Origin of the sequence: Cryobacterium sp. N22, assembly GCF_002929555.1 — a bacterium.
Lineage (GTDB): Bacteria > Actinomycetota > Actinomycetes > Actinomycetales > Microbacteriaceae > Cryobacterium.
The window spans coordinates 1-57,184 of sequence record NZ_PJJP01000027.1; the positions used below are offsets into that span (position 1 = coordinate 1).

Below are 57,184 nucleotides of genomic sequence, written 5' to 3' on the forward strand. Positions count from 1 at the left end.
GGTCCGCGCCGCAGCCGCCGGTTGAGGCGCCGCGTGACCCCGCAGGCGACCAGCCGACCGCGCCGCCGGCGTACGGCCAGCCGGCCCCGCCGGTGTCGGCACCGCCCGCCGCCGGGCCGTCTGACCCGCAGCCGCCGATCTCCGGCTAGGCTCCCGGCCGTTACTGTTCCCCATGCGGACAATTGCGCCCGGCGCACCGGGACCAATTGTCCGCTTCGGGAACAGTTAGCGCTTCTGACGGAGCCGGGCGGCTAGGCCTGCAGCGCCGCCATCCAGGCTTCGACAGCGGCGGACTCGCGGGGGATTCCGGCGGAGAGGTTCTCGGCGCCGGTCTCGGTGATCAGGATGTCGTCCTCGATGCGCACACCGATGCCCCGGTACTCGGCGGGCACGGTGAGGTCGTCCGGCTGGAAGTACAGGCCGGGCTCGATCGTGAAGACCATGCCGGGCTCGATCACGCCGTCCATGTACATGTCACGGCGGGCCTGAGCGCAGTCATGCACGTCGAGACCGAGGTGGTGGCTGGTGCCGTGCACCATGTAGCGGCGGTGCTGGCCGTTCTCCGGCTGCAGCGCCTCCTCCGCGGTGACGGGCAGCATGCCCCAGTCGGCGGTGTGCCGGGCGATCACGGCCATCGCGGCCGCGTGCACCTGCCGGAAGATCGCTCCGGGCTTGGCCACCAGGAACGCGGCGTCTGCGGCCTCGCGGACGGCGTCGTACACCCGGCGCTGCACGTCGCTGAACGTGCCCGTGATCGGCAGCGTGCGGGTGATGTCGGCGGTGTAGTAGCTGTCCACCTCGACGCCGGCATCCAGCAACATGACGTCGCCGGCCAGAACCGGGCCGTCGTTGCGGGTCCAGTGCAGGATGCAGGCGTGCGGGCCGGATGCGGCGATGGTGTCGTAGCCGACGGTGTTGCCGTCGGCCCTGGCGCGGGTGTTAAAGACACCCTCGACCAGACGTTCGCCGCGCTGATGCGTGCTGGAGCGGGGCAGGTCGCGGATGACATCCTCGAAACCGCGGGCCGTGGCCGCCACGGCCAGTCGCATCTGGCCGATTTCGTAGGCGTCCTTCACGAGCCGCAGCTCGGACAGGTCGCGGGCCAGGCCGGCATCGGCGTCGTGCTCGTGGTTGATCTCGATGCTGAACGGGGCGTCAGAGCCGTTTCCGGTGATCATCTTCTCGGCCGCGTTGCGGAGGCGGGCGTCGTCGACCTGGCCGGTGAGGAACGGGTCGGCTTCGCGCACGAGCAGGGTTTCGCTGTCGACGCGGCGGAGTACCTCGGCGAAGCCGTCGATGCCCTGCACCGTGAGGCCGAGGTCGCCGGCGACCTGGGCGATGGAGGGGCGCGGGCCGATCCAGAACTCGCCGATCTCGGAGTTGGCGTAGAACTCGTCGGAGTCGCGGCCGGCGCGCTCCCGGAAGTAGACGGTGGTCTCGTGGCCGGTGGCGGTCGGTTCGAACACGAGCACGGCACCGGGCTCGGAGTCGCTGCCCCAGCCGGTGAGGTGCGCGAACGCGGAGTGGGCGCGGAACGGGTAGTCGGTGTCGTTGGCACGCTGCTTGAGACGCCCGGCCGGCACGATCAGGCGGTGTCCGAGGTGCTGCTGGGACACGCGCTCGCGCCGGGCGGCCGCGAAGGGGGCCTGCTCGCGCGCAGGCGGCACGGTTTCGGCGCGGTCGGCCCAGCCGCTGGAGATGTACTCCTTGAACCCCTCGGAGCCGGGCGTGGTCGAACGGTTCTCGTTCGAGCGGGCGGCCGGTGCGGCAGGGGTGGGTGCGGATGCGGTGTCGGTGGAGTCAGCCATTCCTCCATTGTCCCACCCGCTGGCTTAGAGCCCGCCGGTTGCTAGTCGGTGGCGGGGGAGAGCGTCGCCACGACGGGGCGGTGGTCGCTGCCGGCGGTGTCCTCGGTGCCGATCACAGTCATCCGCTCGACCTGCCAGTCGGGCGTGGCCAGGACGTGGTCGATGGGGGCGCCGAGCAAACTGGGCGCCCAGGCCGGCCAGGTGCCCACGCCACCGGAACCGGCGAGTGCGGCGGCATCCCGGCAGTCGCCGAGGACGGCGCCGTCGGAGGTGGCCCGACCGGCGAAATGGTCGATCGTGGCGTTGAAGTCGCCAGCCATGATCACCCCGTCGCCGTCGGAGGCCTCGTCGTTGCACTGCTCGGCCAGCCAGTCCAGGTCGGATCTCCAGTTGGCCATCTCCCACCGGATCGGGGCGACGGCGTGCACGGCGATGATCGTCGGGCCGGCGCCGTCCGCGGGCTCGGCGATGACGGTGGGCAGCACATTGGTGTTGCCGGGCGGGCCGGAGCCCGCGGCGGAGGTGACCGTGTAGTCGCCAAGGTCCGGGCTGATCAGCAGGGTCGTCGACCGTGCCTTGGAGATGAGGTCGAACGCGACGGTGTGCACCCACATCGGCCGTCCGGCGGCACGCATGGCCTCGGCGATGAGCACACCGGTTTCCTCGGTCGTCTCGGGGAGGGTGAGCACGTCGGCCTCCTCGGCGATGGCGAGGTCGGCGATGGCCTCGGCACCGGGGGCGTCGCCGAGGGTGTTCCAGCTCAGCACCGTGATCGCCGCGTCGGCAGGCTCCGCCGCAACCGCAGCGACCGCCGCATCCGAGTCCAGGCCGCGATGCAGCAGAATGCCGGCGTTGACGGCACCGAACGCGACCAGGAACACCATCAGCAGGGCCGTGGTGGCACGCAACGGCCGCACGAGGTGCAGCAGAACCGCGAGCAGCGCCAGCAGGGCGATGGCCACCAGCACCGCCAGGCCGCGGAAGGACACGGCGTGCGCGACGACCGAGGTGTTCTGCAGTCCGGCGAGCCCGGGCAAGGCCAGCACGGTGAGGAAGGCCAGGGTGGCGAGCACGACGACGGCGCGAAGGACTGAGGAGAACATAGATGAGTCACTGTAAGCGACCAAGCTGTATTCCCGCGCCAACTAGCATGGGGGCATGGCAGTCGAACGGCGTTCCACAGGTCCGATCGACCTACATACCCACTCCAGCGTCTCCGACGGAACCGAGACCCCCTCGCAGCTCGTGCGCGCCGCCGCGGCCGCCGGGCTCGGCACCGTGGCGATCACCGACCACGACTCCACGGCGGGCTGGTCTGAGGCCTCGGTCGCCGCCCGGACCGCGGGCATCACCCTGATCCCCGGGATGGAGTTCAGCACCCGCGTCGGCCACACCAGCATCCACCTGCTGGCGTACCTGTTCGACCCGTCGGATGCCGGGATCGTCGCCGAGACCGCGCACATCCGGAAGGCCCGGCTCACCCGTGCCGAGCAGATGGTGGCCCGCATCGGCGCCGACTACGAGCTGACCTGGGACGACGTGCTCGCCCAGACCACCACCGGCGGCACTGTGGGACGCCCGCACATCGCCGACGCCCTGGTCGCCAACGGGCTCGCTCTCACCCGCAGCGAGGCCTTCGCCGGGATCCTGCACTGGGAAGCCGGCTACTTCCAGCCGCACTACGCGCCGGACCCGTTGCGCGCGGTGGCCCTGGTGCGTGCGGCCGGGGGAGTGCCCGTGATCGCGCATCCGGCCACCCGCGGCGTCGCCGACGTGATGGCCGAGAGCCGCCTGGCCGCGCTCGTGGAGGCCGGCCTGTTCGGGCTGGAGCTGCGGCACCGGGAGAACAAACCGGAGGCCACCGCCCGGCTCACCATGCTCGCCGTGAAGTACGGCCTGGCCATCACCGGCTCCAGCGACTACCACGGCGAGGGCAAGCCCAACCGGCTCGGCGAGAACACCACGACCCCCGAGGTGCTCGAGCGCCTCATCGCCGAGGGCCGCGGCGCCGAGCCGGTCTACGCCGCCTGATCCCGTCTCAGCCCGTCTCGGAGTCGCTCCGCCCGCTCGCGACGTGCCGCAAAGTACCCCTTCGCGGGTGCGGAGGGGGCGAAATGAAGCGAGTCGCCGCCGCAACCGTTGCCGAGATGAAGCAAACGGCCCCCTGACACGAGGTCAGGGGGCCGTTTGTGGCAAGTCGGCAGGTGTTACGCCGTGGGCGCCTGCGGGGAACGGCGGCGAGTGCGGCTGCGGCGACGCGGCGCGCTGTTGCCGTCGTGGTGCTCGGAGCCGCCACCGTCGTGGGTGCCGGCCGCCGGGGTCGCGGCGGGGGCATCCGGGTTGGTGCCGGAGCCCACGCGCACCCGGGTGCGGGGAGCCTGGTCGGCGGAGCGACCCGAACCGGAGCGATCGGCGGAGCGCCCACCGGAACGGCCGTCGCTGCGGCCGCCGCGAGCGGAGTCGCGTCCGGCGGGTGCGCCGGCGACGGCCTCCTTGATCGGGGTCGCACGCAGGCGGCCCTTCGACCCGGCGGGGATCTTCAGGTCGGTGTAGAGGTGCGGCGACGAGGAGTAGGTCTCCTGCGGCTCCGGGGTGCCGAAGTCGAGGGCCTTGTTGATCAGGGTCCACTTGGGCATGTCGTCCCAGTCCACGAAGGTGACCGCGATTCCGGTCTTGCCGGCGCGGCCGGTGCGACCGACGCGGTGCAGGTAGGCCTTCTCGTCTTCGGGGATGGTGTGGTTGATCACGTGGGTGACGTCGTCGACGTCGATGCCGCGCGCGGCAACATCCGTGGCGATCAGGATGTCTTTCTTGCCGGCCTTGAACGACGCCATGGCGCGCTCGCGCTGCTCCTGGTTGAGGTCACCGTGCACGGCGGTGGCGTTGAAGCCACGGTCGCCGAGTTCTTCGACGAGCTTGGCGGCGGCACGCTTGGTGCGGGTGAAGATCACGGTCTTGCCGCGACCCTCGGCCATCAGGATGCGGCCGATGACCTCGTCCTTGTCCATGTTGTGCGCGCGGTACACGAGGTGCTCGATGTTGGCCTGCATGAGGCCCTCGTCGGGGTCGCTCGCGCGGATGTGGATGGGCTTGGTCATGAACCGGCGGGCCAGCGCCACGATCGGGCCGGGCATGGTGGCCGAGAACAGCATCGTGTGACGGGTGGACGGCGTCTGCGAGAACAGCTTCTCGATGTCGGCGAGGAAGCCGAGGTCGAGCATCTTGTCGGCCTCGTCGAGCACCATCTCGCGCACGTTGGCGAGGCTGAGCAGGCGCTGGCTGGCGAGGTCGAGCAGACGCCCGGGGGTACCGACGACGATCTGCGCGCCGGCCTTGAGCTGCTCGATCTGTCCCTCGTAGGCCTTGCCGCCGTAGATGGAGACGACGGTGGTGCCACGGTTGCTCGCGGCGAGTTCGAGGTCTTCACTGACCTGCACGCACAGTTCGCGGGTGGGCACGACGACGAGCGCCTGCACACCGGGCTCGGGGTTCAGGCCGAGGCGCTGGATCAGCGGCAGGCCGAAGCCCAGGGTCTTGCCGGTGCCGGTCTTGGCCTGGCCGATGATGTCCTGGCCGCTGAGGGCGAGGGGGATCGTCTGGGTCTGGATGGGGAACGGCTCGAGGATGCCCTTGGCGGCGAGAGCCTCGACCATGTCCTGGTCGATATTGAGTTCGGAAAAGGTCACGTTTTGGTTGCCTGTCTAGCTCGAAGCGGGATGCGCCCGTCTTTGCTTCAGGCGCAAGTCCACCGATCCTGCGCCGGTGAATGACACCAGACTATAGGGCGGCCCTGGGCAACAGCCCCTGGCCACACCGCACCCGCCTCGTTATTCGAATACGAAGCCGGGGACGTGGACCTATGCTTGGCAGGTGATCTCCTGGTTAGGTGAACGCCCGAAACGGGCAGAGACGCCGCGGCTGTCGGCCCGGGGCGACCGGCGCGCCACCACGAAGGTCGACATCACCGAACTGGTGCCGGACCTGCTCACCTACCTCGGCCAGGCCGCCTATTTCGAACTGGGAATGTTCGAGAGCCTGTCGACGGCGGTCATCACGGCGCCCACCCTCGCCGCCAAGGAAGGCCTGAGCCTGGCCGCCGGGCGTGCGCTGTCCAAGCACCACGGGCTCATCGAGGAAATCCGGCGCCGCGACGGCGAACCGGCCAGTGTGATGGGCCCGTTCGTACCCGCCCTGGATAGCTTTCGCGCTATCACCGCTGGTGAGGACTGGCAGGAGCTGCTGCTCAGCTGCTACCTGACCGGCGGGCTGCTCGACGACTTCTTCATCAGGCTCTCCGACGCGTTGCCCGGCGATGTCGGCCCGCGCATCGCCCACCTGCTCGGCGAGCACGGCGGCGCCGACGTGCTGGTGCACGAGCTGGCCGCGGCCATCGCCGCCCAGCCGGCGCTCGAGTCCCGCCTGGCGCTATGGGGCCGACGTTTGGTCGGCGACACCCTGCTCGTGGCCCGCTCGGCCATGGCCGTGACCCAGGACTCCCGCATCGAACCGGTCTTCACCGAGCTGATCGCGGCGCACACCCGGCGGATGGACGGCCTCGGCCTCACCGCGTAGCCGTGCCTCCTCAGTGCGCCCACGCGATCCGGCGAGGTGCGCGCGCTCTCAGCGAGGTGTGCGGGTGCCGCGCCGGTGGGCGGGTGGCGCGCCAAGCGCATAGCGGCGCCTGACCCGCACAGCGCGCGTATCCGACGCCCAAGCACGAAAAACACCCTCATCGAGATCGATGAGGGTGTTTTTTCGTCAATGACCTTACGCCGGCAGCCCGGTCCTGCTGATCGTGTGCAACATCTTCAGGTCCGCGGCCTCGCGGCGACGGCCCAGGACCACATCAACCACGACAGCGGCGATGGCAGCGACCACGAAGGACACCCACCAGATCCAGCCGCCGTCCCACGCCCAGCCGAGCCAGGTCAAGACGACCCAGACCAGCGATGCGACACCGGTGCCCACGGCCGGCACCAACACTGAACCGTGCGTGAGGCGGCGGGGCAGGGCGTACCGAGCCGCCAGCCCGAGCAGCGCGCCGCCGAGGGCGACGAACAGGAGCTCCATGGCAGGTTTAGGCTACGAAGCCGACGCGGCGGGAGGACTCGGAGCCCAGCTCGACGTAGGCGAGGCCGATGGTGGGGACGATGTACACGTGCCCCTTCTTGTCACTGAGCTTGAGGTATCCGGTCTGCCCCGCGAGGGCGGCCGCGACGGTCTCCTCGATCTCGTTGGCGGGCTGAGCCGTCTCGAAGCTGATCTCCCGGGGGGAGTTGAAAATGCCAATGCGAATGTCCACGGATGCGCCTTTCGGTTGCCTACCCGCTCAGATTACGACATGCCCCGCAGTCGGCCCGCCACGTTCACTGTCGGCGCAACCCGTTACCGTTGGACCGTGATGAACCCGGTGTCCGAACTGCTCGACGATCCCGCCGTCCCCGAGGCTCCGGCGCTGCCGGCCGACCCCGGTGTGTCCGGCCGTGCTCTCGGCCTGGATGCCTCCCAGCAAGCCGTTCTGAACCTGGGCATCAACAGGTCGGCCGCCGTGATCGGCGCCCCGGGTTCGGGCAAGACCCACACCCTCGTCGAGTTCGTCGCCGACCGGGTGCTCAGCCACGCTGTGTCGCCCAGCGAGGTGCTCGTGCTCGTGCCCACCCGCACCGGCGCCACAGTGCTGCGCGACAGGCTGGCCCTGCGCCTCAAGGTGCCCACCAACGGCCCGTTGGCCCGCACCATGAACTCCGTGGCCTTCCAGATCGTGCGGGACGCCGAGGTGGCGGCCGGCCGCACCAGCCCGACCCTGCTCACCGGCGGCGAGCAGGACCAGATCATCGCCGAGATCCTGGCGGGCGACATCGCCTCCGGCACCGGACCGGCCTGGCCCAGCCCGCTCGACGCCGAGGTGCGGGGCCTGCGCGGCTTCCGCACTGAACTGCGCGACCTCATGATGCGCGCCGTGGAGTATGGCGTCACCCCGGCACGGCTGGCCGCCCTCGCCGCCGCCAACGACCGCCCGGAGTGGGCCGCCGCCGCCGCCTTCATCGCTGACTACCAGGACATCAAGGACCAGAGCCGGCCCGGCCAGTTCGACTCCACCGAGCTCGTGCAGTTCGCCGCGGCGATCGTGCAGGACGCACCACGCCAGCCCGCCAGGCCGGCGGGCGCCGCCGGGCCGACGACGCTGGCCGCCGTGACCCCCGGCAACCCGCTCGGCCCGCTCGGTGCGCTCAAACTGATCGTGCTCGACGACGCCCAGGAGGCCACCGAGTCCACCCTGGCGTTGCTGGCCCAGTTTGCCGCCCGCGGCGTCACGATCGTGGCGTTCGGCGACCCCGACCTGAGCACCGGGTCATTCCGCGGCGCCCACCCGGATGCCCTCGGCCGGCTCGGCCACTACCTGCGGCTGCCCGACGTGGCCACCCTCACCCTCGATACCGTGCACCGGCACGGCGGAGAGATGCGCGCGGTGATCCGCGAGTTCACCGGCCGGATCGGCGCCGCCGCGGCCGGAACCCAGCGCGCGGCCGGCAGCGCCGAACTCCCGCCGACCGCCACGCCCACCCCCGCCGCAGAGCCGACCGCCGCAGAGCTGACCTCCGCAGAGCCGACCGCCGCACCGACCGCCGTGCAGACCGTCGTCACCGCCAGTCCCGCCGACCAGCTCGCCGTGATCGCCAGGCGCCTGCGCGAACGCCACGTGCTCGACGGCCTGCCCTGGGGGCGGATGGCCGTGATCGTGCGCACCGGCGCTCTGGTGCCCGCGCTCTCCAAGGGGCTGGCCGCGCTCGAGGTGCCCACCCAGGTGGCCGCCGCGCAGACGGCCCTCCGCGACGAACCGGCCGTGCGCGCCTTCGTCCTCGCCCTCGACATCACCCTGGGCCGCCGGCCGCTCGACGCCGACGCGGCGGTGGACCTGCTCCGCGGCCCGCTCGGCGGCCTCGACCCGATCACCCTGCGCCGGCTGCGCGCGGCGCTCCGCCAAGAAGAACTCAGCCAACAGGAACTCACCGACGGCGCCAGCCGCAGCGCCGACGAGCTGCTTGTCGAGGTCTTCCACACCCCGGCCCTGCTCGAGCGCATCGACAACCGCACCGCCCGGCGCGCCGCGTCCTGCGCCAAGAACCTCCGGCAGACCCGCACGGCCTACGCCGCCGGCGCCACCATCGAGGAGCTGCTCTGGGGGCTCTGGCAGCGCAGCGGCCTCGCCCCGGCCTGGTCCGAACAGTCCACCGGCACCGGCATCGACGCCGACGAGGCCAACCACAACCTCGACGCCGTCGTGGCCCTGTTCTCCGCGGCGCAGCGCTTCGTCGAACGCACCCCGGCGGCCCCGCCCGTGCTCTTCGTCGAACACCTCGTCGACACAGACGTGCCCGAAGACACCCTGGCCCCGCGCGCCCTGGCCGAGTCCGTGCTCGTCTCCACCCCCAGCGGCACCATCGGCCGCGACTTCGACCTGGTGGTGCTCGCCGGGGTGCAGGAGAACGTCTGGCCCGACCTGCGCATCCGCGGTTCGTTGCTCGGCGCCGGCGACCTGGCCCTGCTGGCGGCGGGGGAGACCCCCGACCCGGCCGGCGCCCGCACGAGCGTGCTGCACGACGAGCTGCGCATGTTCGCCCAGGCCGCCTCGCGCAGCTGCGCGGAACTGCTGGTGACCGCCGTCGACAACGACGAGAACCAGCCCTCGGCGTTCCTGCGCCTGCTGCCCGACCCCGACCCCGCCCCACTGGCCCGGTACCCGCTGTCGCTGCGCGGGTTGGTCGGGCGCCTCCGCCGGGACCTCACCCAGACCCTGCGTCCCCGGCTGCAGCCCGTGGCCGACGGTGCCGAGGCAGACCCCGTCGCCGCACTGCCCGTCGTGCTGCCGGCCAGGGCCACGGATGCCGCCGCCACTCTCACCCGCCTCGCCGGCGAGAAGGTGCCCGGCGCGTCGCCCGACGACTGGTACGGCCTCCGTCAGGCCAGCACCGTGCGCCCGCTCAACGATCCCGACGCCGGCGACGGACCCGTGCGCGTGTCGCCGTCGCGGATGAGCGCATTCGAAACCTGCCCGCTGCACTGGCTGATCGGCCAGATCGGCGGCGGCGACTCCAGCACCGCGGCCAACCTGGGCACCATCATCCACAAGGTGATGGAGGACGCCACCGACCCGGCCCGCACACCGGACCCGGCCGGGATCACCGCCGACGCGCTGTGGGCCGGCGTCGAGGCCCGCTGGGACGAACTCGTCTTCGACGCCGACTGGCAGTCCAGGGTGCAGAAGACCCAGGCCCGCGAACTCACCGACCGGCTCGCCGCGTACCTCGGCGACGGGGCCCGCGACGGCACCCGGCTGCTCAGCGCCGAGGGCCGGTTCGCCCTGGAGCTGGACGGCGCCGTGCTCTCCGGCACCATCGACAGGGTGGAGAGGTTGCCGGACGGCCGGGCCGTGATCGTGGACCTCAAGACCGGCAAGGGCGACCCGACCAGCGACACCGGGGTGGCCGAGCACCCGCAGCTCGGCGCCTACCAGCTGGCGTTCTCGGCCGGTGTCATCGACGGCCTCGAACCAGGGATGGAGCTGGCCGGCGCGCGCCTGGTGATTGTGTCCTCGGGCACCCAGAAGCAGAATTACCGCAATCCCACCCAGAGCGCCTTCAGCCCAGACGAGCTCGCGGCCTTCACCACCCGGGTCACCGACGACGCCGCCGGCATGGGCGGCGCCACCTTCGTGGCCGAGATCGCCGACCACTGCCTCAACCCCCGTTCCTTCGGCTCGTGCCGCATCCACGTCATCAAGCAGGTCAGCTCATGAGCCATTCCTCCCGCCCGTCCCGGGCGGTCTCCGCCCTCGACATCGCCCAGGCGCTGAAGATGTTCCCGCCGACGAGCGAGCAGCAGGCCGTGATCGAGGCGCCGCTCTCGCCCACCCTGGTGGTGGCCGGCGCCGGCAGCGGCAAGACCGAGACCATGGCCAACCGGGTGCTCTGGCTGCTGGCCAACGGGCACGCCAGGCCGGACCAGATCCTTGGGCTGACCTTCACCCGCAAGGCCGCCGGCGAGCTCGCCGAACGCATCAACGACCGCATCCGCCAGCTCAGCGAGGCCGGGCTGATGCCCACGGCCACCGATGCGGATGCCGCACCGCTGGAGCCCGGCGCCGTGCGCAGCCTCGACTCCGCCGACCTGTTCAACGCCCCCGCGGTCTCCACCTACAACTCGTTCGCCAGCCGGCTGTTCACCGACAACGCGTTGCTGCTTGGCCGCGAGCCCGAGTCGGTGCTGCTGAGCGAGACCAGCGCCTGGCTGCTCGCTCGCCGGGTGGTCGTGGCCAACGGCGACGGCCGGCTCGTGCAGTACGGCAAGGGCGTCGACGCCGTCACCGACGCCGTGCTCTCACTCAGCCGCGCCCTGGCCGAGAACCCGCCCCCGTTCGTACCCGGCGAGGAGCCGGTGCCGCACGACCTCGCCCGCCTGGCGAACAGCTTCGGCTACCTCGCCGACCTGCCCTACGGCAACCCGCGCAAGAAGAAGGCCTACGACTCGGTGCTCGAGGCCATCAGTGCCGTCGCCCCGCTGCCGGTGCTGGCCGAGCTGGCGGATGCCTACGGGTCCGAGAAACGCCGTCAGGGCCTGATCGAATTCTCCGACCAGGTGGCCCTGGCGCTGCAGGTCTGCCGCAAGGTGCCGGCCGTGGTTGCCCGCTACCGCGACCAGTACCGCATCGTGTTGCTCGACGAGTACCAGGACACCTCGGTGCTACAGACCGAGCTGCTGCGCACCCTGTTCGCCCACCACCCGGTAATGGCCGTCGGTGACCCGCACCAGTCCATCTACGGCTGGCGCGGCGCCAGCTCCGCCAACCTGCTCGGCTTCTCCACCGATTTCGCCGCGCTGGCCAACACCGAGGCGCCCTCGATGTCGCTCTCGTTCACCTGGCGCAACCCGGTCACCGTGCTCGAGACCGCCAACGCCCTGGTCGCGCCGCTGAGCGCCCAGCTGCGCGCCCGGCCCAACGGCATCCAGGTGGAAACCCTCAAGGTGCCGCCGGGCAAGGGCGCCGGCCGGGTGGACGCGGCGATGCACGAGAGCATCGCCGACGAGGCCGCCGCCATCGCCCGCTGGTTCGCGGCCAGGCTCGGCACGTCACCGGCCGGCCCGGATGCCGCTCCCGAGTCCGGCGCGATGCTGTTCCGCGCCCGCCGCGACATGGAGTTCTACGCCGAGGTGCTGCGCGAACACGGCGTGCCAGCGCACGTGCTCGGCCTCGGCGGCCTGCTGTCGACCCCCGAGGTGGCCGACGTGCTCGCCGTGCTGCGCGTGGTGCACGACCCGTCCGCCGGCAGCGACCTGATCCGGCTGCTCACCGGCGGCCGTTGGCGGATCGGCGTGCGCGATCTGCAGGCCCTCTCCGGCGTGGCCGGCTGGCTCGCCACCCACGACTGGGCGCAGAAGGCCGTGACCGACGAGCTCAAGGCCAAACTGCGTGCCTCCGTGGCCACCGAAGAGAGCCGGTCGCTCGTTGACGCTCTGGACTTCGTCGCCTCCGTGCCCGAATCGCACGGCCAGCTGGCCGCCTTCAGCGACGACGGCCGGCAGCGCCTGCGCCAGGCCGGCCGGCAGCTGGCCTGGCTCCGCAGCCGGGCGGGCCTGGGGCTGCTCGACTTCGTGCGTTTGATCGAACAGGAAACCCTGCTCGACCTGGAACTCGTCGCCAACGAGAGCCACGGCAGGGCCCTGGCCAATCTCTACGCCTTCCACGACGCCGTGTCGGCGTTCCTCGATAGCGACGAGCAGGGCACCCTGGCCAGCTTCCTGCGCTGGCTGGCCCGCGCCGAACGCCAGGACGACCTCGGCCCGCGCGGCGAGGCCGCCGAACCCGGCACCGTGCAGCTGCTCACCATCCACGGCTCCAAGGGCCTGGAGTGGGACTACGTGGCCATCCCCGGGCTGACCGAGAAGAACCTGCCCGCCCCGTCCCGCGAGGTCTCCGGCTGGTTGCGGTTCGGTGAATTGCCCTACCCTTGCCGGGGCGACCGGGCCGAACTGCCGGAACTCAAACGCCTCGGCCACGAGACCCAGATGTCGTTCGACATCGACTATGAGCTCTACAAAGAGGAACTCGCGTACCGGCACGACGCCGAGGAACGCCGGCTGATCTACGTGGCCACCACCCGCGCTCAGCAGCAGCTGTTGCTCACCGGGGCGTTCTGGGGCGGCGGCACCACTGTGCGCAAGGCCAGCCGGTACCTGCTCGAACTGGCCGAGGCCGGGCTCATCGACGACCTGCCGGAGGGCAGCGAGTTCGACGAGAAACCCCAGACCGACGAGGACGCCACCGAGGTCTGGCCGTTCGACCCGCTCGGCACCCGCCGCCCCGTCGTCGAGGCCGCCGCCGCCCTGGTGCGCGCCCACGACGACACGGGCACGGATGCCGACGCCGGCGTCCCGCTCATCGAGACGCCCTGGTCGCGGGAGGTGACACTGCTGCTGCGTGAACGCGCCCAGCGCCTGGCCGGCCCCGGCACCCTCGACGTACCCACCCGCATCCCGGCGTCAAGGTTCAAGGACTACGTCGACGACCCCGCCGCGGTGCTCGCCCGACTGCGCCGGCCGATGCCGGAGCGACCATACCGGGCCACCCGCCTGGGCACCCTGTTCCATTCCTGGGTGGAACAGCGCTCCACCGGAGCGTCGTCCGGCGACCTCATCGACGCCGGGCTCGACGAACTCGACCTGGACCTCGACACCGACACCGACACAGACGGCGGCGACGGCGGCGAGGGGATGCCGCTCGAGCTGGAACAGCTGGAGCGGTTCAAGGCCACCTTCGAGAGGTCGCCGTGGGCCACGCTGGCACCCGAAGAGGTGGAGATCGAAATCCACCACGTGCTGGGCGACCAGGTCTTCATCTGCAAGCTCGACGCCGTCTACAAGACCCAGGCCGGCTACCAGGTGGTGGACTGGAAGACCGGCAAGGCACCCAAGGACGCCGCAGACCTCGAACTCAAACAGACCCAGCTGGCCCTGTACAGGCTCGCTTACGCCCGGTGGAAGGGCATCGACCCGGCCACCGTCGACGCGGTCTTCTACTTCGTCGCCGACGACCGTATCGTCGCCCCGGAACGGCTCTACTCCGAGGAGGACCTCTTGGCGGCGTGGTCGTCGGTGGCCGCGTCATCCGCGCCGCCGTCGGCCGTGGGGATCGGGCCCGTCGAGTCGTCGCCGTAACCGGTGTCGAACCCGGTGCCGTCGAAGCTGGTGACTCTGGCGAACGACCCGGTGTCGGCGAACTCGCTGGTGCCGTACTCGGAGCTGTCGTCGCTGTTGCGCCCGGCGGACCCGGTCGCCTGGGTGCGCGGGGTGTCCTTGAGCATCGACTCGACATCGGTGACGCTGAGGATCGGCCCGGTGTCGGGGGAGAGCGAGTTCATGGTGTGGCTGTGCACGTTGTCGACCAGTCCGTCGAGCATCGACACCGCGTCGTCGACGATGGCCTCGTCGTGGCTGTCGACGCCGTGCAGCAACCAGCGGGCCAGTTCCAGCTCGGCGTAAAGCATCGCCCGCTGGGTGATCAGCGGGTCGTTGCCCTGCCGCGCCGCGGTGTAGGTGGCCACGGCCGTCTCGGCGGCGTCACCGCGGGCGGCGAGCAACCAGTTGAGGTCGCGGGCCGGGTCGCCGACAGAGAGCCCAGACCAGCCGAGCACCCCACACACCGCGTCGTCGCTGATCAGGAAGGATTCCGCGGTGAGCGACCCGTGGATCACCGTCGGCGCGAACTGCCACAGAGCGTTGTCGTCGGTGGCGAGTTCCCAGCGCCGCAGCAGCGCCGCGGGCAGTTTGCCGGTGTTCGCCGCCCGGTCGATCAGGTCGATGGTGGCGGTGCGGCAATCCAGGGCGCTCTGCTGCACGAGGCCGGCATCGCCGATGAACGCCGACGGCAGCCCGTGGATGGCGGCGATCGCGCGGCCGATCGACCCGGACACACCCTCATGGCCGGTGAGGGCATCCGCATCGTATGAGGCGCCGGGCAGACGCTCGTAGACCACGGCCCTGGTGCCCTCGAACGGCGCCTGGCCCACGAACACCGGCACGTCGAACGGCAGCCGGCTGCGGTTGCCCGTCGTCAGGGCGCGCAACGCCACGAGATCGGCCGACTGCTCGGTTTCGGCCGTCTGCGACGTGGGAACCCTGATGATCAGCTCCTTCTCATCGCGGGTGACCAGCAGGGCAGAGTCGAACAACCCGCCGCCGGCGAGACTGTGGTTTCGGGCGTGGGCGACGTCGAGCTCCGGCACTGCATTGGTGGCCAACGCGGCTAGAGTGAGGTGGGATCTGGCCATGCCTTCTAGGTTAGGTCGAGTTCCTCCCGGTGAGGCCATTCGCCACGCCTGCAGATTACTTCGGCACGTGTTGCCCGATTTTTGAGGGGTCTCATGTCGTTCAGATTCACGGCCACGCTGCCGCTGTCCCGGCACGCCGTTGATCGCGACAACGACGCCCGCGCCCGACCCGACCTGTTCGAGCGGCTCTGGGCGGACGCCGGCACCCGGGTTCTGCCGCTGTGGCGCGGCTCCGTGCTGCTCGCCGCCCCCGCCGCAAACGACCGGCCCCGGTTGCTGCTGCTCGCGCCGGCCGGCCTCACCATCGACCCGGCATCCGCCCTGCGGGTGTACCTCGGCCTCTCGCTCGACGCCACCGCCGCCGAACCCGTCGGCACCCCGCTTGTGGCCGTGCCGCTGGACGACGAACAGGCCGCCGCGCTGGAACCCGACGAATCCAAGTGGGTGGGCCTGCGCGACTATGCCACCCTGCTCTCGGACCGGGACACCGGCATCCTCACCGAATCCCTCGGCATCCTGCACTGGCACGACTCGCACCCGCACTGCCCGCGCTGCGGCGCCGCGACCGATGTGACCACCGGCGGCTGGGTGCGACACTGCCCCGAGGACGGCAGCCAGGTTTTTCCCCGCACCGACGCGGCCGTGATCGTGCTGATCACCGACGACCGCGACCGGGTGCTGCTCGGCTCCAACGCCATGTGGGAGGCGAACCGGTATTCGCTGCTGGCCGGCTTCGTCGAACCCGGCGAATCGTTCGAGTCCGCCGTCGTGCGTGAGGTGTTCGAGGAATCCGGCATGAGGGTCACCGACCCGGTCTACCGCGGGTCGCAGCCGTGGCCGTTCCCGGCGTCGATCATGGTCGGCTTCACCGCCCGCCTGGCCGACGGCCAGCAGGCCGGCTCCCTGGTGCCCGACGGCACCGAGATCCTGGACCTGCGCTGGTTCAGCCGCGCCGAACTCGCCGACCCGGAGAACGGCATCATGCTGCCCGGCCGGTCGTCGATCGCACGTGCGCTTCTCGATCACTGGCTGGCCCAGCCCGAACAGCCGGGGCAGCCCGGTGTCTGACCGACTGACCCCCACCGCCGAGTCTTTGCTGACCGGACTCGACGAGCAACAGCGCATCGCCGCCGAGGCCCTGATCGGGCCGGTCTGCATGCTCGCCGGCGCCGGCACCGGCAAGACCCGCGCCATCACGCACCGCATCGCCTACGGCGTGATGAGCGGCGCCTACTCGCCGAACCGCGTGATGGCGCTCACCTTCACCGCCCGCTCCGCCGCCGAACTGCGCGGCCGGCTGCGGCAACTCGGCGCCGGCGGCGTCGCCGCGCGCACCTTCCACGCGGCCGCGCTGAGCCAGCTGAACTACTTCTGGCCGCACGTCGTCGGCGGCCAGGCGCCGCGCATCCTCGAGGGCAAGGGCCGGCTGCTCGGCCACGCCGCCGAGGTCCTCAAACTCAAGCTGGACACCGCCACCCTGCGTGACCTGGCCGGCGAGATCGAATGGCGCAAGACCAGCGGCCTCAGCCTGGACCAGTACGCTACCGCCAGTCGCGCCCTGCCCGGCCGGCTCGACATCGAGCAGACCCTGGACATGCAGGCGGGCTACGAACGACTCAAAGACGACCGCAAGCAGATCGACTTCGAAGACGTTCTGCTGGCCATGGCCGGCATGATCGAAGCCGAACCCTCCGTGGCGCTGCAGGTGCGTGAGCAGTACCGGTTCTTCGTCGTCGACGAATTCCAGGACGTCTCCCCGCTGCAGTACGACCTGCTCAAACTGTGGCTCGGCGACCGGCGCGACCTCTGCGTGGTCGGCGACGCCAGCCAGACCATCTACTCCTTCGCCGGGGCCCGCAGCGACTACCTGCTCGACTTCCCCAAGCACTACGAGGACGCCACCGTGGTGCGCCTGGAACAGAACTACCGGTCAACGGCCGCCATCGTCGCCACCGCCAACCAGCTGATGCGCGGCCGGCCCGGTGCGCTGTCGCTGCACGCCGCCGTCGCCGAGACCGGGGTGGAGCCCGCCGTGCGGGAGTACCCCAACGACATGGCCGAGGCCCGCGGGGTGGCCCAGAGCATCTACGAACTCGTCGAATCCGGTGTGCCACCGGAGAACATCGCCGTGTTGTACAGGGTCAACGTGCAGGCCGCCCTGCTCGAGACCGCGCTCGGCGACGTCGGCGTGAGCTTCCAGATCCGCGGATCGAAGCGGTTCTTCGACCTGCCGGAGGTGAAGCAGGCGGTGATGTCGCTGCGCGCTGCATCCGTGTCGATCATGGGCGAACCGCTGTTCAAGTCGGTCAGCGATGTGCTGCGCGGCCTGGGCTGGAGCCAGACCGCGCCGGACACCCGCGGCGCGGTGCGCGACCGCTGGGAGGCACTCAACGCGATCATGGGTCTCGTCGACCAGGCCGCCCCCGGCACCACCTTCCGTCAGTTCACCGACGAGCTGATGGAACGCCAGGCCGGCCAGCACGAACCGACCGTCGCGGCGGTGACCCTGGCCACCCTGCACTCGGCCAAGGGCCTGGAATGGGACGCCGTGTTCGTGGTGGGGCTCTCAGAGGGCCTGGTGCCGATCAGCTACGCCGGCACCTTCGAGCAGGTCGACGAGGAACGCCGGCTGCTCTACGTGGGTGTCACCCGGGCGCGCAAACGCCTCTCGCTCAGCTGGTCCGCGGCCGGAAGCCAGCAGCGTTCCCCGCGAGAACGATCACGCTTTCTGGCAGAAATCGGCATCCGCACCGCTCGTGCGGCCGGTGCGCGCGGCGTCTGACCGTCAGCGACTCCGCGTCGATCGCCAGCGATGCGGCCGCGAACTCATTCGAGGACGCGAACACCCGCTCGTGCACGATGCCGGCCGCCGTCGCGGCCACCTCGATGCCCAGGCGGGGCGTTTCGGTGGGCGCCGTGCGGTGCAGCAACTGGCTGGCGATCGCTGGCCAGGCCGGGTCGAGGTCGACGTGCTCGAGGTCCAGGCAGGTCAGGCACGGGCCGGCGCCTGGCTCCACGAGCGGGCCCACCCGCACCTCGGTGTCGCTGAACAGCACCGGCAGGTGCGGCACATCTCGCCTCAACCAGTGGCCGTGCCGCTCCGGGGCGAGCACAAAATGGTCCACGATCACGGCCAGGTCGGGGAGCTGCCCTGGTCTGGCAACGGTGATGCCCAGGTCGGCCAGCAGCTGCCGGATGCGGTCGGCCGTGGCGCCGGCGCCGTCCACGCAGACCACGGGACGGTCGCCGCGGTGCACCGGGGTGGCCCTGCTGCTGCCGAACCAGGTGGCGGTGAGAGGCGCAGTGTCGGTGCCGGGCGCCCCCGGCTGGGTCTCGAGGTCGACCAGCGCGGGGGCCAGGGCGGCGAGTAGGGCGGCGGTGGCAGCATCCGTCGCGCCGGCCTGCCGCCCGAGCATCAGCGCACCCGACCGGGGCACCCCCACCCGCAGCGCGGCGATGACGCTCTCCAGCGGGGCGGTCACCCCCGGCACGATCGCCAACGGCCGGTCGATGCCCAGCTGGATGGTGTCCGGGGTGCGCCAGACGAGCGGATACCGCGGGTCGAGTCGAAGGATCATCCGGCGATCTTCCCCCAGACCGGCCGGCGCCGCCGGATTCATCCACAGGCCCCGTTTGCCGCCCGTGAATGTGCAGGTCCAGCCCAGACTCCCGCCCTAGGCTGACGCAATGACTGAGAAGACCGCACGCCGCGTACTGGTCACCGGAGCCACCGGCTACATCGGGGGCCGGCTGGTTCCCAAGCTCCTCGAGGCCGGCCACACCGTGCGGGTGCTCGTGCGCTCGCCCCAGAAACTCACCGATGTGCCGTGGGCCGACGACGTCGAGATCGTCGAAGGCGACCTCGGCGACCGGGCCTCGGTCGCCAAGGCCAGCGCCGGCATCGACGTCTTCTACTACCTGGTGCACTCGATGGGGGCCAGGGGCGACTTCGAGCAGACCGAACGCACGGCCGCCCGGAACGTGGCCGGTGCCGCGGCCGAGGCGCAGGTTTCCCGCATCGTCTACCTCGGCGGTCTGCACCCCGACAGTCCGACCCTCTCGCCGCACCTGCGCTCCCGCGCCGAGGTCGGCCGCATCCTGCTGGACTCCGGCGTGCCCACGATCGCCTTCCAGGCCGGGGTCGTCATCGGTTCCGGCTCCACGTCGTTCGAGATGATCCGGCACCTGACCGATGTGCTGCCGTATATGCCGGCGCCCCGGTGGGTGCGCAACTTCATCCAGCCCATCGCGGTGCGGGACGTTCTGCACTACCTCGTCGCCGCCGCCGATGTGCCCGCCGACGTCAACCGCACCTTCGACATCGGCGGCCCCGACGTGCTGCGGTACGGCCAGATGATGAACGGCTACGCCGTCGAAGCCGGCCTGCACCAGCGCCCCATCGCGCCGCTCCCGGTGCTCACCCCGTGGCTCGCCTCGCAGTGGGTCAACCTGGTCACGCCCATCCCGCGCAGCCTCGCCGTGCCGATCATCGCGTCGCTGCAGTACGACTGTGTCGTGCACGAGCACGACATCGACGCCGTGATCCCAGCACCGGCGGGCGGTCTCACCACCTATCGCCGGGCCGTGCGCCTGGCGTTGGGCCGGATGCGCGACGGCGACGTGGAGACCAGCTGGCACAACGCCGCGACGGAGGGGGCGTCGAGCAACCCGCTGCCCAGCGACCCCGACTGGGCCGGGCACCTCGTCTACACCGACCTCAAGGAAAAGCGCACGTCGGCCCAGCCGGCGGACCTGTGGCGGGTCATCGAGAGCATCGGCGGGGAGAACGGCTGGTACTCCTTCCCGCTGGCCTGGGCGGTGCGCGGCTGGATGGACAAGATCGTCGGGGGAGTGGGACTGCGCCGGGGCCGCCGGCATCCCGACCGTCTGCAGACCGGCGACGTGCTCGACTTCTGGCGCGTCGAACGCATCGATCGGGGCAGCTTCCTGCGGTTGCGCGCCGAGATGCGGGTGCCCGGCCGGGCCTGGCTCGAGATGCGGGCGGAGCCGACGGATGACGGCGGCTCGATCTACCGCCAGCGCGCGGTGTTCTTCCCACGCGGACTCGGCGGCCGGCTCTACTGGTTCTCGATCCTGCCGTTCCACGGTGTGATCTTCAGCGGCATGGCCAACCGCATCACCGCCGCCGCCGAAACCGAGGCCGCCGCCCAGGACGCCGGACCCGGCACCCCGGTCGGCGCCCCGGACACCGCCGCGACCGCGGAAGCACCCGTCAGCTAACAACCCGGTCTGCGGTCCCCGCGCATCCGCCGGCACAGACCAGGCGACCTGACCTGCGGTGCGCGCCCACCCCGTCGGTCGAGCTCGTCGAGACCCCCGACGTGCCTGCATGTCGCGCCCATCCCGTCGGTCGAGCTCGTCGAGACCCCCGACGTGCCTGGGTGCAGCGCCGCGTTGGCGGGATCGTCTGGCGTGGTCTCGACAGGCTCGACCAACGGGGATGATCGCGCCCATTTCGTTGGTCGGGCTCGTCGAGACCTCGTGAGGTGCGTGTGTGTGGTGCCGTGTTGGCGGGAGCGTCTGGCGTTGTCTCGACAGGCCTGACCAACGGAGATCGCGCCCATTTCGTTGGTCGAGCTTGTCGAGACCTCGTGAGGTGCGTGTGTGTGGTGCCGCGTTGGCGGGATCGTCTGGCGTGGTCTCGACAGGCTCGACCAACGGGGATGGTCGCGCCCATTTCGTTGGTCGAGCTTGTCGAGACCTCGTGACGTGCGTGTGTGTGGTGCCGCGTTGGCGGGATCGTCTGGCGTGGTCTCGACAGGTCCGACCAACGGGGATGATCGCGCCCATTTCGTCGGTCGAGCTTGTCGAGACCTCGTGAGGTGCGTGTGTGTGGTGCCGTGTTGGCGGGATCGTCTGGCCTGGTCTCGACAGGCTCGACCAACGGAGGAAGCACAGGGCCCGGGGGAGACGGCTGACGGAATCTTGCCAGTTTCGACCCTAGCCACCGTGCACCAGGGAGCGCATCATGGTATCAAGCGTGGAGGAGTCCTGATGTCCGGTGTGGTGGTGTTCGTCGGCGACGGCCTCAGCGCGGGTGCTCGATGGGAAGAACGGTTCCCCGAGCTTGAGGTGCGCAACCTCGGTGTGAACGGGGACACGACCGATGAGGTCCTGGGCCGGCTCGATCAGGTCGTTTCTGCCGACCCCGATGCCGTTGTCCTGCAGGTGGGTACCAACGATGTGGGCTGGAACCGGTCGGACGAGTACATCGTGCGCAACATCGAAACCATCCTGTGCACCCTGCGCAAGCAGCTTCCCGGCACCCGGCTGCTCATCCAGTCCGTGCCCCCGAGGGAGACCGAGTTCGTGCACGTGATCCGTTCGGTCAACCGGCATCTGCGCCAGTTCGCGCCGACGGTCAAGGCTCGGTACCTGGATCTCTGGCCGGCGCTGGCCGCCCCAGACGGCACGCTGAGCGCCGAATGGTCAGCAGACCACCTGCACCTCATCGAAGCCGGCTACGTCGTCTGGTTCACCGAACTTCGGCCGGCGCTCGTCGACCTGCTCGAACACCCGCCGGAGCTGTCCGTCAGCCGGCACCCGGCCTGACGCGACCCGTCTGATCCACCCCGTCTGATCCGCCCCTCCCACCGCCGGCGGGAACCGCGCGCCGCCGGTGACCGGGTGCCTGACCGCCGCTCGCTACCATGAGAGCATGCACCGACCCGTCACCTTCAGCCTGCGACTGTCGTTGGCAGCGACGATCCTCGCCGGGCTCACCCTCCTCACCACGAGCCCTGCCGCGGCTCTGGCCGGCGCTGCCGCCGTGACATCCGCGCCCGAGTCGCCCTCGTTGGTCGTGGCCGCCGGCGTCGACGATTTCGGCTTCGTGTCCATGCACGGCGACTACCGGCTTGGCCGTGACGACGAGGGCCACTCCACCCTGGCCACCACTGAGACTCTCGTGGCGAGCTTTCCGGAGACCGACCAGAACCACGGGATCAGGCGCCAGATACCCACCCACTACCGTGGCGAGCCCACCGAGCTTTCCATCGTCAGCGTCACCGACGAGACCGGCCGGGAGCGGGACTACGAGACCGACACCGACAGCGACGACTCCGATGACGAGTTCCTCAGCGTCACCATCGCCGACGACGACTTCGTACACGGCGACCAGACCTACGTCATCAGCTACACCCAGAAGAACATCGCCCATTTTCCGGACGACACCACTGATGAGGAGTTCTTCTGGGAGGTGAACGGCACCGGCTGGGCCCAGCCGTTCGGCGCCGTCTCGGCGACCGTGCACGTGGCAGCCGACCTGGTTCCCGCGCTCACCGGTCAGAGCGCCTGCTACCAGGGCGCGTCGACATCCGGTGCGACCTGCGACACGCTCGACAGCGCCGCCGACGGCGACGAATGGGTCATCGAAGCCGCCGCACGCGACCTGGGTCCGCACGAGGGCCTGGCCCTGGCCGTGGGATTCGACGAGGGAACCTTCGTGCCCCGGGACGATTCGTTCACCGCTAACGCGTTCCCCACGATCGCGCTGCTCGCGGCACTGGCCGCGTTGGCCACGGCCGTGCTCGGCGTCACCCTGCGCAACACCCGATGGCGCAACCAGCCCGGCCGGCCCACCATCATCGCCGAATACCTGCCGCCGACGGGCGTGAACCTGCTGCAGGCCGGCGGCGTGCTCGGCGCCAAGGCCGGCGGCAAGTCCCTCACCGCCCAGTTCCTGCAGTTCGCCGTCAACGGCAACGTTCGGGTCCTCGAGGGCGAAGGCAAGAACCACTACCTCCTCGAGTTGCGCAGCCGGGCGGGCCTCGACCCCACCGAGCGTGCCGTTCTCGACGCCCTGTTCCCCGTCCACCAGGACATCGGCACCATCCGGGACTTCAAGAAGACGGATGCGAAGCTGGGCACCGCGCTGACCGCCGCCACGAGCGCCGCCCGCAAACAGTTGCTCGCCGATGGGCTCCGAGAGAAGAAGGGCGGCGCCCTCAGAGGCTGGCTGTTCGGCCTGGCCATCGTCGCCGGTTTCGTCGCGATGATCGCGAGCATCGTCTCGTTCGCCACGGAGGTCGCCGGCGCGTGGCCCGCGCTGTTCCTGGTGGTGGGCCTGATCGCGTCGATCGTTACGATTGTCGTGACCGCCGATGTGCGACCGCTCACCGCTCGCGGCGCCGAACTGCGCGACTACCTGAAGGGTGTCTCCGTGTACATCTCGCTTGCCGAAGCGGACCGGCTCCGGGTGCTGCAGAGCCCCCGGGGCGCCCTGCGCACGCCATACCGAACGGACGAGGCTCCCGGAGCGGTGGCGACCGAACCCGTGCAGGTGCTCAAGCTCTACGAGCGGCTGCTGCCGTTCGCGGTGCTCACCGGCCAGGAGAAGGAATGGTCCGCGGTGCTCGGCGACTACTACGCCGGCGCCCACCAGCAACCGGACTGGTACGTCGGCACCGCGCCGTTCAGCGCCGCGTACTTCGCCACCGGCGTCTCAGCGTTCGCCACGTCCGCATCGACGGGTATCGCAACCAGCTCGGCCGGTTCCGGTTCGAGCGGTGGCGGCTCCGTCGGCGGCGGCGGAGGCGGCGGCGGGGGAGGTGGCGTCTGATGGGCACCCCGGCAGAACCTACCTACACCCGTTCGGCACTGGCACCCGGCCTGCTCGGCGCGATCGCGCTCCTGGGCGGACTGGCCCTGCTCGAAGTCGACAGTTTCGTGATCATCCGTTACCTCGTCAGCATCCTGGCCCTGATCATCTGCGTCTTCGTCATCCAGGCCAAGGCGTGGTGGTGGCTCATCGGCCTGGTGCCGATCGCGGTGCTGTGGAATCCGATCGTCGTCATCGAACTGCACGGGCAGGGCTGGGTGTCCGCTCAGTTCATTGCCGCCCTGGTCTTCATCATCGTGGGAATCCGGACCAAGGTCCCGACGGCCGTGCACCGCTAAATCCGGGGGCGGGCATAGACTAAGGATGCGTCTGGAGCCGGCTCGACCGTGGCCCCGCGGCCATCAGTGCAGTAGTGACTGAAAGTTGCGGCGTCCCGCTGCTCGATCATGGGGTTCGGCGTAACGATCGCACAGGCATCCTGCGGATGCGCAACACGACGAGCGCGCATTGAGTGCTGCGCTGGTGTGAAGTGGAGAAAAATGGCACACACCCGCACCAACGGAGCGGGCCGCGCTGGAGCCGGCAGCGGTCGAACACGTCAACGGCCGCGCTCGCGCGACGACGACGCCCCCATCATCCCGATCCTCGCCCGCAAGGTGCGCGAGGTCGAAGCCAAGGCCCAGAGCGGCACCAAGCTCGGCCCCACCAACCGCACCAAGTACCAGGTCATCGCGCTGCTGATGCGTGAAGAACGCGCCCGGGTGAAGACCGACCCCGAACTGACCGACGCGAACCGCGCCGAACTCCTCAAACGCCTCGACGGCATCGCCCAGATCCTCGCGAAGACCGCCGCCCGCGACACCAGTCTGATCACCCTGCTCGAACCGGATGCCGGCGTCTCCACCGTCGCGCAGCGCTTCCGCCGCGACTGGCTGCTGGAATCGGGCGCTGAACTCAGCCCGGACGAGCTCATCATCACCCGCGAACCCGAGGCCAAGCCCGAGGTGCCGCAGAATCAGGTCATCCCGCAGTCGGTGCGCGCCCGCCAGATGGCCAACCCGTTCCTGGCCCCCGACTTCAGCGCCGTGAAGGCCGCGCCGGTGTCCTCGGCTCGTCGCCTGGCCAACTGGGAACTGCTCGGCCCGCTGTTCAAGGCCTTCGAATTCGGTTCCGGCGGCCAGGCCGCCAGCATGGACCTGCCCGAAGCCCCCAATGTCGACAGGTTCTCTCCGCGCGGCATGGAACTCATGCGCCACCAGGCACGGTTCATCGAAAGCGCCCGCGTCGGCCACCGCAGCTACCTCCTCGCCGACGAGCCCGGCCTGGGCAAGACCGCGCAGAGCCTGCTCGCCGCCTCCGTCGCCGGCGCCTACCCGCTGCTGGCGATCGTGCCCAACGTCGTGAAGATGAACTGGGTGCGCGAGGTCGAACTGTGGACGCCGCACCGGCGCGCCACGGTCATCCACGGCGACGGCGACACTCTCGACGCCTTCGCCGACGTCGTCGTGGTCAACTACGACGTGCTCGACCGGCACCTGGCCTGGCTGGGCACCCTGGGCTTCAAGGGCATGGTCGTCGACGAGGCCCACTTCATCAAGAACCTGCAGTCGCAGCGTTCCAAGCATGTGCTCAGCCTCGCCGAGCAGATCCGCCGCCGCACCCCGGGCAACAACCCGCTGCTGATGGCCCTCACCGGCACCCCGCTGATCAACGACGTCGATGACTTCCGCGCCATCTGGCAGTTCCTCGGCTGGATCGACGGCGACAAGCCCACCGCCAAGCTCATGGCACGCCTGGAGGAAACCGGGCTCACCCCCGCCGACGCCGGGTTCTACACCGCGGCCCGCGCCGCGGTCATCGACATGGGCATCGTGCGCCGCCGCAAGGTCGACGTCGCCGCCGACCTGCCCGCCAAGCGCATCGCCGACCTCCCGGTGGAGCTCGACAGCGAACTGGGCCGCTCCATCCAGAAGGCCGAACGTGAGCTCGGCGCCCGCCTGGTGCAGCGCTACAAGGCCCTGGTCGCCGCCCGCCACCCCGGCGTGCGCAACCCGGAGATCGACGACGAGCAGCGCGCCGCGTACATCCGCGCCGTCGCACACGCCGACCTCGAGGAATCCAAGGGCACCAGCACCGGCGAGAACGTGTTCACCATGGTGCGCAAGATCGGCCAGGCCAAGGCCGGGCTCGCCGCGGACTACGCGGCCCAGCTGGCCCACTCGGTGGGCAAGGTGGTGTTCTTCGCCAAGCACATCGACGTGATGGATGCCGCGGAGGAGATCTTCGCCAAGCGCGGTCTGCGCACGGTGTCGCTGCGGGGCGATCAGAGCGCCCTGGCCCGCCAGGCCGCGATCGACTCGTTCAACACCGACCCCGAGGTCGCCATCGTGGTGTGTTCGCTGACCGCGGCCGGCGTCGGCGTGAACCTGCAGGCGGCATCCAACGTGGTGCTGGCGGAACTGAGCTGGACGGCGGCGGAGCAGACGCAAGCCATCGACCGGGTGCACCGGATCGGTCAGGCCGAACCTGTCACCGCCTGGCGGATCATCGCCGCACACACTATTGATGCGCGCATCGCCGAACTCATCGGCAGCAAGCAGGGCCTCGCGGCCCGCGCGCTCGACGGGGCAGACGAAGACGTCTCCGCAGCAGATTCGGTGCAGGCCAGCGCGTTGGTATACGTACTCACGCAGGCGCTGGACGGAGAGCTGTAATACCGGGCCGGAAGTCCCTACCCCAGAGCAGCGCCGTCGGTGTTGACTTGATCCAGGCCACGGCCCGCCACCATGATGGTGGACGGGCGATGTGCCGAAATACACATGCATGTAATAAGGAGTAGCCAGAAATGAAGATCGGTATCCTCACCAGCGGCGGAGACTGCCCGGGCCTCAACGCAGTGATTCGGGGTGCTGTCCTCAAGGGAGGGCGCGCGTACGACTCAGAGTTCGTGGGCATCCGCAACGGCTGGCGCGGGCTGGTGCAGGGCGAGTTCATGAAGCTCGACCGGCACAGCGTTCGTGGCCTGTCCCGCCAGGGCGGCACCATTCTCGGTAGCTCCCGCACCAACCCCTTCGAGGGTGAGAACGCGGGACCCGAGAACATCCAGAAGACCATGGACGCCGAAGGCATCGACGCCATCATCGCGATCGGCGGCGAGGGCACCCTCACCGCTGCCCGTCGTCTCACGGATGCCGGCATCAAGATCGTCGGCGTACCGAAGACCATCGACAACGACCTCGCCGCCACCGACTACTCGTTCGGCTTCAACACCGCCGTCGAGATCGCCACCGAGGCCATCGACCGCCTCCGCACCACGGCAGATTCCCACGGCCGCTGCATGATCGTCGAGGTCATGGGCCGCCACGTGGGCTGGATCGCCCTGCACTCCGGCATGGCCGGCGGCGCCCACGCCATCCTCATCCCCGAGCAGCCGCAGACCATCGAACAGATCTGCGGGTGGGTCGAGAGCGTCCGCGATCGCGGCCGCGCGCCGGTGCTCGTCGTTTCCGAGGGCTTCCTGCTAGCCGAAATGGGCGAGGCGCACTCGCACAAGGGCCTGGACGCGTTCAACCGTCCGCGCCTCGGCGGCATCAGCGAACTCATCGCCCCCATGGTCGAGGAGCGCACCGGCATCGAGGCACGGGCGACCGTCCTCGGCCACACCCAGCGTGGTGGCGCTCCGTCGGCCTACGACCGGGTGCTCGCCACCCGCCTCGGCATGGCAGCGGTCGACGCCGTCATCGAGGGCAAGTGGGGTTCGATGGTCTCCCTCAAGGGCACCGACATCCGCAACGTCAGCATCGCCGACGCCACCATGGACCTCAACCGGGTCACCCAGGAACGTTACGACGAAGCAGCCGTGCTCTTCGGCTAAACCCGCATCAGCAGACGGCACTGCCCGTCAAATAGCACTGCCCGGACGACTCAGGTCGGCCGGGCAGTTCTGTCTGACGGGAGTGTTACGCGGCGGGCGCGAGCTTGGCCTGCACCTGCGCGAGCGACGGGTTCGTCACGGCAGAGCCATCCGGGAACAGCACCGTCGGCACGGTGCGGTTGCCACCGTTGAGGCTCATAACGAGCTCAGAGGTGCCGTCGACCTCTTCGACGTTCACCTCGGTGTAGCCGATGCCGACCTTGTCGAGTTGGCTCTTCAGGCGCGAGCAGTAGCCGCACCAGGTGGTGGTGAACATCGTGATAGTTCCGGTCTGAGGCACAAAATCCATGCGTACAGCGTAACCGAGGTTTTCCCGCACTCCCGGGGTGCCCGGGGCGGGCCGGGCCGGTCGGTACGATGAACCCATGACCGACCTGCCCCAGGTGTGCGTGTGCTACCTCACCCGCCTCTCCGAGACCGGCGAGCCGCAGGTGCTGCTCGGCCGCAAGAAGAAGGGCCTGGGCCTGGGCAACATCGTCGGGCTCGGCGGCAAGCTCGAGCCCGGCGAATCCGCGCTGGATGCCGCCGTGCGCGAGATCGAGGAAGAGTCCGGCCTGACCGTGGTGCCCGAGGCGCTCACCCCGATGGGGGTTCTCACCTACCTGTTCCCGCACAAACCCACCTGGAGCCAGCGGTCGAACGTCTTCGTCACCGACCGGTTCAGCGGCATCCCGCGCGAATCCGACGAGCTGAACCCGGAATGGTTCACGATCGCCCAGCTGCCCGTCGACGAGATGTGGGACGACGCCAGGCACTGGCTGCCGGGTGTGCTGGCCGGCCAGAGAGTCGAGGCCACGTTCACCTTCGGTGTTGACCTCGCCACGGTCGTGGCCCGCGGCTGATCCTCCTGCCACCTGACAGCCGGGTGAACCGCGGATGAACGCTCCCTGAATTGACCTGCCCGCCTCAGGCTGTCAGGATCAACGAGGCCCGGTTTCGAGCCAGACATCTCTCTTGCGTGCCGGTGTGACTATCTACCCGGCCACGGTTCGGGTTGAATTACAAGGAAAGACGCCGGTGGATTTCACCCTTATCGTCGCGCTGGTCATCGCACTGGCACTCATCTTCGACTTCACCAACGGATTCCACGACACGGCCAACGCCATGGCCACACCGATCGCCACCGGGGCCATGAAGCCCAAGGTCGCTGTCGGCGTCGCGGCAGTCCTCAACCTCGTCGGGGCGTTCCTGTCCACCGAGGTCGCCAAAACGGTCTCCGGCGGCATCATCAAGGAGGGCGACGGAGGAATCCAGATCAGCCCGGAGATGATCTTCGCCGGTCTGATCGGCGCGATCGTCTGGAACCTGATTACCTGGCTGCGCGGTCTGCCGTCCAGTTCCAGTCACGCCCTGTTCGGCGGACTCATCGGCGCCACCATCATCGGGGTGGGGGCGCAGGCCGTGGCCTTCGACGTCGTCCTGGCCAAGGTGATCCTGCCCGCGCTGATCGCCCCGATCACCGTCGGCATCGTCGCGTACCTCGCCACCCGCCTCGCCTACGCCATCACCCGCCGCGATGCCGGCAAGCCGGATGGCCGCGGCGGTTTCCGCTACGCGCAGATCTTCTCCTCCTCGCTGGTGGCCCTCTCGCACGGCACCAACGACGCGCAGAAGACCATGGGCGTGATCACCCTGACCCTCATCGCCGGCGGCTACCAGGCCGTGGGCTCAGGGCCGCAGTTCTGGGTGGTGGCCTGCTGCGCCCTCGCCATCGCGATCGGTACCTACACCGGCGGTTGGCGCATCATCCTCACCATGGGCCGCGGACTCACCGAGATCAAGCCCGCCCAGGGTTTCGCCGCCGAGACCAGCACCGCCGCGACCATCCTCGCGTCCAGCCACCTCGGCTTCGCCCTCTCCACCACCCAGGTAGCCTCCGGGTCGGTCATCGGCTCCGGGCTGGGCCGCCGCGGCTCCACGGTTCGCTGGGGCATGGCCGGCCAGATCGCGCTCGGCTGGCTGCTCACCCTGCCGGCCTCCGCCATCATGGGTGCGTTCGCCGCGGGCCTGGCGCTGCTCGGACCGATCGGCATCCTGCTCGACGTCGTCATCGGCACTGTCGTGGTCTACGTGCTCTTCCAGTGGTCAAAGCGCGACAGCGTATCGCACGACAACCTGCACGACATCGATGACGCGGGCCACGTCGTGAAGATCAAGAAGACGCCCCGCAAACCGTCCCGCAAGGACCGAGCGAAGGTTGCACTGTGATCGACTGGTCAGCTTTCCTCGTTGTCGCGGCTGCCGCGCTGGTGTCCTCGGCCGTCGTGGTCTCGCTCTACTCGCTGGGCCTGCGCCTGCTCACCACGGCCGGGCGCATCCCGACGGTGGAACCCGCCGAGTTCACCGGCGCCATCACCGTGCTCAGCCCGGCCAGGGCCGCGAAGGACGCCAAACGCGCTCGCAAGGCCCGCAAGGCCAACCCGCTCACCCACACCCAGAAGCGGGTCGCCCAGAACGCCGGTTACCTCTGCTTCGCGCTGTGCGGCCTGATCGTGCTCTACGGCGTCTACCTGATCGTCCCCGCCCTGCACCAGTAGCGTCCACAAGCCCGCGAACTGTGAGCTAAGCCCCGAAAAACGCCTCGGGAAGGTGCTTAACTCACAGCTCGCGGGCATCCGTGTGCCCCGGGAGTGCGTGGCGCGTGCGCGCGCATGTGTGTGCTCGGTGCGTGGTGCGTGGTGCGTGGTGCGTGGGGCGTGGCGCGCGGGATCGCCAGGCGGCCCCGTCGGAGCACAGCAAAGCCCGCGAACTGTGAGATAAGCCCCGAAAAACGCTTCGGTTAGGTGCTTAGCTCACAGCTCGCGGGCAGGTGTGGCTACGCTGTGCGACGCACCCGGGCCACCCAGGTCATCGAGTGGTAGATCACGATGGCTGCGACGGTGCCCAGCGCGATGCCGTTGAAGGTGAGCGTGCCGGCGCTGAAGGTGTAGTCCGCAATGCCGATGATCAGCGCGGTCGCGGCGGTGAACTGGTTGACCGGCTTGCTGAAGTCCACCTTGTTGTCGAGCCAGATCTTCACGCCGATGATACCGATGAGCCCGTACAGGGCCGTCGTGACGCCGCCGAGCACGCCCGCCGGGATGGTGCTGATGACGGCGCCGATCTTGGGGGAGAGGCCCAGCAACACCGCGGTGATGCCGGCCACCCAGTACGCGGCCGTCGAGTAGATCCGGGTGGCGGCCATCACGCCGATGTTCTCGCCGTAGGTGGTGGTTCCGGAGCCGCCGCCGAAGCCGGCCAGCACCGTGGCGAGGCCGTCGGCGAGCAGCGCCCGACCGGTGAGCCGGTTGACCTTGCTGTCGGTCATCTGCGCGACGCCGCGGATGTGGCCCACGTTCTCGGCGATCAGCACCAGCACCACGGGCAGGAACGCCGGCAGGATGGACCACACGGCGGGGTTCTCGAACGGGTTCGTCGGCAGGGTCAGCGGCGGCAGGCCGACCCAGGCGGCGTCACCGACGGCACTGAAGTCGACCTCGCCCTGGATGACGGCGGCGATGTAACCGACGATGACGCCCAGGAAGATCGACAGCCGGCCGAGGATGCCGCGGAACAGCACTGTGGAGAGGATGACGGCGGCGAGGGTGATCAGCGCGGTGAGCGGCGCCAGGGTGAAGTTGGCCTTCGCCACCGGCGCCAGGTTGAATCCGATCAGCGCGACGATCGCGCCGGACACCACCGGCGGCATCAGGGCGTCGATCCAACCGGCACCGGTGACCTGCACGATCGCGCCGACCAGGGCCAACAGCACACCGACGGCCAGGATGCCGAACAAGGCGCTGCCCATTCCCTCGGTGGCGACTGCGGCGGTGATCGGGGCGATGAACGCGAACGACGACCCGAGGTAGGACGGCAACTTGTTGCGCGTGATCAGCAGGAACAGGATCGTGCCGATGCCGGAGAACAGGATGGTGGTGCTCGGCGGGAAGCCGGTGATCAGCGGGACCAGGAAGGTGGCGCCGAACATCGCGACCACGTGCTGGGCGCCGATGCCGATCGTGATCGGCCAGTTCAGGCGTTCGCCGGGGGCCACGACGTCGGTCGGGCCGACGGTCTTACCGTCGCCGTGCAGGGTCCAGGGCAGTGCCATTGGTGTCTCGTTTCTGTGTGATCCGGCCGCCCATGCCTCGCGCGGCCCTAGCTGAGCGTAGTGCTCCACCGGCCGGGCCACCGAGTTCGCCCCGGGGTCAGCGGACCGGATTAGGATCACCCCATGACTTCGCATACCGGCGCCCGCGCTCTCGATCCGCTCGAGATCCGGGTGTCCGGTGGCCTGGTGCGCGGGGTCAGCGAGCGCGGAATTCGCGCCTGGCGGGGCATTCCCTATGCGGCGGCGCCGGTGGGTGCACTGCGCTTCCGCGCCCCGGCTCCGGCGCAGCCCTGGCCGGGCGTGCGCGACGCGGCGGAGTTCGGACCCGTCGCCACCCAGAGCCACAAGGGCCAGTTCCTCGGCGCCCACCCCCGCATCCCGCAGAGCGAAGACTGCCTGGCCCTCAACGTGATCGCCCCGGATGTGCCGATCGACGATGGGGCGCTCCGCCCCGTGATGGTCTTCGTGCACGGCGGCGCGTACAGCGTGGGGTCGTCCCGCGAGAATCCCCGCCAGGGGGAGGGGCTGGTGCGCCGCGGCGGAATCGTCTACGTGAGCATCAACTACAGGCTGGGCGCGCTCGGCTATCTCGACTTCAGCCGGTACTCCACGCCAGAGCGGCCGTTCGAGAGCAACCTGGGGCTGCGCGACCAGGTCGCGGCGCTCGCCTGGGTGCGCGCCAACATCCGTGCCTTCGGCGGCGACCCGGATGCCGTGACGCTGTTCGGCGAATCGGCCGGCGGCAATGCCGTCACCACCCTGATGACGGTGCCGGCGGCCGCGGGGCTGTTCCAGCGGGCCATCGCGCAGAGCGCCCCGCCGAACGCCGTGTACCCGCCGGCGCTGACCGCCGAGTGGGCGGCGACATTCGTGAGCATCCTCGCCGAGCAGACCCTGGGCGCCCCGGCCGCCGATGCCGGACAGCCGGCCCAGCAGCTCCCGGGCCGGCCGGCCGAACAGCCGGTGAGCTCGGGCCTCACCGACGCGGAGGCCGTGCGCCTGCTGCTGCACACCGACCCCGCCCGCCTCGCCGAGGCCACCACCACCCTCACCGTGCGCTCGCCCGACCAGTACCCCGGCACCATCCCGCTCTGCCCGGTCATCGACGGTGACTTCCTCCCCGAACGGCCGCTGGACGCGTTCCGCGACGGCCGGGCGCACCCCATCCCGCTGATCATCGGCACCAACCAGCGCGAAGGCTCGCTGTTCAGCGGCCGCATCGACATACTCGCGTCAACGCCGCCGCGCATGCGGGCGGTCTTCGCCAACACCAAGAAGAAGGCTAAGAAGGCCCTCAAGGCGCAGTACCCGGGCATTCCCGCGGCGCGGGCCGCGCTCGACTTCGGCGGCGACTACTCGTTCTGGTATCCGAGCGTGAAGGTGGGGGAGCGGCACTCCAGATACGCCCCGGTGTACTTCTACCGGTTCGACGCCGCGCCCCGGCTGCTGCGCCGGATGGGCCTGGACGCCACGCACGGACTCGAACTGTTCCCGCTCTTCGACAGGTTGGACGGCTGGTTCGGCCGCGGCATGACGGCGCTGGGCGGGCGGCGGGAGTTCAAGGCCATCGGTGCGCGCATGCAGGGCTGGTGGCTGGGTTTTGCCGGCACGGGCGTTCCGGATACGGCCTGGCCGCCATACACCGAGGCCGACAGGCTCACGCTGGTGATCGACGGCCGCGACCGGATCGAGGCCGATCCGCAGGCCGAACGGCGCGTCGCCTGGGGCAAATTCGTGCCGCACGTTTAGCCAGGCAGGGTGGGCTGATTATCACGGCGGTGGGACGCGTCGTAGAATAAGGCGTTTGGCACGCCGCCGCACATCGACCGGGAGAGCATCATTTCCGCATCAGAGCACGAGTCCACCGCCGCAGCAGCAACAGCCACGACAGGCACCTCGACCGAAACGCCGCCGGCGTCCGGCCCGTCTGAGCCGACGGGGCGCGGCACCGGTTCTGTGCTCGACCGGTACTTCGAGATCACCCGCCGCGGCTCCACCTGGGGCCGGGAGGTGCGCGGCGGTCTGGTCACCTTCGTCACGATGGCCTACATCGTCATTCTCAACCCGCTCATCCTCGGTGGCTTCAGCGCCGACCAGGCCGCGGTGGATGTGGCCGGCAACTGGCTGCCCAACGGCCAGGTCGCCGCCGTGACCGCGCTGACCGCCGGGGTGATGACCATCCTGTTCGGTGTCATCGCCCGACTGCCGTTCGGCTTCGCCGCCGGGCTCGGCATCAACTCGTTCCTGGCCGTGAGCGTCGTGGGCCAGGTCACCTGGCCCGAGGCCATGGGCCTGGTCGTCATCAACGGCCTCATCATCGTGCTGCTGGCCAGCACGGGCCTGCGCGAGATGATCTTCACCGCCGTGCCGCGCCAGCTCAAGATCGCCATCACCGTGGGCATCGGCCTCTTCATCGCGTTCATCGGCCTGGTCGACTCCGGCTTCGTGCGTTCCAGCGGCGTCGCCTCCCCGCCCGTGCAGCTGGGCGAGTCAGGCTCGGTCGCGACCCTGCCCACCGCGGTGTTCGTGGTCGGACTGCTGGTCATCGGTGTGCTCGTGGCCCGCAAGGTCAAGGGCGCGATCTTCATCGGTATCGTCGGCACCACCGTCTTGGCCGTCATCCTCGAGGCCATCTTCAAGGTCGGCCCGTCCCTCGGCATCAACCCGGACGGCTGGAACCTCAACGCCCCGGTGCTGCCGACCAGCATCGTCTCGCTGCCCGACCTGTCGCTGGTGGGCGACGTGAGCTTCGGCGCCTTCGAGCGCATCGGCGTTCTCGCTGCCGTAATGCTGGTCTTCACCCTGGTCTTCACGAACTTCTTCGATGCCATGGGCACCATGACCGGGCTCTCCAGCGAGGCCGGTGTCGCCGACAAGGACGGCAACTTCCCGCGGTTGAAGTCGGCCCTGATCGTCGAGGGAGTCGGCGCCGTCGTCGGCGGCGCCGCCTCCGCGTCGTCCAACACGGTCTTCGTCGAGTCCGGCGCCGGCATCGGCGAGGGTGCGCGCACCGGTTTCGCGAACATCGTCACCGGGCTGTTGTTCCTCGCGGCGATGTTCTTCACCCCGCTCACCCAGATCGTGCCCCTCGAGGTGGCCGCAGCGGCCCTCGTGATCGTCGGTGCCATGATGGTGTCGCAGATCCGGTTCATCGACTTCAGCGACTTCTCCATCGTGCTGCCGGTGTTCCTCACCATCATCGTGATGCCGCTGAGCTACTCCATCGCCAACGGCATCGGCGCCGGCTTCATCAGCTGGGTCATCGTGCGCTCGCTCTCCGGCAAGGCCCGGGAAATCAGCCCGCTGCTCTGGGTCGTCGCGGTCGGCTTCCTGGTCTTCTTCGTGCGCGGTCCCGTCGAGGTCCTGTTCGGCGTCTAACGGATGCGCCGCACGACGGTGACCTGACAGTTGAGGCTCCCTGGACGAGATCCAGGGGGCCTCACCTGTCCTCTCGCGAGAGGGGGAGGTGGGCTGTTGCTACTGCCAGGTCCAGGAGGAGATCGCCGCGTCGATGATCGCGTCGCCGTTCTCTTCCGGGGTGACGACCGAGAGCAGGAAGAACTGCACGTCCTTGTCGGGGACCTGGTAGGCATCCGGTGCCTTCAGCACCAGCAGGGCCTTGGTCTTCGTGGCGACGACGTCGCTGGTGACCCGGGTGAGCACGGCAGGCGTGCCGTCGATGGTGACGGTCTCGGCCTGCCCGATCACGGTGCCCATCGCCGGAATGAACTCGGCGTCGAGATAGCCCATCATGCCCTCGAGAGTGCCGTCCGGGGCGAAGTCGGCGGCCGCAGCGGAGCCGATCGCCTCCACGTTGACACTGCCCAGAATCGCGCCGACACCGGTGTTCTTCACGGTGCCGTCAGCGTTGTACTCGCCCCACAGCTCGGCGTTGGTGCCGCAGGCGGCGGTGGCTTCCTTCGACTGGTTGTTGATGTACCCGGCCGGCGCGGCGAAAGAGTAGCAGGGAGTGTCGAGGGTGACGGTCTCGACGTCGGTGGCGGCGACCTCGCTGGAGGACGAGTCCGGAGCGTTGGACGCGACGGCCCTGACTATTCCCTCGTACGCGCCGGGGCTCGCCAACCAGGCAACGAGGATCACGGCGAAGATGACGTTGCACAGGAACCCGACGGCGGCCAGCGCGAGGCCGACGATGGCCCGGGCGCGGGCCCGGCCGGCGCGCACGGCAATGATGCCCAGGATGATGCCGGCGATCCCCAGGAGCCCGCCCAGGATGGTGACCCAGCCGAAGAGGAACGCGACGATGCCGACGACGAGGGCGGCCGTGGCCAGCCCTGTTCCGCCCGGCGTGACCGCGGGTGCCGGCGGCTGGGGGCTCGCGGCGGGCGGCTCAATCGGCGCCGAGTATGCCGGGGGCAGCTGGTCGGTCGGGGTCATGGGGCTCCTTGCGAGACGTGGCCGCTTCGGCCGGGGGCGGTGAACCACCTGACAGGCGCCGTCGCAAACCTGGGCCGACACCCCCTGCGGTCCACGATTACCCTAGCGTTCGTCGTATCGCCGAGGGGAACACGCGCCGCGGGACTAGTGGCCTCGCACCTGCGTTTTCTTGCACAGCCCCGCCGGGAGACGACGGTTCCCTGCGTGACGCAGGCGAAATGTGCGGCTCCGGTACCGGGCCGGGGGCTCGCGATAGAGTGAACCGGTCATGAGCCACAAGCTCTTCACCGACGGCAATGGAGCCCACGTGCACCCCACCAGCAGCATGTCCGCAAGAACTGAAACGACGAACGCCGACTTGACCATAGAAGACACGACCAGCCCACGGGATCTGGGCGCCGACATCCCCGCCGCCACTCCCGGCTTCCGCATCGAGCGCGACTCGCTCGGCCGCGTCGAGGTCCCCCAGGACGCCTACTGGGGTGTGCACACCAAGCGGGCGCTGGAGAACTTCCCCATCGCCAAGCGCCCGATCTCGGTGTACCCCGACTTCGTCGTGGCCCTCGCCTCGGTGAAGCAGGCCTGCGCCCGCGCGAACGCCGAGGTGGGCGCTCTCTCCCAGGAGCGGGCCGATTGGATCGACGCCGCCTGCCAGGAGATCATCGAGGGCAAGCACCACGACCAGTTCGTGGTGGGCGTCATGCAGGGCGGCGCCGGCACCTCCACCAACATGAACGCCAACGAGGTCATCTGCAACCTCGCACTGGAGAACGCGGGCTACGGCCGCGGCCGCTACGACGTTCTCAGCCCGATCGACCACGTCAACCGCAGCCAGTCCACCAACGACACCTATCCCACCGCGATCAAGATCGCCCTGGCGTTCTTCCTCAAGCACCTGCTCCGTGAGCTCAAGGCGCTGCAGGGCTCCTTCTCGGTCAAGGCCGACGAGTTCGAGCAGATCCTCAAGGTGGGCCGCACCCAGATGCAGGATGCCGTGCCGATGACCCTCGGCCAGGAGTTCCACGGCTTCGCCACCACCCTCGGCGAGGACTACGACAGGCTCACCGAGACGATCTGGCTGCTCGCCGAGGTCAACCTGGGTGCCACCGCGATCGGCACCGGGATCACGGCCGATCCCGGCTACGCGGCCGCGGCCATCCGCCACCTCAATCTGATCACCGGGCTCAAGTTGGAGGCGGCGCCGGACCTGATCGAGTCGACCAGTGACGCCGGCAGCTTCATGTCGTTCAGCGGCAACCTCAAGCGCAGCGCCATCAAGCTCTCCAAGATCTGCAACGACCTGCGCCTGCTCTCCTCGGGCCCACAGGCCGGGTTCGGCGAGATCAACCTGCCGCCCCGCCAGGCCGGCTCGAGCATCATGCCCGGCAAGGTCAACCCGGTCATCCCCGAGGTCGTCAACCAGGTGGCGTTCGCCGTTGCCGGGGCGGATGTGACGGTGACGATGGCCGCAGAGGGCGGGCAGTTGCAGCTCAACGCGTTCGAACCCGTCATCGCGCACTACCTGTTCCAGAGCCTCACCTGGATGACCCAGGCGATGTGGACCCTGCGGGTGAACTGTATCGACGGCATCACCGCCAACGAGGACCGGCTCGCCGCGATGGTCGGCTCGAGTGTCGGCGTGATCACCGCGCTCATCCCGCACATCGGCTATGCGGCCGCCGCCGCGCTCGCTCAGACGGCGCTGCTGACCGGGCGCAACGTGTCCGACCTGGTGGTGGAGGCCAACCTGATGACCAGGGAAGACGTGATGCGCGAGCTCGAACCGGCCCGACTGTCCGGCATGCGGCCCGACACCGGCACCTCCTCGATTCCCATCATCGAGTAGGCCAGCAGCGGGCGGTGGGCGGCGCTACTCTGGTGCCGTGTCCCTGCGCGTGAGGCAGCCGCTCCACCGGTTCGAGCCGATCCGGCCCGATCGTCTCGCGAGCCTCGACGCCGCCTTGCCCGACCTCGACTGGACGATCCTGCCGCCGGGCACCGAGCGCTACAGGTTCCCGGCGCCCAGCGGCCGGTTGGCCGCGATCGCGCTCGGCCGGCCAGGCGCCCCGCGGGTGCTGCTCGTTCCGGGGGCCACCGGGTCGAAGGAGGACTTCGTGCTGCTGGCACCGATCCTCGCCGACGCCGGCTATCGGGTGGAGAGTTTCGACCTCGCCGGCCAGTACGAGTCCGCGGCGGCCGGACCGCTGCCAGGCCGGCACTTCGACTATGAGCTTTTCGTGGCCGACCTGGTCGCGGTGCTGGAATCGGGGGACACCCCGGTGCACGTGCTCGGTTACTCGTTCGCGGGCCTCGTCGCCGAGCTGACCCTGGCGCGCCGGCCGGAGCTGTTCGCCTCGCTGGTGCTGCTGACCACGCCGCCCGGGCCGGGCCAGACCTTTCGCGGCGTGCGCTGGCTCGGGCGGGTCAGCGGCCTGGTGCCCCCGCACACCATCGCGTCCCTGATGATCTGGGGCATCGTCACCAACCGCAACCACACCCTGCCCGGTCGTCTCGACCTGGTCCGCCGGCGGTTCGGCTACACCCGGCGCGCCAGCCTCGACGAGATCATGGGGCTGATGAAGCACACCCCGGATGTGCGCAGGGAACTGGCCCGCAGCCCGGTTCCCAAGCTCATCGCCGTGGGCGACCATGACCTGTGGAAGGTGGCGCAGCACCGGCGGTTCGCCCACCGGATCGGCGCGGAGCTACGCGTCTACCCGGCCGGGCACAGCCCCTGCGAGACCACCCCGCACCAGTTGGCCCGCGACCTCCTCGCGCTCTACGCGCGCGGCCGCTGACGGCCAATCGGTCAGTGCAGCATCCGGCGGGCCGCTGAGCGCCGGCGGATGCGCCAGGGCGAGTACTCCGGCCAGTCCGAGAAGAGCGTGCGACCGGCCCACGCCACCCGGCGGCCGAGCCCGCGCGGGGTCTCGAACGGGCGGGCGGAGATCGCGACCCGCAGGGTGCGGTCGAGGGTGACCGGTTCGTTGCGGCCCAGGTGCATGCTGAAGTCGAGGTCGTCGTGCACATCGGGGCGGGTGCGACGCACGCGGTCCCGGTTGGCGGCCCAGACCTGCCGGCGCATGGCGAAGTTCGACCCGAACAGCGGCGGGTGACCCAGCCAGTACCCCATCCAACGGAAGTAGCCGCCGATGTACAGCCGGTCCCCCAACCACGCCGTGACGGGTCCGCAGTTGTAGAAGTCGCCGGGGCCGGTGTACACCGCGGTGTCGGGATCGGCCGTGAACCGGGCCTCGATCCGCTCCAGCCAGTCCACCGGCGGCACGGAGTCGGCGTCGAGCCGGGCGATCAGGTCGCCGATGGCCGCGTCGTAGCCGGCCGCAGAGGCCGGCCAGATTCCCCGCAGCGGTTCGGTGACCAGGCGCACACCGGCGGCGCCGGCCACGGCGGCCGTCGCATCCGTGCTGGCGTTGTCGACCACGATGATCTCGTCGGCCGGCCGGCGCTGCTGGGACAGGGCGCGCAAGCAGGTGCGCAGGAAGTCGACGTCGTTGTAAACCGGGATGACCACCGAGATGGTGACCGGGGTGCGAGGCGGGCCCGGGTCAGATCTCACGGCAGTGGGTCGTGAGCAGCCCGATCCGGTCGATGGAGACGGTGACGGTCGACCCATCCTTGAGGAACACCTGCGGCTTGCGGCTGTAGCCGGCGCCGCCGGGGCTGCCGGTGGAGATCAGCGTGCCGGGCAGCAGCGTGGAGGTCAGCGACAGGTAGGCGATGATCTCAGCCACCGTGCGCACCATGTCGCCGCTGGACGCGTCCTGCAGGATGCGCCCGTCGACGTGGGTGGTCAGCCAGAGGTTCTGCGGGTCGGCGATCTCATCGGCGGTGACCACCAGTGGGCCGGTGGGGGTGAACCCGTCGAACGACTTGCATCTGGACCACTGCGCCTCGGAGAACTGCAGGTCCCGCGCGGTGATGTCGTTCACGACGGTGTAGCCGAAGACGTAGTCGAGGGCGTTGCGCACCGATACGTTGCGGGCGGGCCGGCCGATGATCACGCCGAGTTCGGCCTCGTAGTCGACCTGGCCGGTGAGGTCGCTGGGCCAGGTGACGATCGACTCGTGACCGGTGAGCGAGTTCGGCCACAGCGAGAACACCGTCGCGGCGGTCTCGCTGCGCAGTTTGAGTTCGGAGGAGTGGGCGGCATAGTTGGCGCCGATCGCGATGATCTGCGGGGGCCGCAACACCGCCGACGAGTGCCGCAGGTCGTCGATGGGGGTGAGGCTGGCACCGTGGGTCAGCGCGTTCGCCGTCAGCGCCCGCACCCTGTCGTACTCCGGGGCGCCTTTTTCGAGGAGGTCCTGGAGGTCGCGCGGGGCGTCGTCGAGCACCTCGTCGAGGAAGAGCGCCGCGTCGTCCACCACGACGGCGAGACGGGGGGTGGATTGGCCTTCAACTCTGAGATGCGCAAACTTCACTTCTTCAGCGTAACCGGCCAGAACCGTTCTCGCCGTGAACCGGCGGCCCGGCCGGTCGTGGTGTGCCGGCCGCCCGCCAGAGGTGCATGCCTGCGTAGCTACGCCACGGTGCCCACACGCTGCCGTAAGCGGCGAGCGCCCTGGCCGTGGCGGGCAGGCCGAGCCGATCGGCCCCCTGGCGCAGGGCGAGGTCGCTGGTGAGCAGGATGTCGGGGCTGCCGAGCACCCGCATGGCCACGTACCCAGCTGTCCACGGCCCGATGTCGGGCAGGGCGGTGAGCCGGGCCTGCAGGTCGTCGCGGGCCTCTCCGACGTCGAGCACGAGATCGCCGGCGGCCAGCGCTTCGGCGACGCGGATGATCGTGTCGATGCGGGCAGCCGGGCCGCGCAGCACCTCGCGGCCGTGTTCGGCAACGCGGGTCGCAGTGGGGAAGAGCAGGTGCGGGGTGGCCGGGTCGGGGCCGGGGTCGCCCGGCACCGGCTCGCCGAGGGCCGCGCTGAGCCGGCCGAGGGCGGTGCGGGCGGCGGCCACAGACACCTGCTGGCCCAGCAGGGCCCGGAACAGGGTCTCCTCGGGGTCGAGGCTGCCCGGCACCCGGATGCCGGGGGTGCTGAGCACCGAGCCGGCCAGCGCCGGGTCGCCGGTCAGGGCGCGATCGATGGCCTGCGCATCCGCGTCGAGGTCGCACAGGCGGCGCACCCGGCTCACCAGCGGGGCGAGGTCGGCGAGGCTGCCCAGCCGGGCGGTGCAGGCGATCGCGGGCGCCTCGCTGGTGCCCGCCAGGGCCAGGTGCAGGGTGGCCCAGCCGTTCGGGAGCCGCAGGGTGCGTTCGTACCCGGTGGCGGCGGACCGTTCGACACCGTCGATGGCCCGCGCGCCCAGGAAGCCGAGCAGGCCCGGCCCATCGAACGGCGCCCGGGCGGGCAGCAGCAGGCTGATCCTCGTGCCGGTGCCGGCCGGGGCTGCGCTGTCAAGATCGGCACGGGCGCCGCGGTCACGGCCGCCGGCCCGCACCCCGGCGCCGGCCCGCAGAGCCGTCGGGGTGCGCTCGTACACCGCGGCGATCGTGTCGTTGAACTGCCGCACGCTGCCGAAACCGGCGGCGAACGCGATGTCGGTGACCGGGAGATCGGTGCTCGTGAGTAGCACGCGAGCGGTCTGCGCGCGGTGGGCGCGGGCCAGTGCGAGAGGGCCGGCGCCGACCTCGGCGACCAGCACCCTGGTGAGGTGCCGTGGCGTGTAGCCGAGCCGGTGTGCCAGCCCCGGCACGCCCTCGCGTTCGACGGTGCCGTCGCCGATGAGTCGCATCGCCCTCGCGGCCAGGTCGTCGCGGATGTTCCACGCCGGCGACCCCGGCACGGCATCGGGCAGGCAGCGTTTGCACGCCCGCAGTCCCGCGTCATGGGCCGCGGCGGCCGTGAGGTAGAACGACACATTGCCGGGCTTGGGCGTCACGGCCGGGCAGCTCGGCCGGCAATAGATGCCCGTGGAGTGCACACCGGTGATGAACTGCCCGTCGAAGCGGGCGTCGCGGGACGACATGGCCCGGTACCGTTCGGCGAAGACCGGGTCGTCGACGTTGCCCCGCGCCGAACCGCCGGCCGGGCCGGTCCGACGGGAACGGGCCAGGGGGAGCGCTGCGCCGGGGGAGCTGGTCGGTGTTGTCACCCATCCAGACTGCCACGCGACCGACCCGATCGGTAGCGGAAATCGGACACCGCCGTGCTGGGCCGGATCTGGGCCGGAAACAGCCGGTTCGAACCGGTCCGGTCCCCGTAAACTGGCGGGCATGACCCTCGACCCAACCGGCCGACCTCTCGCCGTGCCCGTGCAGGACGCTCCCATTCAGACACCGGTGTGGAGTTCGCCGGTGCGGCGCACGAGCTTGAGCACGATCGTGTGGGCGAGCGTCGGTATCGTGGTCGCCGCGCTCGCGTTGCTGCTGGTGCTGGTGTACCTCTCGACCTTCCTCGGTCCAGGTGCCCTGCTGATCTGCCTGCTGCTGGCGCTGGTGCCGCTCACCCTGGTGCTGCTGACGGTGCGCTGGATCGACCGGTGGGAGCCGGAACCCCGGCCGGCCCTCTGGTTCGCCTTCCTCTGGGGTGCCGGTGTCTCGATCGTGACGGCGCTGGTGTTCGACCTCGGTGTGCAGATCGTCGTCGCGACCAGCGGGGTGGCCCGCCCGGCGGGCGACTTCACGGCCGCCGTCATCCAGGCGCCGCTCGTGGAGGAGTCGGCGAAGGGCTTTGGGATCCTGCTGCTGTTCTGGGTGATCCGCGGCCAGTTCAACGGTCCGATCGACGGAGTCGTCTACGCGGCCATGATCGCCGCCGGCTTCGCCTTCTCGGAGAACATCCAGTACTTCGGGGTGGCGATGCTCGACGGCGGAATCACCGACCTCGGCGTGACCTTCCTCCTGCGCGGGGTGATCTCGCCGTTCGCGCACGTGCTGTTCACGGCCTGCACCGGCCTGGCCATCGGCCTCGCCGCCCGGCGCGCGAGCGGGTCCAGCTATCTCGGCGTCGTCTTCATCGGCCTGACCGCCGCGGTGCTGCTGCACGCGCTGTGGAACGGGGCGTTCTTCTTCCTCACCGACGACGCCTCCCTGGTGGGCTACTACTTCCTCGTGCAGGTGCCGATGTTCCTCGGTGCGATCCTGGCCGTGGTCATGCTGCGGCGCAAAGAGGAGACCCTGACGGTGCAACGGCTCGGCGACTATGCCGCTGTGGGCTGGTTCACCCCCGCCGAGGTGGCGATGCTGGCCACTCCGCGCGGCCGGCGCCAGGCGCGCGCGTGGGCGCACGGTCAACCGCAGGCGCGTCGCCTGGCGATGAACCGGTTCATCATCGATGCCACCCGGTTGGCTTCGGTGCGGCAACGACTGGTGAGCGCCCAGCTGCGTCCATCCCGTCGCGCCGGCGGAGCGGCCCGTGCGGGTGCGACCCCCGACCAGGTGGAGGAGGCCCGGCTTCTGGGTCTGCTGATGAGCGACCGCGCCGAGGTCGTCGGCTGACGTACCGGTCACAACGAGTGCCGGTCACTACGCCCACGAGAAAACTCGCCGCCCGGTGGTGTGGCACTGCCGACAACTCTCCCGGTGCGGCGAGTTTCTATGCACTAAGAGTGCACCTGCCGTCGGCGTTCGCGCAAGGGGGAATTTCCGGGTGTGCGTCGGGACCCGGAATCCGATTGGATGGTCTCATGACTGATTTGAACTCCAAGCCCGAACTCGACTTCCCGGAGGGCCCCGCGCCCGAACAGCTCGACATCGTCGACATCGTGGTAGGTGACGGGGCCGAGGCCACCGCCGGCGCCACCGTCGACGTGCACTACCTCGGTGTCGAATACGACACCGGCGAAGAATTCGACTCGTCCTGGAACCGGGGCCAGTCGATCAACTTCCCGCTGGGCTCCCTCATCGCCGGCTGGCAGCAGGGTATCCCCGGCATGAAGGTGGGCGGCCGACGCAAGCTCACCGTGCCGCCGCACCTGGCCTACGGCCCGGCCGGATCCGGCCACCGCTTGTCCGGCAAGACCCTGATCTTCGTGATCGACCTGAACGGCGTCAGCTAGATCGTTCGATTCGCACGTGCTTGATTCGTGAGTAGTGGCCCCGGAGATGCTGACGGCACTCCGGGGCACTTCTCATTGTGCGGCCAGCAGCCGGCCGTGACCTGCCACTCTCCTCTGCCTGACGGGCTGGTGTGAGTGCGAAAATGGGCCTCGCGTTCAACGCGACCGCGCGCCGATAATGGGACATGATCTCAATCGACTGTGCTCGTGCCCTGCAGCAGGCCGGATTGTCCTGGCATCCCGCGTCGGGTGACTCGTTCCGCATCGAACGTCCAGGCTTCGACTCCGAGGTCTTCACGGTCAGCGAGATGACCATCGAGGCGCATGAGTTCGACACCGGCACCATCCTCGGTTTCAACGGAACGACGGAGTGGGCGCTGGATTCGCTCGCGCTCGAGGACGCCCTGTGGCTGCCGCGGGAGGACCAGATGCGCGCACTCCTGCGCGGCACGTTTCGCGCCCTGCACAGGCTCGGCGACGACCGGTACCGGGTGAGCGTGCACGTGCGCGGCGTGGACGAGGTGTTCGAGGCGGCCACCGCGGCGGATGCCTACGGCACTGCCGTGCTGATGCTCATCGGGCTCTCCGGCGAGGGCCGGGTCGCTCCGGCGGCGGCCAGCGACTAGCGGCTAGTACCGCTCCGGTTCCGGGTCCAGGTCGAACCGGCGACCGCTCAGCTCGGTCGGGGTGATCTCAACCCAGATGTACTTGAGCGTGGGCACGAGCGGCCGGAGCGGGAGCTCGTTGGCGGCATCGATCTCGGCCTGGGTGTCGAGGACCCTGGCGATGCCCTTCACGACGACGCTCCAGGCGTCAGCGCGCCCGATGGCGTCGGTCTCGAGTGCCACCTTGTTGTTCACGGTGAGGGCGAGAAGCTTGGTTCCCTCCGCGGTGCGGAACAGGAGTCGTTTGTCGGCCACCACGAAGTTGAGCGGGAAGATCTCGATGTCGTCCGCGACGGCGGCGGCGAGACGACCGAAGCTCGAGGACAGCAGCAACTCCCAGCACTCGTCCTCGCTGAGAATGCGAACGGGATCAAGGTCGTTGTTGTCCATACCTCATCGTCCCACTTTGCGGTCCACTCGGCGAGTAAGCCGTGTGGACCGCGGCGTGTTGCCCTACGGCCGGGTGTCGGAGTGCAGTTCGGCCGAGTCGGCGGGAGCCTGAACCTGGTTGGAGCGGCGACGCAGCAGCATCACGGCGAAAAGGATTCCACCGGCCAGCAACGCTCCGGCCGCGACCAGGAACACCGGCTGGGCATCCGTTCCGGTCTCGGCCAGCTCGGTGCCATAGCCGGCTCCGCTGCCGCCGCCGCCGGCGGCGACGGGGATCAACGGGTTCGCGGCGGTCGCCGACGGGCTGGGCGTCTGGCCTGCCCCGACGGACGGCGGGGTCGATGAGGGTGTGGGCGTCGGCGTGGTGGTGTCGCCGGGGGTGGGCGTGGGGGTGGGGGTGCTCGTGGAGACCGGAGGCTGTGTCGGGGTGGGGACGACGGTTCCGGCGGGCAGGATCCGGTTCGTCATCGAGGCGGTGCAGGTCAGCGTGGAGCCGCCGCCGTTCACGGAATCGTTGCACTGACGGATGGTCACGGGCAGTGCCGCGCTGACCGTCGACGGATCGACGGTGCAGGTGACGCGGCGGGCGGCCCCGCCGCCGTTGACGGAGGCGTTGCACTGGGTGATGGTGGCCGAAGTGGTCGAGGACACCGGGGCGCAGTTCAGCGTGGGGGCGGGACCTTCCGCACCCGAGCCGTTGCACTGGTTCACGGTCGCGGGTGAGGTCGTGGCATCGCCGGTGATGATGTTCTCCACCGTCACGTTGCAGGTCGCGATCGACCCGCCGCCGTTGGCGGAGTTGTTGCACTGGTCGACGACGGTGGTGGCCGTGGGGAAGCTCACCGGGATATTGGTACACACCAGTTCGCCGACCGCGCCTTCACAGGTGCGCACGGAGATGTCCGAGCGGGACAGCCCCGTGTCGAGGTCGAGGTAGTTCGTGATGGTGACGTCACAGGCGATTTCGTTGCCGCCGCCGTCCTGGATGTAGTTGCACTGGTTGACCGTGCCGGGCACCGGCGCCGCGGAGGCGGGCGCCTGGGTGGTGCCGAGGATCGCGGCAGCGGCGACTACCAGGCCGAACGTGACGGCGAGGCCCCGCCGGAGGAGGACGCCGGGCCGCCCGGCGGCCGGCTTGCCGGCTCTGCGCGGTGAATCGGCGGTGCCGCCGACCTCAGGAATTGATGATGCAGACGAATATGCCGTTGCCATGATGGCCCCCCTTGTCGGGGCCCCGTGACCCCCCTTCTGGTCACGTTATCAGTATCGCCGGGCGACGTTTGTTACAGGGTGCTTACGACACGCCTTGCGGTGGTTCGTCGTCAGCGTTCGCTCGCCGCGCGGACCCTGTCGATCAGGTCCTTCCAGGCGCCGTGCACCTGCGGTTCCGCGAGAACCACCTCGTGTGGTGCGCACCGGATGCGGTACACATAACGGTCTGGCATCGGTGCGCTGTCTTCGGCCTCGTCCCAGGGCAGTTCCTCGAGGAACCGCATCCACGCGGCAGCATCCGGCTGCTCATCGACCTGCACGTCCCAGGTGACCCTGAGCCCAGCGATGCCACCGCTACGTGAGACGACGACCTTCATGGCCCCATGGTACGTCCGGCCGGGTCACGATCGGGGATGTTGGCATGATCGGAGGTGGCTTGCCAGTGAACACCGAACGGTCATTGCCGCGTCACGAGGCCGCTCGCAGCGGATCGAAGACCACGCCCACTCCGTTCCACCCCGCCAGAACCGCGCCGTGCTCGGCGGAGTCCACCCCGTAGCGGGTGATCGCGGCCGTCGCCGTCGCCTGGGCGAAAGCCGCGAAGTCGGCGTTTTCGGTGAGGTGGGGCCCGGTGAGCGTGTCGTACCAGATCTGCCCCGGTGCCTCCCACGCGTTGCCGCCGAGCGCCTCGGCGACCAGGTAGAACGCCCGGTTCGGGATGCCCGAATTGAGGTGCACTCCGCCGTAGTCGTCCTCTGTCTCGATGTAGCCGTCCATCGACGCCGGCTGCGGGTCGGTTCCGAGAACGTCGTCGTCGTAGGCGGTGCCTGGGGCCTTCATCGACCGCAGCGCCTGGCCCTGCACCTGCTCGGTGAAGAGCCCGGCGCCGATCAGCCAGCTTGCCGACTGGGTGTCCTGGCCGGCGGCATATTGCTCGACGAGGGTGCCGAACACATCCGACACCGATTCGTTCAGCGCCCCGGACTGGCCCTGGTAGGCGAGGTTGGCGCTGTACTGGGTGACACCGTGGGTGAGCTCGTGCGCGATCACGCTCAACGAGATCGTGAACCTGTTGAAGACCTCGCCGTCGCCATCACCGAACACCATGCGCTCGCCGTCCCAGAAGGCGTTGTCGTAGTCCCGCCCGTAGTGCACCGTGGCGTCCAGCGGCAGGCCGTGGCCGTCGATGGAGTCGCGCTGGTACTGGCTCCAGTACAGGACATGCGTGTCGCCGAGCCCGGTGTAGGCCTCGTTGACCGCCACGTCGGCGACCGGGGGCTGACCTTCGGTGCGCACGGTGCGGCCGGGGAGCCGCTGCAGCTGACCGGCGTCGCTGATGGTGCGGGTGGTGATCCCGGGCACGGCCTGCACGGGCAGCGTGGGCAGGGCGCTGGTGCGGCGCTCCAGGCGCAGGCTGCGGATGGGGTCGTCGACGCGCAACGATCGCCTGGCGGCCTCGGCCGCCGCCTCGAAGCGGGGGTCCTCGACCGCGGCCAGGTGCTCGAGGAGGTAGGGCGGCACGACTCCGCAGCGAAAGGCTGGGGCGGATCGGCCCTGGCCGGTGGAGTGGCCGTGCGGGTGGCCGGGGAACGGGACGGGGCTCTGAGTCTGGTCTGTGCCTGTCATGGGGTGAGTCTGCCAGCACCGTCCGACATCCGCACCCCTCTCCTGCGGACGCCAGTCGTGCTGGGCCGACCGGTCGTCACATTGCCGACCAGCCGCCGTCCGACGCCAGGACGATGCCGGTCACATTGGCCGAGTCCGCGCTGGCGAGCCAGGTGATGGCGGCGGCGAGCTGCTCCGCCGTGGCCACCGGCGGCAACACATGCTGGAACACCGGGCCGAGCACCGACCCGGCCAGGGGAGAGAGCATCGGGGCCTCGATGTTCGTCTGCACCCCGCCGGGAGCCACGGCGTTGCAGCGGATGCCCTGGGCCGAGTACATCACGGAGGTGTTGCGGGTCAGACCGATCACAGCGTGCTTGGACGCCGTGTAGGCGACCCCGGCCGCTCCGCCGCGCAGGCCGGCCTCGGAGGTGACGTTGACGATGGCGCCGCCGCCGCCGGCCACCATGACCGGCAGGGCACCGCGGATGAGACGCATCATGCCGGTCACGTTGATGCCGAAGACACGCTCCCAGGTGGCGTCGTCGACCTCGGCGACCGGCAGGAAGCCGTCCATGACACCCGCGACGTTGGCGAGAACGTCGATGCGGCCGTTCGCCGCGGCGACCAGCCGGGTGGTGGTGTCCTCGTGACTGATGTCACCGTCGACGGTGACGATGTCGAGGTCGCCGTACTGGTCGAGGAGCTCCTGCAGCCGGGCGGGAACCACGTCGCCGGCGATCACTCTGGCGCCCTCCTGGGCCAGTCGAACGGCTGTCGACTTCCCGATCCCGGAGCCGGCTCCGGTGACGATGGCGGTCTGGCCGGCGAACCGGCCCGGGGTCACGGCTGTATCCATCGGAGTGCTCCTTTGCAGATCTTCCTCGGGTGCGGCGTGGCGCCGACGCACCAGTCATAGCACCGTCTGGCCGCCTCGGCGCGGGGCCGACGGATGCGGGGACTCCGGCCGGTGTGCAGCCCCGCCGGTTTGTAGACTGCGGGTATGCGCCACGGAATCGTCATCCTGCCCCAGTTCGACTGGCCCCAGGCCCGCCGGAAATGGCAGGGCGCCGAGCAGTACGGCTTCGACCATGCCTGGACCTACGACCACCTGTCCTGGCGCAGCCTCGCCGATCAGCCGTGGCAGGCCACCATCCCCACCCTGGCGGCCGCCGCGGCCGTCACCGACCGGATCCGGCTGGGCACCTTCGTCGCCTCACCGAATTTTCGGCATCCGGTGCCGTTCGCCAAGGAGATCGCCACCGTCGATGACATTTCCGGCGGGCGGATGCTTCTCGGTGTGGGATCGGGCGGAACGGGTTTCGACGCGTTTGTGCTCGGGCAACCGGCCTACACGCCCCGGCAGCGGCACGAGAGGTTCGCCGAGTTCGTCGCCGACCTCGATCTGCTGCTGCGCCACGAGGAGCCGGGAGCGGGCGGCTTCAGCTTCTCGGGCGACTGGTTCACCGCGGTGGACGCCCGCATGGTGGGCCGGCCGGCCCAGAACCCCCGGGTTCCGTTCGTGATCGCCGCCAACGGTCCGAAGGGCCTCAAGCTCGTGGCCGAGCACGCGGCGGGCTGGGTGACCACGGGCGCGGACGGCGCCGTGGGCGAGGAGTGGTGGAGCGCGGTCGCGGGGCTGGTGCGCCGGCTGGAGGACACCCTCGCCGCGGCGGGCCGGGAGCCGGGCACGCTGGACCGTTACCTCTCGCTTGACAGCGGCGGGGCGTACTCGCTGCAGAGTGTCGGCGCCTTCGACGACGCCGTCGGCCGGGCCGGCGAGCTCGGCTTCACCGACGTGATCAGCCACTGGCCCCGGCCCGACGGCATCTACGCCGGCTCGGAATCGGTCCTCGACGAGGTCGCCGCCCGCCTGGCCTAGCTGCGGCCGACACCCGCGCGCGCTGCAGCAGGCCCGCCGAGATGACACTTTGCGCCCATCCGGAGCCCCAGAAAGGGCCTGAAGTGGCATCTCGCGGGAAGGGCTGTCGGCGAGATGGCACTTCGCGCCCCTTCGAAGCCCCGGAAGGGGCCTGAACTGGCAACTCGCGTGGCCGCCGGAGTGCGCGCATCGCAGCAGGCCCGCCGAGCCGCCGCAAAGTGCCCCCTCCGGGCGCGCGAAGAGGCACTTTGACGCAACTCGGCGCAGCACGCTTCGTCGAGTCGCCGCATTGTGCCCCTTCAGGGCGGTCGAAGGGTCATCTTGCGGCAAGTCGGTGCCCAGCGGACTGGCAGAGTGGGCTGACCGGGCGGGCGCGCGGTGTCCGCTACACGTCGATGCGGTAGCCGCGCTTGATCACCGTGGCGACCAGCGCCGGCACCGGCAGGGCCTGGCGCAGCCGGCTGATGGCCACGTCGACGGCGTGGTCGTCCTGGATCTCGGGCAGCGCCGCCGTCAGATCGGCGCGGGAGAGCACCGACCCCCGCGCGGCGAGCAGTGCGCGCAGAAGGGTGAGCGACGTCGGCGGCAGCACGGCGGGTGCGCCGGCGACCGACACGCGCCGTCCGCGCAGTTCCACCGGCCCGTGCCGGCTGTCCAGGCGCAGAACGCGTTCGTCGGCGAGGTAGTCGCAGACCAGCTTGATCAGCGCGCCCATGCGGAATCGTTCGGGCACGATCGGGGTGATACCGGCCGCGAGCAGGGGCGCGGCGGTGACGTGCCCGACCGCGGCGGCCACCACGGGACCGCGCAGGGCCTCTTGCAGCGCTTCGAGCCGGCCCACGCCATCCGCAGCGCCGAAGAGCGCCTCGACAGCGGGTGCGCTGGTGAAGGTGACGGCGTCAAGCGACCCCGTGCAGATCGCGTCGATGAGCTTGAGCACCCGGCTGGAGTCGTCGGGCAGCAGCCACCGGTACGGCGCGACGGTGAGAACCGTGGCGCCGGCCTCCTGCAGACGCTGGATCTGGGACTCGTCGGTGAAGCCGTGCAGTTGCACGGCCACCGTCAGCCCGGCCGCGCCCTCGCCGAGCACCTTGTCCACGAGCGAGCTGGTGGTTTCCTCGTCGCTCATGCCGGAGTCGTCCAGGTCGGCGGCGCGGATGGCGCCGCGAGCCTTGGGCCCGCGCACGAAGATGCGGCTGTTCTCGAGGGTCTCGGTGAGGGCATGGCCGAGCCCGGCCGCATCCGCCGCTTCGAGCCAGCGACGGATGCCGTACGACGTTGTCGCCAGCAGGATGTCCGGCCGGCTGGCGATGATCGTGGCGGTGTCGGCGGTGATCTGCGAGTCGTCGGCCGCGGCCGCAATGCGGATGGCGGGGGCATGCATGACGTCGGCGCCGCGCCGTTCAAACGCGGCGATGAGGTCTTCGCTCCGGCGGTCGGAGGTGACTCCGATGCGGAAGCCCTCGAGCTGGTCCGGCCGGAAGCCGGGCAGCCCCGCTTCTGTTCCGATGTCGTTAACGGTGTCTCCGATGGTTCTGGTGGCTGAGGTGTCAGGCAGGGTTACCTCTGGCCTGAGAGTGTAGCGGCGTTTGCGAGCACTTCAACGGCCGCGGCGTCGTCGCGCTGGGCCAGCCGCACGACCTCGCCGATCACGAGCACGGCGGGGGAGCGGGCGCCGACCTCGCCGGCGACCCTCACCACGGTTTCGATGTCGGCAACGGTGGTTCGCTGGTGCGAGGAGAAACCGCGCTCGATGATGGCGATGGGCATGTCGGCACGCATCCCGTGCCGAGCCAGCCCGCTGGCCAGGTGCGGCAGCGTGCCCACGCCCATCAGCACCACGACGGTGCCGCCCAGGCCCACCAGGTGGGCCAGCTCCTCCTCGCTGAGCGGCACGTGGCCGCTGAGCACCGTGAACAGGCGGGAGACGTCGCGGTGGGTGACCGGGATGCCCGCCAGCGCCGGCACGGAGATGGCGCTGGTGACTCCGGAGATGACGGTGACCGGCACGCCGGCGGCACGACAGGCGGCCATTTCTTCGCCGCCGCGGCCGAACACGAACGGGTCGCCGCCCTTGAGCCGCACCACGGTGAGGCCGGCGCGGGCGCTCGTCACGAGCAGCTGCTCGATCTCGGCCTGCGGTACGGCGTGGTGGCCCGGATGCTTGCCCACGTTCACCAGTTCGGCGCCGGGCGCCCACTCGTCGAGTCTGTCGTGCGGGCCGAGCCTGTCGTAGTACACGATGTCGGCGCCGCGGAGCGCGGTGAGCGCGGCGACGGTGAGCAGGTCGTCGTCGCCGGGCCCGCCGCCGACGAGGGTGACGTGGCCGGGCCGGGACACCGGGGCGGCCGCCTCGCGGGTGAGCCAGACGGCCTTCTCGGCGCACACGGCCACGAGCAGCGATTCGTCGTGTGCGGGCAGGTCGACGACCACGACGAGGTCCACGGCCGAGACCAGGTCGCGCCAGCCGCTCGGCGAGTGTGGCCAGGTCACGGCGCGGACGTGCTGGTTGGGCACCTCGTAGGTGTCCGCGGCGAGATAGAGCACGGCGCCCGCGGCACGGTACCGGGCGATGACCCGGCGGGCGGGGCGGCTCCCGCCGATGATGAGCACGCGGCGACCGGTCACGTTCAGACCGATGTCGAGGGTCGGATTCGGCATGATCCTATTCTCCGTCTTCTCTCGGGGTGTGAGCGGTTGTGTGTCGCCCGGTGTCGTTCCGGCCGGCCGGCCGCAGGGGGATCCGGGCGCCGGAGAGCAGCACCGGGCCGGTGGCCGGGGCGGCGTCGTCGGGCTCGTTGACGCTGACACCGAAGAAGTCCGCACCGGTCTGCACGGCATCTGCCGGTGCCGTACCCGCCAGCGCCGCATCCGCCAGTGCCGCGCTCGTGTGCGCCTCGCGCTCGCCGGGCCAGGCCGGGCGCGGCTGGCCGCGCTCGAGCACCTGCACGATGGCCGGGTCGGGGGTGGTCGGTGCGTTCACGAACGAGCGGAACCGGCGCAGCCGCTCCGGGTCCTTCAGGGTCGCCGCCCACTCGTCCTCGTAGCTGCCCACGTGCGCGGCCATGGCCAGTTCGAGTTCAGCGGCCAGGCCCAGGCTGTCGTTCACGACCACGTCGCGCACGTGCTCGAGCCCGCCGGGCAGCTCCTCCTGCCAGCGCGCGGTGCGCTGCAGCCGGTCGCCGGTGCGGATGTAGTACATCAGGTACCGGTCGATATAGGCGATCAGGGTGTCGTCGTCGAGATCCTGCGCGAGCAGTTGCGCGTGCGCCGGCTGGAAGCCGCCGTTCCCGCCCACGTAGAGGTTCCAGCCCACATCGGTGGCGATGATGCCGATGTCCTTGCCGCGGGCCTCGGCGCACTCGCGGGCGCAGCCGGAGACGCCGAGCTTGAACTTGTGCGGCGACCGCAGCCCCCGGTAGCGCAGCTCCAACTGGATCGCCATCGACACCGAATCCTGCACCCCGAACCGGCACCAGGTGCTGCCCACACAGCTCTTCACGGTGCGCAAGCTTTTGCCGTAGGCCTGGCCGGACTCGAAGCCGGCGTCGACCAGGATCGTCCAGATCTCGGGCAGCTGCTCGAGGCGGGCGCCGAACAGGTCGATGCGCTGACCGCCGGTGATCTTCGTATAGAGGTTGTACTGCTCCGCGACCTCGGCGATCACCTTGAGCTTGGCCGGGGTGATCTCGCCGCCCGGGATGCGCGGCACCACCGAGTAGGTGCCGTCCTTCTGCATGTTGGCCAGGGCGCGGTCGTTGGTGTCCTGCAGGCCGCCACGGCCGGCATCCAGCACGTAGCCGTTGGTCTGGGTGGCCAGGATCGACGCGATCGTGGGCTTGCAGATGTCGCAGCCGAGGCCGGTGCCGAAGCGCTCCATGATGTCGTCGAACGAGGTGAGCTGCAGGATCCGCACGCTCTCGAACAGTTCGCTGCGGCTGAACGCGATGTGCTCGCAGAGGGCCTTGGAGACCTCGATGCCGGACTTACGCAGTTCGGTCTCGAGGATCTTCTTGACCAGCGGAACGCAGGAGCCGCACTGGGTGCCGGCGCGGGTGCAGGCCTTGAGCGGGCCGAGTTCGGTGCAGGCCTCGCCGTGGTCGCCGCGGACGGCCGCGCGCACCGCGCCGACCGACACGTTGTTGCAAGAGCAGAGCTGCACGTCGTCGGGCAGGTCGCTGTTCGCGGGCGGTTCGGCGCCGGCGGCGGAAAGGTAGGCGCCGGGCTCGGCGGGGAGCTCCCGGCCGAGCAGCGGCCGGAGCGACGTGTACGGCGAGGCGTCGCCGACGAAGATACCGCCGAGCAGGGTCTTGGCATCTCCGGTGACGACGATCTTTTGGTAGAGGCCGCGGGCCGGGTCGGCGTAGACCACCTCGAGGGAGTGTTCGGTGCGGCCTAGGGCGTCGCCGAAACTGGCGACCTCCACCCCGGAGAGCTTGAGCTTGGTGGCGTCGTCGATGCCGGGGAAGACGGCTTCGCCGCCGTGCAGCCGGTCGGCGGTGACCTCGGCCATGGCATTGGCCGGGGCGACCAGGCCCACGCAGACACCGTCGATGCTGGCGACCTCGCCGATGGCCCAGATGCCGGCCGCCGAGGTGCGGCAGTCGTCGCCGATCACGATGCCGCCGCGCGGGCCGAGCTCCAGGCCCGCGGCGCGGGCGAGCTCGTCGCGGGGGGTGATGCCGATGGAGAAGACCACGAGGTCGGCATGCAGCTGACTGCCGTTGGTGAGCGAGACACCGAGCACCCGGCCGGTGGGGGAGCGCAGGATCTCGGTGGGCCGCGTGCCGAGCGCCAGGGTGATGCCCTGCGCGCCGATCAGTCGGCCGAGCGCCTGGCCGGCACCCTCGTCGAGCTGGGCCGACATCAACCAGTTGCCCGAGTGCACCAGGGTGGATGCGGCGCCGAGCCTGGCGAGACCGCCGGCGGCCTCGAGTCCGAGCAGCCCGCCGCCGACGACGACGACGTTGGCCGGACGGCCCAGGCGCTCCCGCAGCCGGCCGATCTCGCCGACGAGGAAGTCGACGTCTTCGAGGGTGCGGTAGACGTGGCCGGCCTCGGCGCCGGGGATGGGCGGCACTGTGGCGGCGGAGCCGGTGGCGAAGACGAGGTCGTCGTACGGCACCCGTTCGCCGTCGGCGAGGGTGATCGCCTGGGCCGCGGCGTCGAGGCCGACCACGGTGCTGCCGCCGCGGTAGCTGATCGCCTCGGCGTCCCACAGGGCGGTGTCGCCGAGGGTGAGGTCTTCGGAATCGACCAGCCGGCGGGACAGCGCCACCCTGTCGTAGGGCAGGTGCGGTTCCTCGCCGAACACGGTCACGGTGTGGCCGACGGTTCCGGCAGCCGTGGCGCGGGCGGCCATCGCCTCGGTGAACCGGTGCGCGGCGGGGCCGCCTCCGATCACCACGACGCGTCGGGGCGTGCCGGTGCCTTCGGCGGGGCCGGCCGCGGCGGGGGTGACGTGGTCCATGGGAGTGTGCCTTCCGAGTGGTGAGCTGTTCAGTCAGCCTAAATTTCGGCGATTTCCCGACCGTGTCGCCCGGGTAACGGAGTGTGACGGGCTCCTCACGCCGTTTTGGGCAGAGTGAGAGGTCTTCGTTACGCGATCGTCACGGCCCCGCACGATGACCGACACGAGGCCTGCCTACCGTGGATGGCAGGCCTCACCGAAGTCGCCGTGACGCAGACCGCGTCATTCGCCCGCAGAACCACTGGAGGACCCCGTGCACACAACGCCCACCCATCCGCACGACTCTGCCGGCCACTCCGCGGACTGGACCAACGTGTGCGACCTCGACCGACTCGAACCGCTGTGGGCCGAGGCCGCTCTGATCGACGGCGTGCAGGTGGCCCTCGTGCTGCTGCCGGACGGCCACCTGTTCGCGGTCTCCAACCAGGACCCGGCCACGGGCTCCTTCGTGATGAGCCGCGGCATCGTCGGGTCGCGGGGGGACCGGCCCACCCTGGCCTCCCCGTTGCACAAGCAGGTCTACGACCTTCGCACCGGGGAGTGCTTCACCTCCGCCGACTACTCCCTGCGCACCTTCCCGGTGCGCGTGGATCACGGCACCGTGCAGATCCAGGTGCGGGCCAGCGCTGACAGCCTGGCCGACGAACAGGCCCAGACCGTGGAGTTCGCCGCAGCATGACGGACGCCCCGGTGTTGCTCGCGACCTCGCACGGCACCAGCGACCCGGCCGGTCAGCGCGCCGTCCTGGCCCTCGTCGACGCCGTGGCCGCCGCGGCGCCGCACCTCACCGTGCGGGGCGGTTACGTCGATGTGCAGAGCCCGGATGTGCCCAGCTGCCTCAGCGCCATCGCCGCCGAGTCCGGCGCTACCGACTCCGGCCCCGCGGGTGAATCCGACCGCCCCGTCGTGATCGTTCCCCTGCTGCTCTCGGGCGGGTACCACGTGCGCGTCGACCTGGCCGAGGCCGCCGCCGGGGCCGGGCAACCCGTGCGGGTCACCGGGGCGCTCGGCCCCGACTGGCGGCTGGCCCGCATCCTGACCGACCGGCTGCACGAGATCGGCCTCAGGCCCGATGACACCGTGGTGCTCGCCGCGGCCGGATCCACCGACGCCGGCGCCGTCGCCGACTGCCACGCCATGGGCGGCCGGCTCGCCGCGGTGCTCGACCGCCCGGTGACCGTCGGATTCATCTCCGCCGCCCAGCCCCGCTTGGCCGACGCCGTGCTCGCCGCCCGCGCCGGCACACCGGGGCGCGTTGTGGTGGCCACCTACCTGCTGGCCCCCGGCTACTTCGCCAGCCTGGCCGAACGGTGCGGCGCGGATGCGGTGAGCCGCCCGTTGCTGGTGGACGGCGAGGCGCCGCCGACGGAGCTCGTGGACGTGGTCATCGACCTCTATTCCTCCGTCGCCCGACTCGAGCTGGCCCTGGCCGGCCTGCCCTGGTCGTTCAGCCGGGGCCGCACCGACTGAACGAGCCGGTCTCAGTGAGCCGGTGGCAGTTACGCGGGTGTCAGTAGGGTCGAGGCATGAACCTCGACGCCTTTCCGACCAGGGTCATTCTGATGAACGAGTACTGCGCCGGGCTCCCGCTGTGGGACCGTTCCCCATCGCCCGACGCGTGGTTCGGTCCATTGCCCCGCGGGGTCCTCGGCCTGTCCGACGACCTGGAAAACCGACTGGTCGGCTGGAACGAGCGTTACGAGCTGCTGATGGGGCAGAACCAGCAGGAGTGGCCCTCGCCGGCCGAGCACCTCGGTTTCCGAGTCGACGGACACCTCCTTGCCGCGGATCTGCAACGAGAGTTCGGA

General features: G+C 70.1%; 48 protein-coding genes (1 of these 48 cut by a window edge). 27 read left to right on the forward strand and 21 right to left on the reverse strand.

The features are described from left to right. Positions 1 to 251: 251 nt before the first annotated feature. Entirely contained in the window at positions 252 to 1,808 is a 1,557-nt protein-coding gene (locus tag CXY76_RS04710) for an aminopeptidase P family protein (RefSeq protein WP_104163098.1), read from the reverse strand. 41 nt (positions 1,809 to 1,849) lie between these two features. Then, positions 1,850 to 2,911, reverse strand: coding sequence for an endonuclease/exonuclease/phosphatase family protein (locus CXY76_RS04715; RefSeq protein WP_104163099.1), 1,062 nt, complete (start codon positions 2,909 to 2,911; stop codon positions 1,850 to 1,852). 55 nt (positions 2,912 to 2,966) lie between these two features. Between CXY76_RS04715 and CXY76_RS04720 the strand changes: the two genes are divergently transcribed. Beyond that, positions 2,967 to 3,839, forward strand: a complete 873-nt coding sequence (locus tag CXY76_RS04720) for a PHP domain-containing protein (protein WP_104163100.1) — start codon at positions 2,967 to 2,969, stop codon at positions 3,837 to 3,839. 176 nt (positions 3,840 to 4,015) lie between these two features. Here CXY76_RS04720 and CXY76_RS04725 read toward each other — a convergent pair whose 3' ends face one another. After that, positions 4,016 to 5,494: a DEAD/DEAH box helicase gene (locus tag CXY76_RS04725; protein WP_104163101.1), complete on the reverse strand. Its 1,479-nt coding sequence runs from the start codon at positions 5,492 to 5,494 to the stop codon at positions 4,016 to 4,018. Between the two features lie 184 nt (positions 5,495 to 5,678). Here CXY76_RS04725 and CXY76_RS04730 point away from each other — a divergent pair, with 184 nt between their 5' ends. Then, entirely contained in the window at positions 5,679 to 6,380 is a 702-nt protein-coding gene (locus CXY76_RS04730) for a ferritin-like fold-containing protein (RefSeq protein WP_104163102.1), read from the forward strand. Between the two features lie 195 nt (positions 6,381 to 6,575). Here the strand turns inward: CXY76_RS04730 and CXY76_RS04735 are convergent, their stop codons facing one another. Both CXY76_RS04735 and CXY76_RS04740 read right to left on the reverse strand, forming a co-directional pair. Then, positions 6,576 to 6,878, reverse strand: a complete 303-nt coding sequence (locus CXY76_RS04735) for a hypothetical protein (protein WP_104163103.1) — start codon at positions 6,876 to 6,878, stop codon at positions 6,576 to 6,578. 7 nt (positions 6,879 to 6,885) lie between these two features. Beyond that, the gene (locus CXY76_RS04740; RefSeq protein ID WP_088455638.1) at positions 6,886 to 7,110 is read right to left on the reverse strand and encodes a DUF3107 domain-containing protein; all 225 of its coding nucleotides are present in this window, start codon (positions 7,108 to 7,110) and stop codon (positions 6,886 to 6,888) included. A gap of 39 nt (positions 7,111 to 7,149) precedes the next feature. On the opposite strand from CXY76_RS04740, the gene CXY76_RS04745 reads away from it, so the two are divergent. Both CXY76_RS04745 and CXY76_RS04750 read left to right on the forward strand, forming a co-directional pair. Further along, entirely contained in the window at positions 7,150 to 10,605 is a 3,456-nt protein-coding gene (locus CXY76_RS04745; protein ID WP_233199570.1) for a UrvD/REP family ATP-dependent DNA helicase, read from the forward strand. Further along, positions 10,602 to 14,021, forward strand: coding sequence for an ATP-dependent DNA helicase (locus tag CXY76_RS04750; protein ID WP_104163104.1), 3,420 nt, complete (start codon positions 10,602 to 10,604; stop codon positions 14,019 to 14,021). The genes CXY76_RS04745 and CXY76_RS04750 overlap by 4 nt, the downstream gene beginning before the upstream one ends. Here the strand turns inward: CXY76_RS04750 and CXY76_RS04755 are convergent. Next, entirely contained in the window at positions 13,922 to 15,133 is a 1,212-nt protein-coding gene (locus tag CXY76_RS04755; protein WP_104163105.1) for a phosphotransferase, read from the reverse strand. The two genes, CXY76_RS04750 and CXY76_RS04755, sit on opposite strands and share 100 nt — an antisense overlap. 93 nt (positions 15,134 to 15,226) lie before the next feature. On the opposite strand from CXY76_RS04755, the gene nudC reads away from it, so the two are divergent. Both nudC and CXY76_RS04765 read left to right on the forward strand, forming a co-directional pair. Beyond that, positions 15,227 to 16,201, forward strand: coding sequence for an NAD(+) diphosphatase (nudC, locus tag CXY76_RS04760; protein ID WP_104163106.1), 975 nt, complete (start codon positions 15,227 to 15,229; stop codon positions 16,199 to 16,201). 4 nt (positions 16,202 to 16,205) lie between these two features. Further along, positions 16,206 to 17,915 carry an ATP-dependent helicase gene (locus CXY76_RS04765; protein WP_104163155.1) on the forward strand — a complete coding sequence of 570 codons (1,710 nt, stop codon included), beginning with the start codon at positions 16,206 to 16,208 and terminating at the stop codon, positions 17,913 to 17,915. Here the strand turns inward: CXY76_RS04765 and CXY76_RS04770 are convergent. Next, complete coding sequence (locus CXY76_RS04770; RefSeq protein ID WP_158253837.1) at positions 17,806 to 18,711, reverse strand: TOMM precursor leader peptide-binding protein; 906 nt, start codon at positions 18,709 to 18,711, stop codon at positions 17,806 to 17,808. The genes CXY76_RS04765 and CXY76_RS04770 overlap by 110 nt on opposite strands. Before the next feature lie 109 nt (positions 18,712 to 18,820). Here CXY76_RS04770 and CXY76_RS04775 point away from each other — a divergent pair, with 109 nt between their 5' ends. The 6 genes from CXY76_RS04775 (at position 18,821) to CXY76_RS04800 (ending at position 27,588) form a co-directional block, all read left to right on the forward strand. Further along, a complete protein-coding gene (locus CXY76_RS04775; RefSeq protein ID WP_104163108.1) occupies positions 18,821 to 20,374 on the forward strand; it encodes an SDR family oxidoreductase in 1,554 nt (517 codons plus the stop codon). A 774-nt stretch (positions 20,375 to 21,148) separates the two neighbouring features. Beyond that, positions 21,149 to 21,706 (forward strand): GDSL-type esterase/lipase family protein, encoded by a 558-nt coding sequence (locus tag CXY76_RS04780; protein WP_104163109.1) that lies wholly within the window; start codon positions 21,149 to 21,151, stop codon positions 21,704 to 21,706. A gap of 106 nt (positions 21,707 to 21,812) precedes the next feature. After that, entirely contained in the window at positions 21,813 to 23,714 is a 1,902-nt protein-coding gene (locus tag CXY76_RS04785) for a DUF2207 domain-containing protein (RefSeq protein ID WP_146073366.1), read from the forward strand. Beyond that, entirely contained in the window at positions 23,714 to 24,052 is a 339-nt protein-coding gene (locus CXY76_RS04790; RefSeq protein ID WP_233199572.1) for a DUF6804 family protein, read from the forward strand. Before CXY76_RS04785 ends, CXY76_RS04790 begins: the two co-directional genes overlap by 1 nt. A gap of 201 nt (positions 24,053 to 24,253) precedes the next feature. Further along, positions 24,254 to 26,428, forward strand: coding sequence for a DEAD/DEAH box helicase (locus tag CXY76_RS04795; protein ID WP_104163111.1), 2,175 nt, complete (start codon positions 24,254 to 24,256; stop codon positions 26,426 to 26,428). Between the two features lie 131 nt (positions 26,429 to 26,559). Next, positions 26,560 to 27,588, forward strand: a complete 1,029-nt coding sequence (locus tag CXY76_RS04800) for a 6-phosphofructokinase (RefSeq protein WP_104163112.1) — start codon at positions 26,560 to 26,562, stop codon at positions 27,586 to 27,588. An 85-nt stretch (positions 27,589 to 27,673) separates the two neighbouring features. Here the strand turns inward: CXY76_RS04800 and CXY76_RS04805 are convergent, their stop codons facing one another. Next, positions 27,674 to 27,937 carry a mycoredoxin gene (locus tag CXY76_RS04805; RefSeq protein WP_104163113.1) on the reverse strand — a complete coding sequence of 88 codons (264 nt, stop codon included), beginning with the start codon at positions 27,935 to 27,937 and terminating at the stop codon, positions 27,674 to 27,676. A gap of 76 nt (positions 27,938 to 28,013) precedes the next feature. Here CXY76_RS04805 and CXY76_RS04810 point away from each other — a divergent pair, with 76 nt between their 5' ends. The 3 genes from CXY76_RS04810 (at position 28,014) to CXY76_RS04820 (ending at position 30,185) form a co-directional block, all read left to right on the forward strand. Beyond that, entirely contained in the window at positions 28,014 to 28,490 is a 477-nt protein-coding gene (locus CXY76_RS04810) for an 8-oxo-dGTP diphosphatase (protein WP_104163114.1), read from the forward strand. 175 nt (positions 28,491 to 28,665) lie between these two features. Beyond that, positions 28,666 to 29,856 (forward strand): inorganic phosphate transporter, encoded by a 1,191-nt coding sequence (locus tag CXY76_RS04815; RefSeq protein WP_104163115.1) that lies wholly within the window; start codon positions 28,666 to 28,668, stop codon positions 29,854 to 29,856. Then, a complete protein-coding gene (locus tag CXY76_RS04820; protein ID WP_104163116.1) occupies positions 29,853 to 30,185 on the forward strand; it encodes a peptidase in 333 nt (110 codons plus the stop codon). Before CXY76_RS04815 ends, CXY76_RS04820 begins: the two co-directional genes overlap by 4 nt. Before the next feature lie 278 nt (positions 30,186 to 30,463). Here the strand turns inward: CXY76_RS04820 and CXY76_RS04825 are convergent, their stop codons facing one another. Beyond that, the gene (locus CXY76_RS04825) at positions 30,464 to 31,738 is read right to left on the reverse strand and encodes a uracil-xanthine permease family protein (protein ID WP_104163117.1); all 1,275 of its coding nucleotides are present in this window, start codon (positions 31,736 to 31,738) and stop codon (positions 30,464 to 30,466) included. A gap of 123 nt (positions 31,739 to 31,861) precedes the next feature. Between CXY76_RS04825 and CXY76_RS04830 the strand changes: the two genes are divergently transcribed. Together CXY76_RS04830 and CXY76_RS04835 are read left to right on the forward strand one after the other, a co-directional pair. Further along, the gene (locus CXY76_RS04830; protein WP_233199573.1) at positions 31,862 to 33,487 is read left to right on the forward strand and encodes a carboxylesterase/lipase family protein; all 1,626 of its coding nucleotides are present in this window, start codon (positions 31,862 to 31,864) and stop codon (positions 33,485 to 33,487) included. A 90-nt stretch (positions 33,488 to 33,577) separates the two neighbouring features. Continuing rightward, positions 33,578 to 35,116, forward strand: a complete 1,539-nt coding sequence (locus tag CXY76_RS04835; RefSeq protein WP_104163118.1) for an NCS2 family permease — start codon at positions 33,578 to 33,580, stop codon at positions 35,114 to 35,116. 99 nt (positions 35,117 to 35,215) lie between these two features. On the opposite strand, the gene CXY76_RS04840 is transcribed toward CXY76_RS04835, so the two are convergent. Continuing rightward, entirely contained in the window at positions 35,216 to 36,136 is a 921-nt protein-coding gene (locus tag CXY76_RS04840; protein WP_104163119.1) for a hypothetical protein, read from the reverse strand. Between the two features lie 325 nt (positions 36,137 to 36,461). Here CXY76_RS04840 and CXY76_RS04845 point away from each other — a divergent pair, with 325 nt between their 5' ends. Both CXY76_RS04845 and CXY76_RS04850 read left to right on the forward strand, forming a co-directional pair. Next, positions 36,462 to 37,982, forward strand: coding sequence for an aspartate ammonia-lyase (locus CXY76_RS04845; RefSeq protein WP_104163157.1), 1,521 nt, complete (start codon positions 36,462 to 36,464; stop codon positions 37,980 to 37,982). 37 nt (positions 37,983 to 38,019) lie between these two features. Continuing rightward, positions 38,020 to 38,934 (forward strand): alpha/beta fold hydrolase, encoded by a 915-nt coding sequence (locus CXY76_RS04850; protein ID WP_233199576.1) that lies wholly within the window; start codon positions 38,020 to 38,022, stop codon positions 38,932 to 38,934. An 11-nt stretch (positions 38,935 to 38,945) separates the two neighbouring features. Here CXY76_RS04850 and CXY76_RS04855 read toward each other — a convergent pair whose 3' ends face one another. Genes CXY76_RS04855 through CXY76_RS04865 form a run of 3 tightly spaced genes read right to left on the reverse strand, consistent with a single transcriptional unit; the run spans position 38,946 to position 42,121 of the window. Further along, the gene (locus CXY76_RS04855) at positions 38,946 to 39,713 is read right to left on the reverse strand and encodes a glycosyltransferase family 2 protein (RefSeq protein WP_233199577.1); all 768 of its coding nucleotides are present in this window, start codon (positions 39,711 to 39,713) and stop codon (positions 38,946 to 38,948) included. After that, positions 39,703 to 40,578 carry a fumarylacetoacetate hydrolase family protein gene (locus CXY76_RS04860; RefSeq protein ID WP_104163121.1) on the reverse strand — a complete coding sequence of 292 codons (876 nt, stop codon included), beginning with the start codon at positions 40,576 to 40,578 and terminating at the stop codon, positions 39,703 to 39,705. Before CXY76_RS04860 ends, CXY76_RS04855 begins: the two co-directional genes overlap by 11 nt. 4 nt (positions 40,579 to 40,582) lie before the next feature. Beyond that, positions 40,583 to 42,121: an AlkA N-terminal domain-containing protein gene (locus CXY76_RS04865; protein WP_199190199.1), complete on the reverse strand. Its 1,539-nt coding sequence runs from the start codon at positions 42,119 to 42,121 to the stop codon at positions 40,583 to 40,585. A gap of 247 nt (positions 42,122 to 42,368) precedes the next feature. Between CXY76_RS04865 and CXY76_RS04870 the strand changes: the two genes are divergently transcribed. From CXY76_RS04870 to CXY76_RS04880, 3 genes are all read left to right on the forward strand, one after another. Then, entirely contained in the window at positions 42,369 to 43,592 is a 1,224-nt protein-coding gene (locus CXY76_RS04870) for a PrsW family intramembrane metalloprotease (protein WP_158253838.1), read from the forward strand. 188 nt (positions 43,593 to 43,780) lie between these two features. Beyond that, positions 43,781 to 44,152: an FKBP-type peptidyl-prolyl cis-trans isomerase gene (locus CXY76_RS04875; protein WP_103431237.1), complete on the forward strand. Its 372-nt coding sequence runs from the start codon at positions 43,781 to 43,783 to the stop codon at positions 44,150 to 44,152. A 185-nt stretch (positions 44,153 to 44,337) separates the two neighbouring features. After that, positions 44,338 to 44,778 (forward strand): hypothetical protein, encoded by a 441-nt coding sequence (locus CXY76_RS04880; RefSeq protein ID WP_104163123.1) that lies wholly within the window; start codon positions 44,338 to 44,340, stop codon positions 44,776 to 44,778. Positions 44,779 to 44,781: 3 nt separating this feature from the next. Here the strand turns inward: CXY76_RS04880 and CXY76_RS04885 are convergent, their stop codons facing one another. From CXY76_RS04885 to CXY76_RS04910, 5 genes are all read right to left on the reverse strand, one after another. Then, positions 44,782 to 45,207, reverse strand: coding sequence for a pyridoxamine 5'-phosphate oxidase family protein (locus tag CXY76_RS04885; RefSeq protein WP_104163124.1), 426 nt, complete (start codon positions 45,205 to 45,207; stop codon positions 44,782 to 44,784). Between the two features lie 63 nt (positions 45,208 to 45,270). Beyond that, positions 45,271 to 46,419, reverse strand: coding sequence for an LPXTG cell wall anchor domain-containing protein (locus CXY76_RS19180; RefSeq protein ID WP_146073367.1), 1,149 nt, complete (start codon positions 46,417 to 46,419; stop codon positions 45,271 to 45,273). 110 nt (positions 46,420 to 46,529) lie between these two features. Then, positions 46,530 to 46,796 (reverse strand): protealysin inhibitor emfourin, encoded by a 267-nt coding sequence (locus CXY76_RS04900; protein WP_103459469.1) that lies wholly within the window; start codon positions 46,794 to 46,796, stop codon positions 46,530 to 46,532. A 91-nt stretch (positions 46,797 to 46,887) separates the two neighbouring features. Further along, positions 46,888 to 48,045 carry a M4 family metallopeptidase gene (locus CXY76_RS04905; protein WP_104163127.1) on the reverse strand — a complete coding sequence of 386 codons (1,158 nt, stop codon included), beginning with the start codon at positions 48,043 to 48,045 and terminating at the stop codon, positions 46,888 to 46,890. 76 nt (positions 48,046 to 48,121) lie between these two features. Next, complete coding sequence (locus CXY76_RS04910; RefSeq protein WP_104163128.1) at positions 48,122 to 48,883, reverse strand: SDR family NAD(P)-dependent oxidoreductase; 762 nt, start codon at positions 48,881 to 48,883, stop codon at positions 48,122 to 48,124. Positions 48,884 to 49,027: 144 nt separating this feature from the next. On the opposite strand from CXY76_RS04910, the gene CXY76_RS04915 reads away from it, so the two are divergent. Then, a complete protein-coding gene (locus tag CXY76_RS04915; RefSeq protein ID WP_104163129.1) occupies positions 49,028 to 49,906 on the forward strand; it encodes an LLM class flavin-dependent oxidoreductase in 879 nt (292 codons plus the stop codon). A gap of 385 nt (positions 49,907 to 50,291) precedes the next feature. Here the strand turns inward: CXY76_RS04915 and CXY76_RS04920 are convergent, their stop codons facing one another. After that, positions 50,292 to 51,359, reverse strand: coding sequence for a uroporphyrinogen-III synthase (locus CXY76_RS04920; RefSeq protein ID WP_233199581.1), 1,068 nt, complete (start codon positions 51,357 to 51,359; stop codon positions 50,292 to 50,294). Between CXY76_RS04920 and CXY76_RS19635 the strand changes: the two genes are divergently transcribed. Further along, positions 51,285 to 51,452, forward strand: a complete 168-nt coding sequence (locus tag CXY76_RS19635) for a hypothetical protein (protein WP_233199578.1) — start codon at positions 51,285 to 51,287, stop codon at positions 51,450 to 51,452. The two genes, CXY76_RS04920 and CXY76_RS19635, sit on opposite strands and share 75 nt — an antisense overlap. A 14-nt stretch (positions 51,453 to 51,466) precedes the next feature. Here the strand turns inward: CXY76_RS19635 and cobA are convergent, their stop codons facing one another. Next, on the reverse strand, positions 51,467 to 52,567 hold the full coding sequence (cobA, locus tag CXY76_RS04925) for a uroporphyrinogen-III C-methyltransferase (protein ID WP_104163131.1): 1,101 nt from the start codon (positions 52,565 to 52,567) through the stop codon (positions 51,467 to 51,469). A 4-nt stretch (positions 52,568 to 52,571) separates the two neighbouring features. Then, positions 52,572 to 55,376: a nitrite reductase large subunit NirB gene (gene nirB / locus CXY76_RS04930; RefSeq protein ID WP_233199579.1), complete on the reverse strand. Its 2,805-nt coding sequence runs from the start codon at positions 55,374 to 55,376 to the stop codon at positions 52,572 to 52,574. A 253-nt stretch (positions 55,377 to 55,629) separates the two neighbouring features. On the opposite strand from nirB, the gene nirD reads away from it, so the two are divergent. The 3 genes in view from nirD to CXY76_RS04945 are tightly spaced (at most 56 nt apart) and all read left to right on the forward strand, a layout consistent with a single transcriptional unit that may run on beyond the window. Then, positions 55,630 to 56,055, forward strand: a complete 426-nt coding sequence (nirD, locus tag CXY76_RS04935) for a nitrite reductase small subunit NirD (protein WP_104163132.1) — start codon at positions 55,630 to 55,632, stop codon at positions 56,053 to 56,055. Next, positions 56,052 to 56,846: a sirohydrochlorin chelatase gene (locus CXY76_RS04940; RefSeq protein WP_104163133.1), complete on the forward strand. Its 795-nt coding sequence runs from the start codon at positions 56,052 to 56,054 to the stop codon at positions 56,844 to 56,846. Before nirD ends, CXY76_RS04940 begins: the two co-directional genes overlap by 4 nt. Positions 56,847 to 56,902: 56 nt before the next feature. Further along, positions 56,903 to 57,184 carry the start of a hypothetical protein gene (locus CXY76_RS04945; protein WP_104163134.1) on the forward strand. The gene runs 576 nt beyond the window's last position, so only the first 282 of its 858 coding nucleotides appear in the window; it begins with the start codon at positions 56,903 to 56,905; its stop codon lies beyond the right edge, outside the window.

Excerpts from the sequence above, each read along its gene's own strand:
- CXY76_RS04710 (WP_104163098.1), bottom strand. The coding sequence starts at position 1,808 with ATGGCTGACTCCACCGACACCGCATCCGCACCCACCCCTGCCGCACCG.
- CXY76_RS04715 (WP_104163099.1), bottom strand. The coding sequence starts at position 2,911 with ATGTTCTCCTCAGTCCTTCGCGCCGTCGTCGTGCTCGCCACCCTGGCC.
- CXY76_RS04720 (WP_104163100.1), top strand. The coding sequence starts at position 2,967 with ATGGCAGTCGAACGGCGTTCCACAGGTCCGATCGACCTACATACCCAC.
- CXY76_RS04735 (WP_104163103.1), bottom strand. The coding sequence starts at position 6,878 with ATGGAGCTCCTGTTCGTCGCCCTCGGCGGCGCGCTGCTCGGGCTGGCG.
- CXY76_RS04745 (WP_233199570.1), top strand. The coding sequence starts at position 7,150 with ATGCCCCGCAGTCGGCCCGCCACGTTCACTGTCGGCGCAACCCGTTAC.
- CXY76_RS04750 (WP_104163104.1), top strand. The coding sequence starts at position 10,602 with ATGAGCCATTCCTCCCGCCCGTCCCGGGCGGTCTCCGCCCTCGACATC.
- CXY76_RS04755 (WP_104163105.1), bottom strand. The coding sequence starts at position 15,133 with ATGGCCAGATCCCACCTCACTCTAGCCGCGTTGGCCACCAATGCAGTG.
- nudC (WP_104163106.1), top strand. The coding sequence starts at position 15,227 with ATGTCGTTCAGATTCACGGCCACGCTGCCGCTGTCCCGGCACGCCGTT.
- CXY76_RS04770 (WP_158253837.1), bottom strand. The coding sequence starts at position 18,711 with ATGATCCTTCGACTCGACCCGCGGTATCCGCTCGTCTGGCGCACCCCG.
- CXY76_RS04775 (WP_104163108.1), top strand. The coding sequence starts at position 18,821 with ATGACTGAGAAGACCGCACGCCGCGTACTGGTCACCGGAGCCACCGGC.
- CXY76_RS04780 (WP_104163109.1), top strand. The coding sequence starts at position 21,149 with ATGTCCGGTGTGGTGGTGTTCGTCGGCGACGGCCTCAGCGCGGGTGCT.
- CXY76_RS04785 (WP_146073366.1), top strand. The coding sequence starts at position 21,813 with ATGCACCGACCCGTCACCTTCAGCCTGCGACTGTCGTTGGCAGCGACG.
- CXY76_RS04790 (WP_233199572.1), top strand. The coding sequence starts at position 23,714 with ATGGGCACCCCGGCAGAACCTACCTACACCCGTTCGGCACTGGCACCC.
- CXY76_RS04795 (WP_104163111.1), top strand. The coding sequence starts at position 24,254 with ATGGCACACACCCGCACCAACGGAGCGGGCCGCGCTGGAGCCGGCAGC.
- CXY76_RS04800 (WP_104163112.1), top strand. The coding sequence starts at position 26,560 with ATGAAGATCGGTATCCTCACCAGCGGCGGAGACTGCCCGGGCCTCAAC.
- CXY76_RS04805 (WP_104163113.1), bottom strand. The coding sequence starts at position 27,937 with ATGGATTTTGTGCCTCAGACCGGAACTATCACGATGTTCACCACCACC.
- CXY76_RS04810 (WP_104163114.1), top strand. The coding sequence starts at position 28,014 with ATGACCGACCTGCCCCAGGTGTGCGTGTGCTACCTCACCCGCCTCTCC.
- CXY76_RS04825 (WP_104163117.1), bottom strand. The coding sequence starts at position 31,738 with ATGGCACTGCCCTGGACCCTGCACGGCGACGGTAAGACCGTCGGCCCG.
- CXY76_RS04830 (WP_233199573.1), top strand. The coding sequence starts at position 31,862 with ATGACTTCGCATACCGGCGCCCGCGCTCTCGATCCGCTCGAGATCCGG.
- CXY76_RS04840 (WP_104163119.1), bottom strand. The coding sequence starts at position 36,136 with ATGACCCCGACCGACCAGCTGCCCCCGGCATACTCGGCGCCGATTGAG.
- CXY76_RS04845 (WP_104163157.1), top strand. The coding sequence starts at position 36,462 with ATGTCCGCAAGAACTGAAACGACGAACGCCGACTTGACCATAGAAGAC.
- CXY76_RS04865 (WP_199190199.1), bottom strand. The coding sequence starts at position 42,121 with ATGTCGTCCCGCGACGCCCGCTTCGACGGGCAGTTCATCACCGGTGTG.
- CXY76_RS04870 (WP_158253838.1), top strand. The coding sequence starts at position 42,369 with ATGACCCTCGACCCAACCGGCCGACCTCTCGCCGTGCCCGTGCAGGAC.
- CXY76_RS04875 (WP_103431237.1), top strand. The coding sequence starts at position 43,781 with ATGACTGATTTGAACTCCAAGCCCGAACTCGACTTCCCGGAGGGCCCC.
- CXY76_RS04880 (WP_104163123.1), top strand. The coding sequence starts at position 44,338 with ATGATCTCAATCGACTGTGCTCGTGCCCTGCAGCAGGCCGGATTGTCC.
- CXY76_RS04885 (WP_104163124.1), bottom strand. The coding sequence starts at position 45,207 with ATGGACAACAACGACCTTGATCCCGTTCGCATTCTCAGCGAGGACGAG.
- CXY76_RS19180 (WP_146073367.1), bottom strand. The coding sequence starts at position 46,419 with ATGGCAACGGCATATTCGTCTGCATCATCAATTCCTGAGGTCGGCGGC.
- CXY76_RS04900 (WP_103459469.1), bottom strand. The coding sequence starts at position 46,796 with ATGAAGGTCGTCGTCTCACGTAGCGGTGGCATCGCTGGGCTCAGGGTC.
- CXY76_RS04905 (WP_104163127.1), bottom strand. The coding sequence starts at position 48,045 with ATGACAGGCACAGACCAGACTCAGAGCCCCGTCCCGTTCCCCGGCCAC.
- CXY76_RS04910 (WP_104163128.1), bottom strand. The coding sequence starts at position 48,883 with ATGGATACAGCCGTGACCCCGGGCCGGTTCGCCGGCCAGACCGCCATC.
- CXY76_RS04915 (WP_104163129.1), top strand. The coding sequence starts at position 49,028 with ATGCGCCACGGAATCGTCATCCTGCCCCAGTTCGACTGGCCCCAGGCC.
- CXY76_RS19635 (WP_233199578.1), top strand. The coding sequence starts at position 51,285 with ATGCATGACGTCGGCGCCGCGCCGTTCAAACGCGGCGATGAGGTCTTC.
- cobA (WP_104163131.1), bottom strand. The coding sequence starts at position 52,567 with ATGCCGAATCCGACCCTCGACATCGGTCTGAACGTGACCGGTCGCCGC.
- nirB (WP_233199579.1), bottom strand. The coding sequence starts at position 55,376 with ATGGACCACGTCACCCCCGCCGCGGCCGGCCCCGCCGAAGGCACCGGC.
- CXY76_RS04940 (WP_104163133.1), top strand. The coding sequence starts at position 56,052 with ATGACGGACGCCCCGGTGTTGCTCGCGACCTCGCACGGCACCAGCGAC.